Source organism: Oceanobacillus halotolerans (genome assembly GCF_010993955.1).
GTDB classification, from domain to species: Bacteria; Bacillota; Bacilli; order Bacillales; family Amphibacillaceae; genus Oceanibacillus_A; species Oceanibacillus_A halotolerans.
The window spans coordinates 346029-403699 of the sequence record NZ_WIXL01000002.1; the positions used below are offsets into that span (position 1 = coordinate 346029).

At 36.3% G+C, this 57671-nt stretch carries 58 protein-coding genes, 2 tRNA genes and 2 other annotated features (2 of these 62 cut by a window edge); of the genes, 5 read left to right on the forward strand and 55 right to left on the reverse strand.

Annotation, left to right across the window (positions count from 1 at the left end):
- From queA to GHC26_RS04830, 25 genes are all read right to left on the reverse strand, one after another.
- A protein-coding gene (queA, locus tag GHC26_RS04710) for a tRNA preQ1(34) S-adenosylmethionine ribosyltransferase-isomerase QueA (protein WP_163970111.1) crosses the window boundary here: on the reverse strand, positions 1–79 show its start. It extends 950 nt beyond the left edge of the window; 79 of the gene's 1029 nt are visible here — the first part of the coding sequence; its start codon is at positions 77–79; its stop codon lies beyond the left edge, outside the window.
- A gap of 21 nt (positions 80–100) precedes the next feature.
- A complete protein-coding gene (locus GHC26_RS04715; RefSeq protein WP_163970112.1) occupies positions 101–298 on the reverse strand; it encodes a DUF2905 domain-containing protein in 198 nt (65 codons plus the stop codon).
- Positions 295–1299, reverse strand: coding sequence for a Holliday junction branch migration DNA helicase RuvB (gene ruvB, locus GHC26_RS04720; protein ID WP_163970113.1), 1005 nt, complete (start codon positions 1297–1299; stop codon positions 295–297). Before ruvB ends, GHC26_RS04715 begins: the two co-directional genes overlap by 4 nt.
- Before the next feature lie 16 nt (positions 1300–1315).
- Complete coding sequence (ruvA, locus tag GHC26_RS04725) at positions 1316–1924, reverse strand: Holliday junction branch migration protein RuvA (RefSeq protein WP_163970114.1); 609 nt, start codon at positions 1922–1924, stop codon at positions 1316–1318.
- Between the two features lie 112 nt (positions 1925–2036).
- The gene (locus GHC26_RS04730; protein WP_163970115.1) at positions 2037–2768 is read right to left on the reverse strand and encodes a YebC/PmpR family DNA-binding transcriptional regulator; all 732 of its coding nucleotides are present in this window, start codon (positions 2766–2768) and stop codon (positions 2037–2039) included.
- 565 nt (positions 2769–3333) lie between these two features.
- Positions 3334–3903, reverse strand: coding sequence for a YhcN/YlaJ family sporulation lipoprotein (locus GHC26_RS04735; protein WP_163970116.1), 570 nt, complete (start codon positions 3901–3903; stop codon positions 3334–3336).
- A gap of 72 nt (positions 3904–3975) precedes the next feature.
- A complete protein-coding gene (gene nadE / locus GHC26_RS04740) occupies positions 3976–4716 on the reverse strand; it encodes an NAD(+) synthase (protein WP_163970117.1) in 741 nt (246 codons plus the stop codon).
- Positions 4717–4751: 35 nt separating this feature from the next.
- Entirely contained in the window at positions 4752–5708 is a 957-nt protein-coding gene (locus tag GHC26_RS04745; protein ID WP_163970118.1) for a phosphotransferase, read from the reverse strand.
- Positions 5701–6753 (reverse strand): SafA/ExsA family spore coat assembly protein, encoded by a 1053-nt coding sequence (gene safA / locus GHC26_RS04750; RefSeq protein WP_163970119.1) that lies wholly within the window; start codon positions 6751–6753, stop codon positions 5701–5703. The genes GHC26_RS04745 and safA overlap by 8 nt, the downstream gene beginning before the upstream one ends.
- Before the next feature lie 441 nt (positions 6754–7194).
- Positions 7195–7644, reverse strand: a complete 450-nt coding sequence (locus tag GHC26_RS04755) for an ACT domain-containing protein (RefSeq protein ID WP_163970120.1) — start codon at positions 7642–7644, stop codon at positions 7195–7197.
- 10 nt (positions 7645–7654) lie between these two features.
- The gene (gene obgE, locus GHC26_RS04760) at positions 7655–8935 is read right to left on the reverse strand and encodes a GTPase ObgE (RefSeq protein WP_163970121.1); all 1281 of its coding nucleotides are present in this window, start codon (positions 8933–8935) and stop codon (positions 7655–7657) included.
- A gap of 9 nt (positions 8936–8944) precedes the next feature.
- The gene (locus GHC26_RS04765) at positions 8945–9481 is read right to left on the reverse strand and encodes a Spo0B domain-containing protein (RefSeq protein WP_163970122.1); all 537 of its coding nucleotides are present in this window, start codon (positions 9479–9481) and stop codon (positions 8945–8947) included.
- A gap of 106 nt (positions 9482–9587) precedes the next feature.
- Positions 9588–9878, reverse strand: a complete 291-nt coding sequence (gene rpmA / locus GHC26_RS04770; RefSeq protein ID WP_163970123.1) for a 50S ribosomal protein L27 — start codon at positions 9876–9878, stop codon at positions 9588–9590.
- Positions 9878–10216, reverse strand: coding sequence for a ribosomal-processing cysteine protease Prp (locus tag GHC26_RS04775; protein WP_163970124.1), 339 nt, complete (start codon positions 10214–10216; stop codon positions 9878–9880). Before GHC26_RS04775 ends, rpmA begins: the two co-directional genes overlap by 1 nt.
- Positions 10217–10228: 12 nt before the next feature.
- Positions 10229–10537, reverse strand: a complete 309-nt coding sequence (rplU, locus tag GHC26_RS04780) for a 50S ribosomal protein L21 (RefSeq protein ID WP_163970125.1) — start codon at positions 10535–10537, stop codon at positions 10229–10231.
- 12 nt (positions 10538–10549) lie between these two features.
- Positions 10550–10621, reverse strand: a sequence feature (ribosomal protein L21 leader region).
- A gap of 173 nt (positions 10622–10794) precedes the next feature.
- Positions 10795–11658 carry a M50 family metallopeptidase gene (locus GHC26_RS04785; RefSeq protein WP_163970126.1) on the reverse strand — a complete coding sequence of 288 codons (864 nt, stop codon included), beginning with the start codon at positions 11656–11658 and terminating at the stop codon, positions 10795–10797.
- Positions 11645–12406, reverse strand: a complete 762-nt coding sequence (locus GHC26_RS04790; protein WP_163970127.1) for a M23 family metallopeptidase — start codon at positions 12404–12406, stop codon at positions 11645–11647. Before GHC26_RS04790 ends, GHC26_RS04785 begins: the two co-directional genes overlap by 14 nt.
- Positions 12407–12529: 123 nt before the next feature.
- Positions 12530–13327 (reverse strand): septum site-determining protein MinD, encoded by a 798-nt coding sequence (gene minD / locus GHC26_RS04795; RefSeq protein WP_163970128.1) that lies wholly within the window; start codon positions 13325–13327, stop codon positions 12530–12532.
- Positions 13320–14006, reverse strand: coding sequence for a septum site-determining protein MinC (gene minC, locus GHC26_RS04800; protein ID WP_163970129.1), 687 nt, complete (start codon positions 14004–14006; stop codon positions 13320–13322). The genes minD and minC overlap by 8 nt, the downstream gene beginning before the upstream one ends.
- Before the next feature lie 156 nt (positions 14007–14162).
- Positions 14163–14702, reverse strand: coding sequence for a rod shape-determining protein MreD (mreD, locus tag GHC26_RS04805; protein ID WP_163970130.1), 540 nt, complete (start codon positions 14700–14702; stop codon positions 14163–14165).
- Positions 14699–15583 (reverse strand): rod shape-determining protein MreC, encoded by an 885-nt coding sequence (gene mreC / locus GHC26_RS04810; protein ID WP_163970131.1) that lies wholly within the window; start codon positions 15581–15583, stop codon positions 14699–14701. Before mreC ends, mreD begins: the two co-directional genes overlap by 4 nt.
- A 14-nt stretch (positions 15584–15597) precedes the next feature.
- Complete coding sequence (locus tag GHC26_RS04815) at positions 15598–16638, reverse strand: rod shape-determining protein (protein WP_163970132.1); 1041 nt, start codon at positions 16636–16638, stop codon at positions 15598–15600.
- Between the two features lie 356 nt (positions 16639–16994).
- A complete protein-coding gene (gene radC, locus GHC26_RS04820) occupies positions 16995–17684 on the reverse strand; it encodes a RadC family protein (RefSeq protein WP_163970133.1) in 690 nt (229 codons plus the stop codon).
- A gap of 189 nt (positions 17685–17873) precedes the next feature.
- Positions 17874–18821, reverse strand: coding sequence for an SPOR domain-containing protein (locus tag GHC26_RS04825; RefSeq protein WP_163970134.1), 948 nt, complete (start codon positions 18819–18821; stop codon positions 17874–17876).
- Between the two features lie 315 nt (positions 18822–19136).
- The gene (locus GHC26_RS04830; RefSeq protein WP_163970135.1) at positions 19137–20417 is read right to left on the reverse strand and encodes a bifunctional folylpolyglutamate synthase/dihydrofolate synthase; all 1281 of its coding nucleotides are present in this window, start codon (positions 20415–20417) and stop codon (positions 19137–19139) included.
- Positions 20418–20512: 95 nt separating this feature from the next.
- On the opposite strand from GHC26_RS04830, the gene GHC26_RS04835 reads away from it, so the two are divergent.
- Both GHC26_RS04835 and GHC26_RS04840 read left to right on the forward strand, forming a co-directional pair.
- Entirely contained in the window at positions 20513–21415 is a 903-nt protein-coding gene (locus GHC26_RS04835; protein ID WP_163970136.1) for an ATP-grasp domain-containing protein, read from the forward strand.
- A gap of 13 nt (positions 21416–21428) precedes the next feature.
- Entirely contained in the window at positions 21429–22292 is an 864-nt protein-coding gene (locus tag GHC26_RS04840; protein ID WP_226376848.1) for an ATP-grasp domain-containing protein, read from the forward strand.
- A gap of 274 nt (positions 22293–22566) precedes the next feature.
- On the opposite strand, the gene GHC26_RS04845 is transcribed toward GHC26_RS04840, so the two are convergent.
- The gene (locus tag GHC26_RS04845) at positions 22567–25215 is read right to left on the reverse strand and encodes a valine--tRNA ligase (RefSeq protein ID WP_163970137.1); all 2649 of its coding nucleotides are present in this window, start codon (positions 25213–25215) and stop codon (positions 22567–22569) included.
- Positions 25216–25259: 44 nt separating this feature from the next.
- Positions 25260–25497 (reverse strand) — a binding site (T-box leader).
- Positions 25498–25626: 129 nt separating this feature from the next.
- Here GHC26_RS04845 and GHC26_RS04850 point away from each other — a divergent pair.
- On the forward strand, positions 25627–25815 hold the full coding sequence (locus tag GHC26_RS04850; RefSeq protein WP_163970138.1) for a hypothetical protein: 189 nt from the start codon (positions 25627–25629) through the stop codon (positions 25813–25815).
- Here the strand turns inward: GHC26_RS04850 and GHC26_RS04855 are convergent.
- The 8 genes from GHC26_RS04855 to hemA all read right to left on the reverse strand — a co-directional run bounded on the left by GHC26_RS04855 (position 25812) and on the right by hemA (position 35169).
- Complete coding sequence (locus tag GHC26_RS04855; protein ID WP_163970139.1) at positions 25812–26822, reverse strand: phosphotransferase; 1011 nt, start codon at positions 26820–26822, stop codon at positions 25812–25814. The genes GHC26_RS04850 and GHC26_RS04855 overlap by 4 nt on opposite strands.
- 59 nt (positions 26823–26881) lie before the next feature.
- Entirely contained in the window at positions 26882–27988 is a 1107-nt protein-coding gene (spoVID, locus tag GHC26_RS04860) for a stage VI sporulation protein D (protein ID WP_226376849.1), read from the reverse strand.
- 932 nt (positions 27989–28920) lie between these two features.
- A complete protein-coding gene (gene hemL / locus GHC26_RS04865; protein WP_163970141.1) occupies positions 28921–30210 on the reverse strand; it encodes a glutamate-1-semialdehyde 2,1-aminomutase in 1290 nt (429 codons plus the stop codon).
- 32 nt (positions 30211–30242) lie between these two features.
- On the reverse strand, positions 30243–31223 hold the full coding sequence (gene hemB / locus GHC26_RS04870; RefSeq protein WP_163970142.1) for a porphobilinogen synthase: 981 nt from the start codon (positions 31221–31223) through the stop codon (positions 30243–30245).
- Between the two features lie 5 nt (positions 31224–31228).
- Entirely contained in the window at positions 31229–32008 is a 780-nt protein-coding gene (locus tag GHC26_RS04875; protein WP_163970143.1) for a uroporphyrinogen-III synthase, read from the reverse strand.
- A complete protein-coding gene (gene hemC / locus GHC26_RS04880) occupies positions 32008–32937 on the reverse strand; it encodes a hydroxymethylbilane synthase (RefSeq protein WP_163970144.1) in 930 nt (309 codons plus the stop codon). Before hemC ends, GHC26_RS04875 begins: the two co-directional genes overlap by 1 nt.
- Before the next feature lie 21 nt (positions 32938–32958).
- Entirely contained in the window at positions 32959–33777 is an 819-nt protein-coding gene (locus GHC26_RS04885; protein WP_163970145.1) for a cytochrome C assembly family protein, read from the reverse strand.
- 18 nt (positions 33778–33795) lie between these two features.
- Positions 33796–35169 (reverse strand): glutamyl-tRNA reductase, encoded by a 1374-nt coding sequence (gene hemA, locus GHC26_RS04890; protein WP_163970146.1) that lies wholly within the window; start codon positions 35167–35169, stop codon positions 33796–33798.
- A gap of 212 nt (positions 35170–35381) precedes the next feature.
- On the opposite strand from hemA, the gene GHC26_RS04895 reads away from it, so the two are divergent.
- On the forward strand, positions 35382–35864 hold the full coding sequence (locus tag GHC26_RS04895) for a LiaI-LiaF-like domain-containing protein (protein ID WP_163970147.1): 483 nt from the start codon (positions 35382–35384) through the stop codon (positions 35862–35864).
- Between the two features lie 177 nt (positions 35865–36041).
- Here the strand turns inward: GHC26_RS04895 and GHC26_RS04900 are convergent, their stop codons facing one another.
- The 16 genes from GHC26_RS04900 to GHC26_RS04975 all read right to left on the reverse strand — a co-directional run bounded on the left by GHC26_RS04900 (position 36042) and on the right by GHC26_RS04975 (position 52083).
- Entirely contained in the window at positions 36042–36764 is a 723-nt protein-coding gene (locus GHC26_RS04900; protein WP_163970209.1) for an amino acid ABC transporter ATP-binding protein, read from the reverse strand.
- Positions 36765–36797: 33 nt separating this feature from the next.
- Complete coding sequence (locus GHC26_RS04905) at positions 36798–37448, reverse strand: amino acid ABC transporter permease (protein ID WP_163970210.1); 651 nt, start codon at positions 37446–37448, stop codon at positions 36798–36800.
- 154 nt (positions 37449–37602) lie between these two features.
- Positions 37603–38409 carry a transporter substrate-binding domain-containing protein gene (locus tag GHC26_RS04910; protein WP_163970148.1) on the reverse strand — a complete coding sequence of 269 codons (807 nt, stop codon included), beginning with the start codon at positions 38407–38409 and terminating at the stop codon, positions 37603–37605.
- A gap of 645 nt (positions 38410–39054) precedes the next feature.
- Positions 39055–39636 (reverse strand): ribosome biogenesis GTP-binding protein YihA/YsxC, encoded by a 582-nt coding sequence (gene yihA / locus GHC26_RS04915; protein ID WP_163970149.1) that lies wholly within the window; start codon positions 39634–39636, stop codon positions 39055–39057.
- Positions 39623–41956 carry an endopeptidase La gene (lon, locus tag GHC26_RS04920; protein WP_163970150.1) on the reverse strand — a complete coding sequence of 778 codons (2334 nt, stop codon included), beginning with the start codon at positions 41954–41956 and terminating at the stop codon, positions 39623–39625. Before lon ends, yihA begins: the two co-directional genes overlap by 14 nt.
- A gap of 441 nt (positions 41957–42397) precedes the next feature.
- Entirely contained in the window at positions 42398–43675 is a 1278-nt protein-coding gene (clpX, locus tag GHC26_RS04925; protein WP_163970151.1) for an ATP-dependent protease ATP-binding subunit ClpX, read from the reverse strand.
- A 369-nt stretch (positions 43676–44044) separates the two neighbouring features.
- Complete coding sequence (tig, locus tag GHC26_RS04930) at positions 44045–45337, reverse strand: trigger factor (RefSeq protein WP_163970152.1); 1293 nt, start codon at positions 45335–45337, stop codon at positions 44045–44047.
- 131 nt (positions 45338–45468) lie between these two features.
- A complete protein-coding gene (locus tag GHC26_RS04935) occupies positions 45469–46449 on the reverse strand; it encodes a tetratricopeptide repeat protein (protein WP_163970153.1) in 981 nt (326 codons plus the stop codon).
- 273 nt (positions 46450–46722) lie between these two features.
- A tRNA-Arg gene (locus tag GHC26_RS04940) sits at positions 46723–46796 on the reverse strand.
- Positions 46797–46815: 19 nt separating this feature from the next.
- Positions 46816–46889 (reverse strand) — tRNA-Gly (locus GHC26_RS04945).
- 584 nt (positions 46890–47473) lie between these two features.
- A complete protein-coding gene (locus GHC26_RS04950) occupies positions 47474–47986 on the reverse strand; it encodes a metallophosphoesterase (RefSeq protein ID WP_163970154.1) in 513 nt (170 codons plus the stop codon).
- A gap of 16 nt (positions 47987–48002) precedes the next feature.
- Positions 48003–48602 (reverse strand): XTP/dITP diphosphatase, encoded by a 600-nt coding sequence (locus GHC26_RS04955; RefSeq protein ID WP_163970155.1) that lies wholly within the window; start codon positions 48600–48602, stop codon positions 48003–48005.
- Between the two features lie 6 nt (positions 48603–48608).
- Positions 48609–49373 (reverse strand): ribonuclease PH, encoded by a 765-nt coding sequence (rph, locus tag GHC26_RS04960; RefSeq protein WP_163970156.1) that lies wholly within the window; start codon positions 49371–49373, stop codon positions 48609–48611.
- Between the two features lie 164 nt (positions 49374–49537).
- Complete coding sequence (locus tag GHC26_RS04965) at positions 49538–50626, reverse strand: GerMN domain-containing protein (RefSeq protein ID WP_226376850.1); 1089 nt, start codon at positions 50624–50626, stop codon at positions 49538–49540.
- Positions 50627–50785: 159 nt separating this feature from the next.
- Positions 50786–51607 carry a glutamate racemase gene (racE, locus tag GHC26_RS04970; protein ID WP_163970157.1) on the reverse strand — a complete coding sequence of 274 codons (822 nt, stop codon included), beginning with the start codon at positions 51605–51607 and terminating at the stop codon, positions 50786–50788.
- A gap of 23 nt (positions 51608–51630) precedes the next feature.
- Positions 51631–52083 carry a MarR family winged helix-turn-helix transcriptional regulator gene (locus GHC26_RS04975; protein WP_226376851.1) on the reverse strand — a complete coding sequence of 151 codons (453 nt, stop codon included), beginning with the start codon at positions 52081–52083 and terminating at the stop codon, positions 51631–51633.
- Positions 52084–52433: 350 nt separating this feature from the next.
- Between GHC26_RS04975 and GHC26_RS04980 the strand changes: the two genes are divergently transcribed.
- Complete coding sequence (locus GHC26_RS04980; RefSeq protein WP_163970158.1) at positions 52434–52658, forward strand: helix-turn-helix domain-containing protein; 225 nt, start codon at positions 52434–52436, stop codon at positions 52656–52658.
- 209 nt (positions 52659–52867) lie between these two features.
- Here GHC26_RS04980 and GHC26_RS04985 read toward each other — a convergent pair whose 3' ends face one another.
- From GHC26_RS04985 to GHC26_RS05005, 5 genes are all read right to left on the reverse strand, one after another.
- Complete coding sequence (locus GHC26_RS04985; protein ID WP_163970159.1) at positions 52868–53116, reverse strand: hypothetical protein; 249 nt, start codon at positions 53114–53116, stop codon at positions 52868–52870.
- 1218 nt (positions 53117–54334) lie between these two features.
- Positions 54335–54778: an acyl-CoA thioesterase gene (locus GHC26_RS04990; RefSeq protein WP_163970160.1), complete on the reverse strand. Its 444-nt coding sequence runs from the start codon at positions 54776–54778 to the stop codon at positions 54335–54337.
- Between the two features lie 121 nt (positions 54779–54899).
- Complete coding sequence (gene sdhB / locus GHC26_RS04995; protein WP_163970161.1) at positions 54900–55664, reverse strand: succinate dehydrogenase iron-sulfur subunit; 765 nt, start codon at positions 55662–55664, stop codon at positions 54900–54902.
- Between the two features lie 2 nt (positions 55665–55666).
- Positions 55667–57430 carry a succinate dehydrogenase flavoprotein subunit gene (sdhA, locus tag GHC26_RS05000; protein WP_163970162.1) on the reverse strand — a complete coding sequence of 588 codons (1764 nt, stop codon included), beginning with the start codon at positions 57428–57430 and terminating at the stop codon, positions 55667–55669.
- 27 nt (positions 57431–57457) lie between these two features.
- A protein-coding gene (locus GHC26_RS05005; protein ID WP_163970163.1) for a succinate dehydrogenase cytochrome b558 subunit crosses the window boundary here: on the reverse strand, positions 57458–57671 show its 3' portion. Its footprint extends 407 nt past the window's final position; 214 of the gene's 621 nt are visible here — the last part of the coding sequence; its start codon lies beyond the right edge, outside the window; its stop codon occupies positions 57458–57460.

Consider the following 57671-nt stretch of genomic DNA (forward strand, 5'->3'; position numbering starts at 1 on the left):
GAGATGCAGTACGTTCTTTTAATGGAGTTTGTGCAATCAGTTCTTCTGGTAAATCAAAATCAAAATCATCTATATTCATGCTGATCTCCCTCTATAAAACTTATCGAAACTTTCCTAGGATAAAAAAGATGAGCGATAAAATAATACTAACTACAATCGATGTCATAATAGGAAAATGAAAGGAAACATTTCCTTTTTTAAAACTAATATCACCAGGTAATTTTCCAATATACGTCCAAATTATCCCGATGACAAGAAAAACGATTCCTAATATAATAAAAAGTTTTCCTATATTCATTCCACATCGTCCTCTTTTATCCCAAAATGCTGATAGGCTTTAGGTGTTACGACACGCCCTCTAGGTGTGCGCTGAATAAAACCGATCTGCAGCAAATATGGTTCATACACATCCTCGATTGTTTGTGATTCTTCACCAATAGTTGCAGATATGGTATCCAGGCCAACTGGTCCACCATTAAACCCATCAATTATGCCTTTTAATAGTTTATGATCAATATGATCTAGACCTACTTCATCCACTTGTAACATTTGCAGTGCTTCATTTGTGGTTTCCAAACTAATTTCTGATTCACCTTTTACTTGTGATATATCACGAATACGTTTTAAAAGACGATTTGCTATCCGTGGTGTCCCGCGTGATCGGCGAGCTACTTCCACTGCAGCTTCTTTAGAAATGTTACTATCAAATATATCAGCAGTTCGTTCAATAATGGAGCATAATGCATCCGTATCGTAATATTCAAGACGACTTAATACCCCAAAGCGATCGCGAAGTGGTGCTGAAAGTAATCCAGCTCTTGTTGTTGCTCCAACTAAAGTAAACGGAGGCAAGTCAATTCGGACAGAACGTGCACTAGGTCCAGTACCAATAACGATATCAAGGAAAAAGTCCTCCATGGCAGGGTATAAAACTTCTTCGACTGAACGGGGCAACCGGTGTACTTCATCAATAAATAATACATCACCTGGTTCCAAGGAGGACAAAATAGCAGCTAAATCACCTGCTCGTTCAATTGCAGGTCCAGAGGTTGAACGAAACTGTACCCCCATTTCATTGGCAATAATAGCTGCTAATGTCGTCTTTCCAAGTCCAGGTGGGCCATATAGTAACACATGGTCTAAGGGTTCTTCTCGCATTTTTGCCGCTTGAATAAAAATACTTAAGTTTTCTTTAACTTTTTGTTGCCCAATATATTGGTTTAAGTTTGTGGGGCGAAGACTAAGTTCAACAGATGAATCTGTATCCTGTAATTCACCTGTTACCATCCGTTCTTCCATCATGATTCCCCCCTTGTTAATTTTTCATAAGCAGTGCTAAAGCTTTTCGTATTAATTCATCCGTAGTACTGTCCGTTTCTTGTTTCAGCTGCGGCATAATGGCTTTTAATTCTTGTTCTCGATACCCTAAAGCTAATAAAGCTTCTTTCGCTTCTGTAACCGTTTCTGTCACTACATTAGAGCTATTATTTGCAGTTTTTGTATCTGAAGCAGAAATGGAAAGAGCTGTTGTTAGCTTCCCTTTCAAATCTAATACGATTTGACGAGCTGTTTTCTTTCCAACACCGGGAAATGATGTTAAAAATTTGTCATCCTCCCGTTCAATTGCCTCAACGAAACTAGCTATATCAACACTACCTAAAATAGCTAAAGCACCTTTAGGACCAATACCAGAAACAGATATCAGTTTCGTAAACAAGTATTTTTCATCTTCATTTTTAAAGCCATACAGTATGTGTGCATCTTCTCGAACATAATGATAGGTATGTACTTTTACAACATCATTTAACGCTGACTGAAATACAAAAGGATTGGCGCAAATTATTTCATACCCAACCCCTTGAACATCGAGAATAATCGCATCATCATAAATTGCTGTTAATTTTCCCTTTATATATGCTATCATATCAGTTTCTCCTCTTTAATCTTCCTTTAGTTTAACATATCCATGTGGTACATGACAGAAATAGGCGGGCGAAAAAAACTTCTATTCCATTATGAAATAGAAGTTTTTAGGCTTAATTGGACTCTTGTAGGTTATGATAAATATCCTGTACATCTTCACTTTCTTCTAACGTATCAATAAGTGCATACATTTTCTCTTCATCTTCATCTGATAGTTGATTATAGTTTTGAGGGATCATTGTAACCTCAGACTCTTGTAGTGAATACCCACTTTCGCGCAGATGATCACATACCTCCTGAAAACTTTCAGGTGCTGTATATATTTCATAAGCACCTTCTTCTACGACAATATCATCTGCACCAGCCTCAATTGCTTCTAATGTAATTTCATCTTCATCAATGGAACCATCTTCATTTAAAACAACAATATATCCTTTTCGGTCAAACATAAAGGATACACTACCATTCTCTCCTAGGTTACCTCCATTTTTCTTAAATGCATGTCTAACCTCAGCAGCAGTTCGATTTTTATTATCTGTTAGGACTTGAACAATAACGGCAACACCTCCAGGTCCATAACCTTCATATGTTAATTCCTCGAAACTCGCACCATCTATTGTGCCAGTAGCTTTTTTAATAGCGCGATCAATATTATCATTTGGCATATTATCTGCTTTTGCCTTATCAATTGCCAACCGCAAAGCAGCATTTGTATCTGGGTCTCCCCCACCTTGTTTCGCTGCCATATAAATTTCCTTTGCGTGGCGCATAAATATTTTACCCTTTTTAGCATCTTGGGCATTTTTTCTTCTTTTGATATTATTCCATTTAGAATGACCAGCCATTGGGCATTCTCCTCTCTCTTAATGTCCTTTTTTACTATATCAAAAATACGAATGAGATGAAAGTGAGGCTCCACTTGAGATTTCTTCCTCCAAGCTTTCAGAACAAAAGCGCAGGCGCCTTGTTCACCCCCGATTAGAAAACTTGGCTTGTCGCCAAGTGGCGAAAGCCTTAGTTGCACTTATGCAGTAAGTAGTTTCTTATCTACCAAGCATAAGCCAAGCCTCGACGTGGCGCTTTTTGCGCGTAATGTGGATTGACTTATGACCTCGAGGGGGTAGGCGCTGGCCGATGAAAACGCCACGTCCTGTGGCTTCATCGGCACTAGGACGTCAATCGCTCGAAGCTGGACGTGGCTGTTCCTGTATATGAACAAAATAAAGCCAACATTTTATACATTCTTATCTTTTTAGAAAAACTTGCATTCGCTCGTCCTTAGCGAATGGGTTAGTTTTTCTCATACTTGGGACATTAAAATTTTAGCCACGTCGAATCCACTTCTTAGCTAAAATTTTTATACCTTCCTAACGTGCAATGAAAAGAACCTTTGTTTCGCACAAAGGTTCTTTAATCAAGGTCAATATTAAAAAGATCTTCTATCTCTTGTTCCACATCTTCTCCCATATTTGCTTGATTTAACCGGGAGTCCAGATTACGCATGCGCTCCCAATAGATATCATCGGTATATACGACAATCTTTTTGTCCTGAACAAATTCCTTTATATCTTCCTCAATATTATCAGGAACATGGTGGTCATGGTGTTTATTTAACATTACGGCAACCACTACTCGGTCATCTGTTGAGGCAACTTGAACTTGCCTAATATCGTTGCGCTGTCTTAGATGCTCTGCTATTTCCTCCGATTCTTCATTTGTAAAAGCATCCGTATAGCGATTATTGTTCTCAGATCGATTAATATCATCACGATTAGTTTGAGGATACCCTCCTCTTTCCCCAATAGATTGATCATCTATACCTAATCGTTCTCTTTTTTCACCTTCAGATTCATAATGGATTGGCTGAGGATCCGATTGATTACCGTCTCGTTGGGCGTTTTCGTCTATATGATCTGTATCATTACAAGCAATAACGAAAGGGACCATCAAGCTTATAGTGATAAAAGATCTCCATTTCATACAATAACCTCCCTTATAACTAGTTTGTTATAAGGGAGGTCTTTTAAAGCTGTTATTTATTCCCAATCCAGCCTATTTTTGTTCAAATTGTGGAGTAGGATTTCGTTTGTGTGCTGTACGTTTATGCATTCTTTCTATAATTTCTTGATCCTTTTCAGGGATACTTTCTCCTTTTAAATAAGCATCAATTTTTTCATATGTGGTTCCCATCTCTGTTTCATCTGTCTGCCCTTCCCATAAATCAGCACTCGGTTTTTTGTTAATAACAGAATCCGGGACATCTAAGGCTTTTGCTATTTCGCGGACTTCCTGCTTCGTAAAAGATGAAAGTGGTAGGATATCTACACCACCATCTCCATATTTTGTAAAATAACCAGTATACCACTCAGCTGCATTATCGGTTCCAACTACTAAATAATTATAATTCGTAGCGATTGTATACAACGTACTCATTCGTAATCTGGCACGTAGATTTGCATCTGCTAACTGATCATTTTTTTCATTGAACTCACCTTTTGCTACTACCGAATCCTTAATAGTGGCATACATTACATCATGCGTTTCTGTTAAGTCAACTGTAACAGAATCAATTCCACATTTTTCTACCACACTATTGGCATCTTCCATATTTTCAGACTTCGTATGAATTGGCATCAGCACACCCAACGAATGATCAGGTACCGCGCGTTTAATTAGATTGGCAACAACTGCTGAATCAATTCCACCGCTAACACCTACCAAGAGGCCATTTACACCTGTTTCTTTCACCTGTTTCTGAAGCCATTCCACTATTTCATTAATTGTTTGCTCCACAAGTACCGCTCCTATTCTTATTATGGTATCTTGTTTTATTTTAACATTAAATTGATTTCTTCCAAAAACCTTTTGCGCTTAATCCATTGTTTTTCAAGTGATTGTAGATAGTGTTGTATATTATTTGGATAGTTCCTACTCAGAAAATGTAACCATTCTCGAAACATATCACTAGGAATGAATAAAGTTAACAGCCATCTTCTAGTTTCCGATTCTGGTACCATTTTATAAGTAAGAAGTTTATCTACGTTCCAATTTACATGCGGTAAAAAACGTTGTCCTAACTGTATATAGTCATATATCTGTGGATTTAATGCCAGTAAGTCAAAGTCAATAAGGTATACCTTTTCCCTATATTTAAGAAAGTTATGCGAGGCTACATCACCATGTACCCAAATCCCATTGCGAATAGCATGATCTATATCTTGATCCCATGGAAATTTTGCAACGAGCCGTAAATATATCGCTGTTGTTTGTACAATATCATGATATAAATTCTCATAGCCCCATTTTTCAAAAATGTATCGAGTTTTCTTAAACCTCATTAAACGTTGAGACCAACGGACATAGAAAGGATCTCTTTTGATTGGATGATCGATATAAACAGAAGTAGCTTTTTGATGAAATAAACGGAGCCGATGTAACGCTTCTATGCGATCTGCTTCATTCCGATAACTAATCGATTCCCCATTTATATATGGAGCAATTGTCCAATAAGCATGTTTATCATGAATCATTTCCTTACCGTTTGGAAATGGCAAGAAAGAAATAATTCCACGGTCGTGAATTTGTTTAAAGAATTCCCATTGTTGTTTTACAATATCCCCTTTTTGATATTTTTTTAGGATAAGCTTTTTATTATCTCGGTCCTCAATAAGAAATACATTCTTCTTAATCGTTTGGACATGTTTTAGTTCCAAATTACCCTCTTTATATAAAAAAGAATAGAGACGATAAAAATAATTATCGTCTCTTTGTTTATTTCTATTCACCGCTAGAATCATCCCCATCCTGTTCTTCTTCCTCTTCCCTATATCCATCAGAAAAAGGTGGGTATCCTGGAGGTGTTGGATATAGATTTGCTTGTGGTGAATGATGTTGAGCAAAATCAGGATAAGGTTGAAATCCATGCGGACCCCCTTCAAATGTTCCTGGAGTTGGTACTTGCATATAGCCATTAGAATATGGTTGTGCATCAACATATGGTTGTTGTGGGAATCCTTTGTCTTGGCATCCACAATCTTCACCAGCAGTTGTAAAGGCATGCTTTGGTAATGGCATACCTGAAGACTCAGATGATTCCATCATATTCCCCTGTACGAAAGGGTGCATCATTTGTTGTGTATGACCTGGAAATCCTTGTGGCATGACTGGCATTTCAGCAGGAAAATGAGCCTGATGCATTGGAACACAGCAACTTGGATGAATCACATAATAGACTGGTGGCATCGGCATCGGTATTGGCATTTGATGGGCAGGCATCATTGCTTCTGGTTCATGTTGTGGTTGTTGTATTGATTGTTGCGGTTGCTGTTGCGGTTGCTGTTGCGGTTGCTGTTGCGGTTGCTGTTGCGGTTGCTGTTTCGGTTGCTGTTTCGGTTGCTGCTGCGGCATTTCTGTTTTTGGTTCTGTATAGCTTGGCATTTGTGGAATATTAATAGTGGTGTGTTCCTCTAAATCCTGTGTCATCTGAGGCATTTGCATAGGTTGTGGCGGCATTTGCGGAAGCGGTTGTGTAGGTAATTCTGGTTTTATATCTTTTGGCTTTTTATCATCATCTTCTTTTATTGCTGGAATCGGCTTTGGTGAAATGTCTTTGTAAGGCTTTTCTGTTTTTGGCTTTTGTGTTTCTTTTATATCAGCCGTATGTTGTTTTACCGCTTTCGTATTACTTGGAATTTTTATTTTCATACCTGGCATAATCATATCTGGACTAGATAGCTGTGGATTTAGTTGTATGACTTGATCTAAATCAACGCCATGTTTTTGAGCAATATCTGCCAACGTATCTCCTTTTTGTACAACGTGAATTTTCACGATTGACCATACTCCTTTCTGATCTGATTGCACCTGGGCTAATCACTCATTAACACCATATGCAAGAGCATGACAAAAGTTGATTTTTATTGGCAAAAAAAGTTACTTTCTAAAGGATTGTATTTTCCACACCCTGGTCATCAAACAATTGATCTAAAATGCAACGTAACTTTAGCATGACTTCCTTCCACCTTTATAAGATGAGTACTAATCCAGCTGGAACGGTAAGTTACGTCACATTTTATATTAACTACGAAAACCGCAAAGTATATGAAAAGATCCTTAGAAAAGCTTGCATTCGCCCGTCCTTAGTGAATGTGTTAGTTTTCTTATACTTGGGACATTAAAAGTTTAGCCACGTCAGGTCCACTTCTAAGCTAAAATTTTTCTAACGTGCAAAAAAAAAGAACCAAACAACCTTTTTGTCTGATTCCTTCAACTTTATTGAGCCCCTGAACTTAAAATATCCACACGCTTAACAAAGTCCAATTGTTTTAATGCATGAATTAACTGATCGATCGTGCCATTTATTTGTGAAGCATCTAATGACAAGGTAACGTTCGCTCTACCTTGAATAGGTATGGTTTGATGAATAGTTAATACATTACATCCTTTATCTGAAGCGATCTTTAATAAATTAGAAAGTGTACCTGCCCGGTCCTCTAAAAGAAAAAACAACGTAATAATTTTTTCTTTTACCATTGCTTGAAATGGGAATACAGCATCTTTATATTTATAATAAGCACTTCTAGACAAATCAACCTTACGAACAGCTTCTTGTATAGTATGAGCCGTTCCCCGTTCCAATAACTCTTTTACCTCCATTGTTTTCCGAATTGACTCCGGTAATACATCACTACGTACTAAATAGAACTTTTCCTCGTGTTCCATAATCTCCCTCTTATTCAATAAACTCAAATTCAAAATCTAATAATCGAATCGTATCTCCATCTTCTGCTCCACGCTTACGTAATGCTTCATCTACTCCCATACCACGAAGCTGTCTTGCAAAACGCTGCACAGCCTCATCCCGATTAAAATCGGTCATTTTAAATACCTTTTCTATTTTTGGTCCTGACAGCACATATGCACCATCTGGATCCCGAGATATTGTAAATGGTTCCTCTTCCTTTTGATATCGATATATAACCTTTTCTTCTGATTCTTCTACTTTTGGAACATGCTTTGGTATTGATTCTAACGTATCTGCAATAGCGAATAATATATCTCTTAATCCCTCTTTTGTTAGGGTCGAGATAGCATATATAGGAATACCTTCACCAAGCTGACTCCTAAACTGCTCTAGATTTTCTTCTGCTCCTGGCATGTCCATTTTATTTGCAGCAATAATTTGGGGACGCTCCATTAATGTTGCATCATATTCCTTTAACTCCTGATTAATTTTGTTATAGTCTTCAACAGGATCTCTTCCTTCTGTTGCCGCCATATCAATCACATGAACAATTACTCTTGTCCGTTCTACGTGACGCAGGAATTGATGACCTAAGCCTACACCGTTATGTGCTCCTTCAATTAATCCAGGCAAATCTGCCATCACAAAGCTACGTTGATCACTCGTCTCCACCACACCTAAATTAGGTGCTAATGTCGTAAAATGATAATCAGCTATTTTGGGCTTGGCTGCACTGACAACAGAAAGAAATGTAGACTTCCCAACACTAGGGAAACCGACAAGACCGACATCTGCTAATAGCTTTAATTCGACTGTTATATTACGTTCTTGACCTGGTTCCCCATTCTCAGCATAATCTGGTGCAGGATTACGTGGTGTAGCAAACCGAGAATTACCACGTCCTCCTCTTCCGCCTTTCACAATAACTGCTCGTTGTTTGTGCTCAGTTAAATCAGCAATAACATCTCCTGTTTCCTCATCCATAACAGTAGTGCCTGGTGGAACTGGTACGACTAAGGGCTCGGCATTTTTACCATGTTGATTTTTATTCATGCCATTTTCGCCACGTTTTGCCTTAAAATGCCGATTATAACGAAAATCCATTAATGTGTTTAACCCTTCATCCACTTCAAAAACGACATCGCCCCCATTTCCACCATCTCCACCTGCAGGCCCACCTTTTGGTACATACTTCTCACGGCGGTAAGCAACAAGTCCATTACCACCATCACCTGCTTTAACATACACATTTACCTGATCGACAAACATATTTACACCTCATTTATCCAATGGTATTGATACGATAAAAGATACTCCATTTGTTTCTTCACTAACTTTGATTGGAAACGAATTAATTGAACTTAACATTTGCTTTACATGAACAGTATTTTGCAAACATCCATTTATCAAAAACATAAATTGGACAGTTTGATTTTCACTATTTTTTGTTACATGTAGTGTGACCTCATATAATTCAGTTTGATCTAATTCATTTTTAATTAGATGTAGGATATCATCACACTGTTTTTGAATACGCGAATCCCAATTCGATAAATCGATATGATCAGCATCTATATGATATGTTAATCGTAAATTGGTATGTATTGTGTTGAATTGCATGATCCACAATATAATTTTTGGTGCGTTCAACTGCATTAAATTCCGTTCTTGTTGGAAATCCTCCATAAACTGATTTAATTTTGCCTCTACTTTATCCATCTTCCCCATCTTTACATAGCCTTGAATGACCTGTAAATGATTTAATATATCATGACGATAATGACGTATTAAATGAATAACTTCTTGTTCTTCCATTAATTTCCCCTCCACTATTAGAAAAGTATAGCAGAAAAAGGAAGGAATTAAAAAAACTCCAACCTATTATTAAAGAACAATAGGCTGGAGCTCTACATGATACAGATTAAGCTTCTTTCGCAACTGGATAAACACTTACTTTTTTACGTTCACGACCATAGCGTTCAAATTTTACAACACCATCAATTTTGGCAAAAAGTGTGTCATCTCCACCACGACCTACATTTTCACCTGGGTATATTTTTGTACCACGTTGGCGATAAAGGATAGATCCACCAGTTACAAATTGACCGTCTGCACGTTTTGAACCAAGACGTTTAGCCTCTGAATCACGACCATTTTTTGTACTACCTTGACCTTTTTTCTGAGAAAAGAATTGTAAATCTAGACGTAGCATTACATTCCACCTCCTTCATGAATCTTGATGAATTGACTATATTCTCGTTCAATAGTTTTAAGTGATAAGAGCATACCTTCAAATAATAACTGCACTTTCTCCATCTGTTCCTCAGATATGGTAGATGGTATCGTTACGTGAAGGTAGCCACCATCTTCACCTTGATCAATGGTAAGGTTCGCATTACTTAACTCCATTACCGCGTTCACCGCTCCAAAAGTAACAGCAGAAACACCTGCACACACTAAGTCATATCCATATGGACCACTCTCAGCATGTCCAGACAACTCAAATGAATGTATGTGTCGATTGGACCGTTTAACCGTTACGTGGATCATAAGCGAATACCTTTACGCATTAATTTTTTCTACTACCAATTTCGTATAAGGTTGACGATGACCTTGTTTGCGATGGTAGTTCTTTTTCGGTTTGTATTTAAATACAGTAATCTTCTTTTGACGACCATGTTTTTCTACTTTTGCAGTAACACTAGCACCATCTACGTATGGAGCACCTACTTTCACATCATCTCCGCCTACGAAAAGTACTTTATCAAATGTTACTGTTTCATCAGAATCCGCAGATACTTTTTCAACGTAAATCTCTTGGCCTTCTTCTACTTTTACTTGTTTTCCACCTGTTTCAATAATTGCGTACATACTTGCACCTCCTTAATAACTCAGACTCGCCATACAGGTAACCAATAAGGTTTTACAACCTGTTCTGTGCGGTTGTAGCACTGGTGCTACGATGATTAACGTATTGATGTTACCATGTACACAATCACTTTGTCAAGTACTGTTCGCTATTATCATTTTGTTAAGGATCTTTTCGCATTCATTGTTGTTTTTAACATCGCATCTTCTAAATCAGTGCTGACTTAACACTCACCTTATAAGGAATGAAGTATAGCATGTTAAACACTATAGGTAACAATCTCCCCAATTGACTTATTGTATTGCTTATCATAAAAATAACTTTTTAAGCATTCCGATTCATCCAACGCTTTTCGTTGTTTTCCTGGAAAGGTAATGTAAATATAATGTCGCTTCTCCCGTCTAAATTGCGTAAAAATATCCATTAATGACGTTTGGTGTGGTACAACGATTGGTTGGATATGTTTTATCGATACACTATTTTCATATCGTTTTAAGAGAAAACGAATAAAAACATAATACCGTTTTTTCCATTCCGATCGATTTTCCATTATTAAAAATAGCATAACTAAAAACGCACTAAGTGTAAATGGGAAAAAAACAAGTTGCACAACCAAAAAACAAATACATGTTACGATTGAAAAAAGTATAATTACATCATAGGCTTTCTTGAAGGGTAAATACTTTGAAAATAATAAAAATAGGAACTTACCTCCATCCAAAGGCCATATCGGTAAAAGATTAAAGATCAAAATTGTTGTATTATAAAAAAATATTAAGGTAATAACAGATCCCGGTAATAGTTCATAGATTGAAAGAAAATAGGCCAATCCATAAATAAGTAAGTGTTGGAAAGGGCCAGCAATGGTAACGAGCGCTTCTTCATAGATTGGCCGATTCCCATGCTCGTCCGTATCCATCACTCCCCCAAATATCCATAGCATTACTTTTCGAATACGCCACTTAAATACTCTTGCCATCAAATAGTGACCAGATTCATGAATGAATACAATTGATAAGATAATCAATAATTCTAAGAATGTACCTGTTATAAAAGCGATAATCATAAACACCAAAAGTATCGGATGTAGCTGGATTGGTGGTATATACTTAAGGACGCTCATCAACTTGAATCACCTGTACTGGATCAATATACTCATTATCTTTTTCAATTGAAAAATATACGGTATCGCTTTCTGCGGTTGGAGAAAACATTCCAATTTTATGACTATTCCCAACGAATTGATATAGATGCACATCAATGGAACTTAAATTTCCATAGGTGGACTTACTTCCGTCAGCATGTTGTACAATCACCGTTTTTTTAGTCTCTGGATCATTTCCAGCAAACACAACAACCCCTTCGTTAAGAACAGAGACATCCACAGATTCCCCAGGAGCAATCCTTATACCAGATCCATTGACTTGAAAAGATTCCGTTACACTTCCCGATACCGGTAATGCCAATGGTCTAGTACTCGCTTCTGTTTGACGATCTGGTGCAAATGCTAATGGTGATCCAAACGTTTCTTTATACCATAAATTCATTTTAGCGAATGGGAACTCTTCTGTTAGTGCATTGCTTGTCCATTCTTTTGGTTTGGAAAGAAAATCTGTATCCATCTGATACAACAACGCCGTAACCAAAAATAAGAGAACGGATAGAATACTTTTTAATACAAGACCTGACACAAATGAACTACTATCTTTTTTTTGCATGGACCCACTTGAAATGATTGGAGCATAACCATGTTTTTCCTCTTCTTCAGGAAAAGTTGGGGTTATATACTTTGTGTAGCCTTCTTTTGATTGTACTCCACGTTTTTTTCGTTTTGAAATAGATTTACGTACTTTTTCGACTCCTTTACTCATACATATCACAATCCTTCTCCATACTTTTGTACAAGTATATGAACCAGAATGGAAAAGTAGACATAAAAAATAGTGTACAGAAATCTAGTTCCCATACACTAAACCGTATACTTATGTAATTAATTAAGTACGCATACCAAAAAATTTCTTTACTTTTGAAAACATCCCTTTTTCATCCTCTAATGATTGTAATGGTACTGTTTCACCTAAAATTCTTCTAGCAATATTACGGTATGCAATAGATGCTTTAGAATTTGGTGTTAACGCTACGGGCTCCCCATGATTCGATGACTTAATCACTTCATCATCATCAATAACAATACCAATTAGATCGATGGAGAGAATTTGAACAATATCATCAATGTCAAGCATATCACCGCTTTTTATCATATGATTACGTATACGATTAATGATAAGACGAGGTGCTTCCATTTCCTCTTTTTCCAATAATCCAATGATACGATCCGCATCACGAACACTAGATTTTTCAGGAGTTGTAACAACGACTGCCTTATCAGCTCCAGCAATTGCATTTTGAAATCCTTGTTCAATACCTGCCGGACAATCAATAACAATATAATCATAGTCTTGTTTTAATTGTTTTATAATGGTTTCCATTCCTTCACTTGTTACTGCTGTTTTATCACTAGTTTGAGCAGCAGGCAACAAAGAAAGTGATTCAAAACGTTTATCTTTTATTAATGCTTGGTGTAATTTACAGCGTTCCTCTATCACATCTACAATGTCATAAATTATTCGGTTTTCTAATCCCATCACAACATCCAGATTTCGAAGACCAATGTCTGTATCAATTAAGCACACTTTCTTTTCCATAAGAGCTAGTGCTGTCCCTATATTCGCAGTTGTCGTTGTTTTTCCTACACCGCCTTTTCCCGAAGTGATTACGATTGCCTCACCCATTAGACATTCTCCTTTCAAACCCGCTTAAACTTTTTCGCTTTTGTGAAAGAACCTGTACTTGATCGATAACAATTTTATCTGTTTCTTTATCAATAATACCGCATTCCATATAGACGCCCTCTGCTTCATAATCTGGTGCCCGACTAATACAATCAGCAATTCGTAGTTGGGTAGGGTTCATATAAGATGCAGCAATAACCGCATCTTTATCACCATTAGCACCCGCATGTGCAATTCCTAGCAAATTACCCATAATATAAATATTACCAGTAGTAACTACTTTTCCTCCCGGATTCACATCACCAATTAGTAATAAATCACCAGTAATCTCTAAAACTTGTCCAGACCTTATGATTCTATTAATCGTTTTAACCTCACTATCTTCCTTCCAAGCAAGTGCTTCTTCTCGCTGAATCACTTCTGAATCAATAGATTGAACAAATAAGTTGTTTTTTTGACTAATTATATCATGTAATTGTTCCTTTTGTTCTTTATTTAAATAACGATGGCCAAGCTTTACTGTGACAGATACTAGTTTTCCATCATTGGTAGGCTGTGTATCACCTAATTTTTCATCAAGTTCCTTAAAAATAGCTTCAAGCGAACAGGTATCATCTATTAATAAAGTTAGCCCATCTCGTGTTCCTTTAATTGTTATTGCTTGCTTCTTTTCATGCACGATATGTTCACCTCATTAGAAAACTAAAGCTTTTAAAAAGCCTTTATAGGGAAAGCCTTTCCCCATGTATAGTAGAACTTCTTGACCTTCCACTATAAATTAACACCAAAAATCAATATATTATTTCATCTTTATTGAAGCCTATAACTATTTAATTTACACCGATTCGCCCATATGAAGTAATTCTCTTTGCCATGCCAATAGACGTTTTGCAAAGATCGGATACAATATTACCATAAATATAAAATTAGCTAATAAAGTAGGTAATAAACGATAGATCGTATATTCTTTTATGGGGATATCTGATATTCCTACGACAAAGAATATAATATTAATAATACCTTCCGCAACGGCGATACTTAAGGTGCCTAGTAATATGGTCACATAAAAATTTGCGTGAAATATTTTCTTTAAACCATGTGTCATATAAATGGTAATAGAATAGGTAAACATGTATACGCCTAGAACACTAGTATATACTACATCAATTAACAAACCAAAAATTAAACCATATAGTACACAAAAATAAGTGTTTGCTCGATCATAAAAGATTGCCACAAATACTAGAAATATAAGGACCCAATGTGGAATGATAACAGAATTTCCTGTAACCAAGTTTGCAGGGAGCAGTTCAAAAGCAACTCCTTCTAAAATTAATAATAAGAAGAGAATAGCAGGTATGATAAGTCGCTTCATTCTGCATCCTCCTCTTCAGCTGTAACGTCCTCTTGACCATTCAATAGTCGATCCACAACAATAACATTATTAATTTCATACATATTAGCTGCTGGTTCTACTAAAGCTGTATTCGTTAGCCCGTATTGATCTGGAATAACATCAGTTACAGTACCAATCATTAATCCAGCTGGAAACACTCCACCCATTCCTGAGGATACAACAAGTTCTCCTTCTTCAATCTCCGTGTCAGACTCATCAATGATCTTAAATAATAGGGAGTCTGTTTCCTTATCATATTCTTCTATCAACCCAAAAATATCATCGTTACCTTCCTCACGAGAGATGGTAGCCGAAATACGATTAAATTGGTCAAACCCAGATAGTAACTGTACATGAGAAGAAAACTCTGATGTTGCTTGAACCTTTCCTATCATCCCTTCTGCTGTAATGACGGCCATGTTTGTTTCTACCCCATCTTGTTCACCTTTATTAATCGTAATTTGTTCTACCCAACGTTCAGGTGACCTTGATGTTACAGTAGCATGAATTGGATTGAAGTCTCGAAGTGAGTCTGATTTATCCAAGGTATTTCTTAATTCTTCATTTTCTTCCTTTATCTCTTGTACCTCATAAATAAGGCTTTTATATTCTGCTAATTTTTCTTTTAGTAGTTGATTTTCATTATAAGTATTTTTTATATCATCTATATTTGAAAAAATAGATGCAACATAGCTTACCGGTGTATGAATAACACTTTGTACCCATCCAACAGTGTCATTAATAAATTTTTCAGGCATCGTTAGACTATCTCTATCCCGTAATGAATAACCAATCATAGCAACAAGTATAATAATTCCACATAAGATTATAAATAATCGTTTTTTACGAAATACTGGCATGTAACCACCACTTTTTAATCAACTGTTGGACGAGAGGATACATTCGGATGGGAACGGAAATGTTGAATGTATTCTAAGGATTTACCTGTTCCAATTGCAACACTATCCAATGGATCGTCTGTAACAAAAACAGGCATTTTTGTCTCATCACTAATAACTTTATCTATATTTCGAAGAAGAGAACCTCCACCTGACAATACAATACCACGATCCATGATATCAGCAGCTAGCTCTGGAGGTGTTTTTTCTAGCGTATTTTTTACGGCTTCCACAATAGCATCAACTGTTTCTTTTAAAGAGGTTGCTATCTCACTAGAGGTTATCGTGATGGTTTTTGGTAATCCTGTAAGTAGGTCTCTTCCCCGAATGTCCATTTCTACGTCTTCAGATACCTCACCAGCTGTTCCGATATCCATTTTAATCGATTCTGCTGATCGTTCGCCAATCATCAAATTATATGTTTTTCGTATATACTGAGTGATCGCCTCATCCATATTATCACCTGCTGTACGGATTGATTGACTTGTAACTACTCCACCTAGGGAAATAACGGCAACTTCAGTCGTTCCCCCACCAATATCAACAATCATACTACCCGTTGGTTCCCAAACAGGTAATCCTGATCCAATTGCAGCTGCAAAAGGTTCAGCAATCGGAAATGCATCTTTTGCGCCAGCTTGTTTCGTTGCGTCCACTACTGCACGCTCTTCAACCATTGTAATACCAGATGGTACACAGATCATGACATTTGGTTTTCTTGCAAAGAAAGAGCGATTACGCATAGCTTTTTTTATATAGTATTTCATCATGACGGCTGTAGTATCATAATCAGCTATAACGCCATCTTTCATTGGCCGTATAACCGAAATATTTCCTGGAGTTCTACCAATCATATTACGTGCAGAATTTCCAACAGCTTCAATTTGTCCTGTTTCTATATTTTTGGCAACTACTGATGGTTCACGGAGAACAACACCCTTACCTTTTACAAACACGAGTGTATTAGCCGTCCCTAAGTCAATCCCTAGGTCTTGCGAAAAGCTAAATTTTCCCAAAAAAATCTCCCTTTCCAATAGCAAATCTGTCGTTGTATGTAGCTTTACTATATCGATTTATTTTGTATGATGCAATATAGCACCATTTTTTTGATATTTTATCTTATTTTAAACGTTAAAGGGTAGGATAATACAAATCAGAAGAAGCGCCATTTTTCACTTCATTAGAAAAACTCGCATTCACTCATCCTTAGCGAATGTGTTAGTTTTCCTTATACTTGGAACATTAAAATTTTAGCCACGTCGAGCCCGCTTCTTAGCTAAAATTTTATACTTTCCTAACGTGAAATGAAAACTGGCGCTAACCTATTTGTTTTCTATATAATTATACGAAAAAAATACTAAAATAGATAGTGCTATAAGTACCCTTTTTCCTTTAAAGAAATAAATTTTCGATCACCTATCACTAAATGATCAAGAAGTTCTATTCCTATCATTTTACCAGATTCAACTAAACGCCGTGTGACGTGAATATCTTCTTGTGAGGGAGATGGGTCGCCTGAGGGATGATTATGAGCACAAATGATGGAAGCGGCGGAACGTTTCACTGCTTCACGGTAGACTTCACGAGGGTGAACAATGGAAGCGTTTAAACTTCCAATGAAAATGGTCTGCCTATGAATGATTTGATTCTTGGTATTCAAAAAAAGTACAACAAAGTGTTCCTGTTTCAAGCTACGCATTTCTTCCATCACAAAATCAGCACCATCTTCAGGGGAGCGAATGACATAACGTTCATTTGGTCTAAAGGTGTTTAAACGTTTTCCAAGCTCTAGTGCAGCTAGTACTAAAACACCTTTTGCATTCCCAATCCCACGTATTGCTGTTAATTCCTCAATAGTTGCATCTTTTAATAACTTTAACCCTTCAAAATGGATTAGTAATCGGTTGGATAATTCCATAACCGACTCATTTTTCGATCCACTTCCTAATAGAATTGCTATTAGTTCTTGATTCGACAAATGATCTGCACCTAATTTCACTAGACGCTCCCTTGGCCTATCTTCTTTTGGAACATCTTTTATCATAATGGATGATAATGTCATTACCATTCCTCCTTCGCTAAGATAGTATAATCTTAGCGACTAAAAACAAAATCCACAAACACCTAAAATTCCATTTTATCTAACTCTATTTCTGTAAAATTACAGTTTATTTAGCGAAAGAGGAAATTCTAACGATTAAAACCTGGCAGAAATATATTCTTCATAAAGATTTAAAGGTTATAATTGTTTTTATAGGACTTGCTCCTCTAGTTCATACCATATTTGTAATAATAGATAATGTGCTCGATTTTCATCAGCAGCTTCCATTTCCTTATTAAGCTCTTTTAATGTATTGTGTAATGGAGATAACGTTTCTGATTCTGTTGGAAAAGCTTCTAGAACTTTATTCCAACCTTCCGTCTGTAACGATCCATTTTGACTAACAGATTTTAATGACGCTTTCCACTGATCACTAACATTATGTATCCACTGAGCTTCCTTTTCATTCAATGTTAGTTCCACTTCATCTGTCTGCCATTCTTTTACATATACTTCCTCATCGATAGTTGCTGCTAGTTCATTAGCATGTTCTTTTGTGCTAGCAACTCCTGTGAAAAGGAAATAACTTTCTCCATCATTCCACACAACAGATGAATACCCAGAATTCTCAAGGTCTTTAGCGGCCTCTTCGGCATTAGGTTCATCAGAAAAAACCCCTGCTTGTACAACAAAACCTGTTAATGCTGGAAGTGAAGCAGATGAATTGGCCGTGACCTGAGGCTCATCTTCTTCAGTCGTTTGGTGCGAGTCATCATCGCCCTCATCATCTATAACCGCAGGAACGGATGAATTAGTATCACCAGTACCAGTGTAGTCATCCATTCCTCCAAAAAAATTCAACATAATAAAGCCTAGTATGGATCCTACTCCTATTGCAGATAAGATTGCAAATAAGATTGGCTTCAAATTTTTGAATCCCTTTTTCTTCTTTTGGAGGCCTCTATGAATATCGTCAGGATCATGCTGACGCGCATATGCAGGTATGTCCATTTTATCATCTGATCCTTCTACAGCAGCAGCCATTTCATCATGTAATTCTTCAGGGTTAGTAGCACCACTAGTTTCTGCCGATTCAGATGACTGTTTAGTAGATTTCTTTTTGTTTAATTTAACGGTAATTGATCTTTTATTTTCCACGTTCTCCCCTCACTTTTAGCTGTTTATTTCACTCTAGCACACAAAATATAAAAAGTAAGGCGAGATTTGTAGCACTTCGAAAAAACCTTTCAACATATCTTTTCCTATTTCCTAATAATTCGTCATATTTCATAACACGTGATAAAAATTGATTGTTAAAGATTATTGCTTTTCCTGTATGATTTTTCATGAATAGTTGATATATTATGCGCAGCAGGCTTTTGCTATAATTACCGCTACGGAAATCAATTGCGCTATATACGACGCATCATATACATGTTACGACGTTAAAAAACAACAAAAATACAAAAATCCTTATAAAAGTGACATATATTTTCGAACTTCCGTTATAAAATGAAAAGATCCTGTGACAAAGTAGATAGCATCCTTGTCCCCTTTAAGAAAGTGCTGTAATTTAGCCCGCCAATCTATAGTAAAATCTTGTTCTCCTTGAAGCTGCATATTTTCTAGTTGTTGAAGTGTAGCAGCACGCTTATGATTAAAGGTCGTTATCGTAACCGTTGAAAAGTGTCCATCTACCATTTGTAGCATCGTTTGAATATCTTTATCTTGAAATGCAGCAAATAATAAATGTTTTTCATGAGCTGGATAGATTTCTTCTACAGTTTCGACAAATAACTCCATACCAGCTGGATTATGTGCGCTATCGGCAATTATGACTGGATCTGTATAAATCTGTTCATACCTTCCTGGAATTGTTACCTTACTCAGACGCTTCAGCGTGTATTCCCAGTTGATGTGATAACCTTCTGATTGAAGTAGGAATAAGCCTTTGATAGCTACAGCACTATTTTCAACTTGATGTTTACCCTGAGCTAGTATTCTTACCGTTTGGTTATGTTTTTCGTCATGCCAACTATATCGTTGTATACTTAATTCTTGTTGTCTGTTTGAATAAGAAAAGTCGTGTGACAGTGCATATAATGGAGCTTCTTTAATGAATGCTTCCTTTTGAATAACTTGAAAAGCTGTACTGTAGACACTTCCTATAATAACGGGCGTTTGATGCTTAATAATACCCGCTTTTTGATAGGCAATTTCCTGTATGGTACCACCTAAGAAGTGCGTATGGTCTAGTTCTACATTTGTAATGATCGAAAAAAGAGGAGTAAGGCAATTGGTTGTGTCTTCTCTTCCTCCCATTCCTGCCTCTATTAGTGCAATTTCGACATGTTGAGAAAAATATAGAAACGCTAGGGCTGTTATAATTTCAAATTCACTGGGCTCCTCTAAATGCTGATCCAACTCATTTATTGCAGGTAACATGGTATTTAATAATGAAATAAATGTGTCCTCATCTATTAGTGTATTATTGTCAAGAATGTGTCCCCGTCTACCAGCTAAACTCGGGGAAGTGAATATACCTACTCGATAACCGTTTGCTGCTAAAGCTTGACTTAAAAAATTCGCTGTAGACCCTTTTCCATTAGTTCCTGCAATGTGAATAGCCTTTATTGTTTCTTGAGGATCACCGAGTAAGTGAAGTAGATGGATTATACGTGTTAAACCTGGTTTTATCCCTAACGAAGCACGATTTTCAAAAAATGTTTCAACTTCTTCTATTGATGTGAACATCATATACCCTACCTTTGTCATCTGATATAATAGTTGTCGAATTATTGTTTTTTATCACGTAATATATTTTTTATATAAAGAAAGGAAGATTGCGATTGAGTCTCCATGCATGGATTATTTACAATGGCCACCTGCCTAGTAATAAATTTATCGACTTTGCAGAATGGCTACATAGTGCCGCTATTAAACGTAATATTACAGCAGAAATGATTCCAAATCACGAGTTATTAGCATTTTTATCGGGTAGCTCACTTGAATTACGACAAACAAATCCAGCACCATTACCAGATTTTGTTCTATTTACCGATAAAGATATATACTTAGCTAAACAACTTGAATTATTAGGTATTCCTGTATTTAATAATGCAGAAGCAATTAGTGTTAGCGATAATAAAATTACTTCTTATCAAATATTAGCACAACATCAGCTGCCTATTCCAAAAACAATTATTGCTCCGAAAATATTTAATAACCATACAACAATCGATGACGCTTTTATAACCAATGTTATCAACTCATTAGGTTTCCCAATGATTATAAAAGAAGCTTATGGATCATTTGGAGAACAAGTCTATTTAATTGAAGACAAATCAGCAATGCTATCTAAAGTAAATGCACTTCTAGGAAAAGAATTTGTCTTTCAAGAATTCATTCATACTAGTTATGGAAAAGACTGTCGTTTACATGTTGTTGGAAATCAAGTGGTTGCTAGTATGATGCGAACTGCTTCAGATGACTTTAGAGCAAATGTAACTGCTGGTGGAACAATGAAACGCTATAATCCTTCACCTATTGAACAAAATATAGCTATTTCAGCAACCAAGGCAATCGGAGCTCATTTTGCTGGTGTAGACTTATTATTTGGTAAGAATAACAACCCAATTATTTGTGAAATCAACTCCAATGCGCATATTCGAAATATGTATGATTGTACATCAGTTAATGTAGCAGATTATATTATCGATTATATTGTTAAAACAGTAAAGCCTAAACATTAAAGGATGAGATAACTTGACGAAAACTGGTTGGCTTATTTATCGAAAAGAGGATGCAAAACAAAACGAGGGGTTTATTCAGTGGTTTATGGATGAAGCAAGTGCAATTGATATTTCTATAGAACTAGTATATCGTGAACAGGTTCAAATTGGTATTATGAATCAAAAACTAAGTATTTTAAAAGATGGAGAAAGTACTTCTTTTCCTAACTTCGCGATTGTTCGTACAATAGACCCCTTACTAAGTTCACACTTAGAAAATATAGGTATTACGGTATATAATTCCTCATATGTAGCATCAATTTGTAATCATAAAGCAATGACACATCAAGAGGTAATGAAACTTCATATTCCGATGGTCAATACCATTTTCACAACAAAAGATACCATATCACCAGCAGCTCCCCCTATCGAATATCCCTTTGTGATCAAGGATGTACATAGTAGAGGGGGGAAACATGTTTTCTATGTGAACAACGAAAGAGTGCTTAAAGAAAGTTTAATGAAAATAACGAGCCAGGATATTCTTATTCAGGATTGTAAGGTTCAACTCGGAAAAGATGTTCGTGTGTTTGTCATTGGAAAAGAGATCATCGCGGCAGTATTACGGGAAAGTCAGACGGATTTCCGTGCCAATTTTAAATTAGGTGGTCAAGCATCCATCTATCATCTATCTTCTTCAGAAAAACAGATGATCCAAAAAATTGTTAAGCATTTCGATTTTGGCATGGTTGGCATCGATTTCTTAATAAATCATGATGGAACACTACTTTTTAATGAAATAGAGGATGTTGTTGGATCTCGCACATTAAGTGCTGTAAGCGATATTAATATTGTTAAGCAGTACCTTCACTATATAAAGGATGATTTAATAAAGTGAAACTCATTCAGTAGGGGTTTTGCGACGCACAGGACGTGCTAGTGCCGACGTTGGCGATTGACGTGGCGTTTTTAGTCGGCCTTCATCCCCTACTAAATGTTAGTTGAACGAATCAGGACTTTACTGGCAGTTATCCCCCACTTACACTTCCTTGAAACGCGAAGTCTTGAAGTGGGGGTCTTACTGCCAGTTAAGACGTGATAAAATAAACCAAAGTGGAATTTCAACTTAAGAAATTCCACTTTGGTTTTTAAATTATTTTTGGAAAAAGAACTTACCCTTTTAACTCTTCTAAGCGAGCTTTCACTTTTGCTTGTTTATCCAAGTAATCTTTCTCTTTTTGTTTTTCTTCCTCCACTACTGCTTCAGGAGCTTTGTTCACAAATCCTTCATTCGCTAACTTTTTCTGAACACGCTCCACTTCTTTCGTCCACTTCTCTAATTCTTTTTCTAAGCGAACAATTTCCTTATCAAAGTCAATTAATCCTTCAAGTGGCAAGAAGATTTCAGCACCTGTTACCACAGCGGTCATCGCTTTATCTGGAGCATCGACACTTGTTGCGATAGTTAATTCACTTGGATTACAGAACCTTTCCAAATATTCACGGTGCTGCTCCAATTCACTTACAACTTTATCATTCTCAGCTTGGATGAGGAGTTGTATTTGTTTAGACATTGGTGTGTTGACTTCAGCACGAATATTTCGCACTGATTTAATAATGGCAACGAGTCGTTTCATTTCTTTGGAAGCCTGTTCATCATGAAATTCATCACGAACCTCAGGCCATTTTGCCACCGTAATAGACTCACCTTCATGTGGGAGCTGCTGCCATATTTCCTCGGTAATAAATGGCATGTATGGATGCAGCATGCGCATTGTTTGATCTAACACATAAGCTAACACAGAACGAGTTGTTTTCTTTTTCGCTTCATCATCCCCATATAAAGGAAGTTTAGCCATTTCAATATACCAGTCACACAATTCATCCCAAATAAAATTATAGAGATACCGTCCTGCTTCTCCAAATTCATATTTAGTTGTGTTCTTCGTAACCTGTTCAATCGTTTCATTTAAACGGGTCAAAATCCATTTATCAGCAAGTGTCAAATCACCAGTAAGATCAATGTCTTCATAGCTGAAGTCTTCCATATTCATTAAGGAGAAGCGGGAAGCATTCCATACTTTATTGGCAAAATTCCATGTTGCTTCTACTTTTTCCCAATGGAAGCGCAAATCCTGACCTGGTGTAGATCCTGTTAATAAGAAGTAACGTAAGGAGTCAGCACCATACTTATCAATAACATCCATTGGATCAACGCCATTACCGAGCGATTTACTCATTTTACGTCCTTGTGCATCTCGAATCAAGCCATGTACTAAAACATCTTTGAATGGACGTTTTCCAGTGAATTCTTTTGATTGAAAAATCATTCGAGCTACCCAGAAGAAAATAATATCATAGCCAGTAACTAAGACATCTGTCGGGAAGTAACGCTTAAAATCCTCAGCGTTTTTATCGGGCCAACCCATGGTAGAAAATGGCCAAAGCGCACTAGAGAACCACGTATCCAATACATCTTCATCCTGCTCCCAATTTTCGATATCTTCTGGGGCTTCTTTTCCTACATATACCTCTTTTGTTTCTTTGTGATACCATGCTGGGATACGATGGCCCCACCACAATTGACGGGAAATACACCAATCACGTATATTTTCCATCCAATGTAAATACGTACGTTCAAATCGGTCTGGCACAAAGTTGACTTTATCTTCACTATTTTGCAGACCAATTGCCTCATCAGCTAATGGTTGCATTTTCACAAACCATTGTGTTGATAAGTAAGGTTCAACAACAGCCCCACTGCGTTCGGAATGTCCTACTTGATGGGTATGGTCCTCAATCTTAAACAACACACCTTGTTCTTCTAGATCTTTTACAATTTGCTTACGGCATTCAAAGCGATCCAGACCTTTATAATCACCCGCGTTTTCATTCATCGATCCGTCTTCATTCATGATAAGAATTCGTTCTAAGTTATGACGGTTTCCGATATCAAAGTCATTCGGATCATGGGCAGGTGTTATTTTAACCGCACCAGACCCCATTTCCATATCGACATAATCATCTGCTACGATTTCAATCTCACGACCAACAATTGGAAGTACTACTGTTTTCCCAATTAAGTGCTGATAACGTTCATCATCTGGGTGTACTGCTACCGCTGTATCCCCCAACATTGTTTCTGGACGGGTAGTTGCTATTTCGATTGTTTCCTCACTACCTTTAATTGGATATCGCATATGATAAAACTTTCCTTGCACCTCTTCATAGATAACTTCTATATCTGAAAGAGCTGTTTTCGTATCAGGGTCCCAATTAATGATATATTCACCACGATAAATGAACCCTTTTTCATAAAGGGTGACAAATACTTCGCGCACTGCATCAGATAACCCCTCATCTAAGGTGAAACGTTCACGGGAATAATCAACTCCTAAGCCTAATTTTTCCCATTGCGCGCGAATGAAATCAGCATACTCACCCTTCCATTCCCAAGCTTTTTCTAAGAACTTCTCTCTGCCTAAATCATATCGGCTTTGTCCCTCTTCTTTCAGCTTTGCTTCTACTTTTGCCTGTGTTGCAATCCCAGCATGGTCCATTCCAGGAAGCCATAATACATCATATCCCTGCATCCGCTTCATTCTGGAGATCGTATCCTGCATCGTGGTATCCCATGCATGTCCCAGATGCAACTTCCCTGTAACATTTGGAGGCGGGATAACAATAGAAAATGGCTCCTTATCCGGATTATTGGTTGCTTCAAAGAACTTCCCTTCCACCCAAAACTTATATCGATCTTTTTCTACTGCTTGTGGATCATATTTTGATGACATGGACACTTCCTTTTCTTTCTCGCTCATGTGTTTTCCTCCTTCAAGTATAATAAAAAACCCTTTTCATCCTTAAAAAGGACGAAAAGGGTATAATTCCGTGGTACCACCTTTATTTGCAAGTTATATTAATAAGACTAGTTAACTTGCACACTCACATTGATAACGGTTTTCAACCGGCTTCTCCTACTATTTTTCAAAGAAGCTGTATCAAGGGCGACCTTCCAAAATAATACAAACCAGGAAGTTTCCAGCCAAGCCTTCCCTCTCTATGGGTGATTATTTTGTACTCTTCCCTCTCTTCACATTTCCTGTATGGTACTTATATTTTAATATGACGATATGATAAATACAACTTATAAATCAATATTGCACAAAACAAGTTTGTCTATACATATCTTATTATAAAGCAGCCAAAATGTGAAGCGAGAGGGTGATTTAATGGCTCGTTTTTACCGTTATAGATTACCACCATGGGCATTAAGGTGTATTATTATCCTAGAAAGAGTAACATTACCGATTTTAATCTTTCAATTAATACGAACCCTATTTTTCCCTTCTACTTTAGATGTGTTTTTATTAGGGTTATTAGTTGGTCTGTTTATCGCATTTTATTTGGAATGGATTTAGCTTTCGAGGGATTCATCTAAGAAAGAGGGCTCAATCATGTCATTGAACTTTTGAGAAAACTTTATTGCTAAAAGCAGTTGTCGATAAGTATGCACAAGCTCCTTCATATGATCTATTGTAGTCGAAAAATCACCACTATCATATTGTTTTATAAGGTTGATATAATCGGTAGGATCTAGTAGGTAAATTGCTAATAACCGTAACTCTATCTTAGATAAATTATTTTCTTTTGTATAAATATCAAATAAATCAATAAGTGCTTCGCCTGGTTGATCATGGTATTTACATTCTTCCTTTATGAATCTGGATAAATCTATACAAGCATTTCCAAAGAAAGCATTTTCCCAATTGATAATTGACGTATGTTGGTGATGAAGTACGTGGGAAAATTGAAGTTGACCATGGCATAAGCTAAAACTCCACCTAGTTTGTTCTTCTAGCAATTCCATAAATCCTGTAAGATGATTGATAAGTTCATAAAATACAAATTCTAAATCACGATAATGTGTACAAACTTGTAAGCCAAATGGTGACATGTATGGTTCACTTTCAAATTTTTCCACATACCCAATTAACATAGAATGCATCTCCAAACAATAACTATGATACTGTTTAAACTGCTGTGCTGAGTGTTTTGGATCCATAGAAAGCGATTGTTTGGTTATGGCATGTATGTTTCCTATACTTCTATATATATTTTCAATTGCTTGTTGTTTCGTTACCTGTTGTGAATCAACCCATGGAGTCAAGTACCAAATCGATTGATCACCATAAGTATATAGTTCCCTATCTTTTGTTAAATAAAGTGGTAACACATCAATTAAATGGCTGGAATATGCTTGATCATAGACCCTTTTCCAATTATCAATTTCACTATTTGATAAGGAACTTTTCTTTAATGCATAAACTGCATTACCATCAGAGACTTGATAAAGACGGTCTGTAACTGTTTTTACTTCTTTTGTATATACACCATATTGATTTAAAATGGTTTCGATCATTTTCACATCTACCACCTACTAAAATTAGATACCCCTTGATATGAAAAGATCAAGGGGTATATAGATTATTTAACTGGAATATATAGCAATTGCCCTTCTGAAATTTCATCATCTGTTAACCGATTTTGCTTAACAAGTCGAACCTTAGATACATTATATTTCTCTGCAATTGATTCTAGTGAATCGTCTCCTTGTACAATACATAACTTCATCTTTGTGTATGTGTCTTCTTCCTCATCTCTGAACATATCTGCTAAATAGCCTACATCTCTAATTTCATCTGATTCACTTTCATCGTTACTATCGATATTGGGGGATTCATCAAAGTCTATACTAGGTGAATGTGATTCGTTCCATATCACTTCTGTACTTTCCCCTTCCGTATCCTCTAATGAGGGTGATTCAACTGAGGAAGATTCATCATCCTTTTGGAAAAATTCCTTAAGGCTTTGTGTCTCCTTATACTTCCAACGGTCTTTTTCCTTTTCCTGATTTGAATGATCATCTTTATCTTCTACAAAATCTGAAGATAATGGTGGTGTATCTTTTGTATCGATTGATTCATTAACAGAAGAGGATTCATTTAGTTCTTCTTGTGTTTGATTAATTTCAAATTCAAAAAATTCATCTTCCTCTTCACTACGTTGAGACGCAGCATATGCTTCTGACTCAGCACTTTCCTCTACTGATTCTTCAATTGAGCTACTTTCGATATCCTCCTCTTCTTGTTCTTCATCGCGAATTCCATTAATCTCAATAACAGAATTAAGGTTTAGCTGACTATGATTTGGTAGCTCATAGTCAAATGACTCAACACTTACCGTTATATCATTAATGTCCGATACACGATAAGTGGGAACAGAAATCTCTACAGGGAACCGATGAACAAATTCCACTTGCCCGTCTTCCCTATCCATCACTCTTTCCACATAACGTTTCGAATGAAAGTCATCAAAATCCTCCACCTCATCTTTTAGCTCATTTAGAGTGTCTACTTTTTGATACTCACCCTGAAGTTCTATAACACCTCTAATAGATATATACTCATGAAAAGGCTGGATTGATATTTCTGGGTCAAGAGAGATCCCTAACATTTCCGAAACTTCCTGTCCCTTTTCAAAATACAATGATTCATTTAACTCGAACCGAAATACTCCTTGTTCATTTGTCAAAAGCCTTCCTCCCTTCAACATACATATCATACATATGCTTATATATGTCTTATTTCACTATATTCAACAGGTTGCATTTATATGCTTATCAATATTAGAAAACTTCTCTATTACCAAGTGTTTTCAAAGTTTCTAATCGCGCAGTAAAGTAAGTTCTAACCTAATGTGAAATCATTTTAATTAACTGATTATTACAAAGGACTGTTTTCTAAAAGATTGTTGCTGTTACGAATCTTCATGAACAATTTATATAAATTGCAATGGACATAGCTCAGTTGATTTTCCGGTTCGGCCAAGTAAAATTCACTTTCGACGGGAATTAATCTGCTATCAATAACGGGAGGAGAGTCCCAAACTAGGGATTTGCGGGAAATAGCGGAATGACGATTCATCAATAAGCATAGGCGGTTCCTCATTCTTCCGCTATTGATAAGAAAAGCGATACTTTTAAGGTCAAGATGAATCCTCGTTCCGCTAATACCATTAAATCACCTCGATTATGAGGGGAAAACCACAATTAACGGAACGAGGATTACAAACCATGCTCCAAACACGGGTTTTTCGGAAAAATAACGGAACGACGATTCACCAATAAACATAGGCGGTTTCTCACATCGCACGCAGGAAAAGTGTAGTTCTTTTCCAAGTAGCTAAAAAAGTAAGCCAACGAAGAATTTAGATGTGTCATTTTTACTGGACTTTTTGAACATCCTCTAATAGTGAAAACAGCCTTTCATCTATAGGATTACTCTAATAGGTGGAAAACTAACGTTTATCATCATGATAAATAGAGGTCAAAAAGACAAGAAGTCGTCGTATAATCTATCAAGTCCGATGGTGAGGACCTAGCAAATTTTGCTAAAAACCCAAAAAGACGAATTAAAAAAGCTATCCCAAATTCGTATTGGGATAGCTTCTATCTATTAAAAAAATTATTTTTCTATTTTCGAAAAGGCAGTTCTGACCGCTTCAACTGTTTTCTCTATATCTTCATCAGTGTGAGCAGTGGACAAAAATAACCCTTCGAATTGCGATGGAGGTAAGAATACACCTTCTTCAATCATTGCACGATAATATTGTGCAAAATAATCCGTATTAGATGCTTGTGCTGTTTCGTAATTAATAACAGGACCTTTCGTAAAGAATACACCTACCATAGAACCTGCACGATTAATAGTAATATCAATTTCAAATTCGTTAGATGCTTGTTCAAAACCTGCTACAAGCTTGTCCACTTTTTTATTGATCTCTACGTAATCAGATTCACCTAGCGCACGCAACGTTTCTAAACCAGCTGTCATGGCAAGTGGATTTCCAGATAATGTTCCTGCTTGATAAATATTACCAGTTGGTGCAACACTTTCCATAATTTCACGTTTTCCTCCATAAGCTCCTACAGGTAATCCACCACCAATCACCTTGCCAAGACATGTTAAATCAGGGGTTACATTAAAATGTCCTTGTGCACAGTTATAACCTACCCGAAAACCTGTCATAACTTCATCAAAGATTAGAAGGGTTCCGTTATCTTCAGTAATCACTCGTAATTGTGATAAGAAATCATCCTTAGGTGGTACAACACCCATGTTACCTGATACTGGTTCTACAATAACAGCCGCAATATCATCACCAAATTGTTCAAATGCATAACGAACACTTTCTACATCGTTATATGGAACAGTAATTGTATTTTGTGCAATCGACTCTGGAACACCAGGGCTATCTGGAAGTCCTAAGGTTGCAACACCGGATCCTGCTTTAATTAATAAAGAATCTCCGTGACCATGATAGTTCCCTTCAAATTTTAGAATTTTATTGCGCCCAGTATATCCTCTTGCTAAACGAAGTGCACTCATTGTTGCTTCTGTACCAGAATTAACCATACGAACCATTTCTATCGATGGGACACGATCGATGACCAAATCTGCTAACTCATTTTCTAGTATAGTAGGAGCTCCAAAGCTTGTCCCTTTTACAGCTGCCTCTTTTAATTTAGAGACAACACGATCATCAGCATGCCCTAAAATTAAAGGTCCCCAGCTAAGCACATAGTCAATATATTCATTTCCATCAATGTCTACTATTTTTGACCCTTTTCCAGATTCCATAAATAAAGGGGACATTCCAACCGATTTAAATGCACGTACTGGAGAATTTACACCCCCTGGCATTAAATCTACCGCTTCTTTATAGGCATCTACTGATTTATCAAATGATCTCACGGTAACACCACCTCACAATAGTATAGAAAATATTATTCATTTAACCATTCTGCAACATCTTTTGCAAAATAGGAAATAATTAAATCAGCACCTGCACGTTTCATTGCAGTTAATTTTTCCAAGACCAACTCTTTTTCATCAATCCATCCATTTAATGCAGCAGCTTTCACCATGGAGTATTCTCCACTTACATTGTACGCGACTACTGGTTTATGAAAATTGTTTCGAACATCTCGAACAATATCTAAATACGACATAGCTGGTTTGACAATAAGGAAATCAGCGCCTTCCTCCACGTCAGATCCAGCTTCACGTAATGCCTCTTCCCGATTGGCAGGGTCCATTTGATACGTTTTACGATCTCCAAATTGTGGAGTACTGTCTGCAGCATCACGAAACGGACCATAAAATGCAGAAGCGTATTTAACTGCATAGGCCATAATCGGAATGTTCGTGTAGCCTGCCTCATCTAAAGCTTCTCGTATTGTTTCAACATATCCATCCATCATATTGGAAGGCGCAATAATATCAGCACCTGCTTCCGCTTGTGATACAGCAGTCTTTGCTAATAATGGTAATGATGCATCATTATCAACGTCGTGATTATGGATTACCCCACAGTGTCCATGTGACGTATATTCACATAAGCAAGTATCAGCCACAACCAACAAACCTGGAACCTCTTTTTTAATTAGTCGCGTTGCTTCTTGGACAATTCCATCCTTTATAAATGCACCTGTTCCTTCTTCATCTTTTTCTTTCGGTACACCAAATAAGATAACTGCTTTGATGCCTAATGAACGAATTTCTTTCATTTCTTCTACGACGTAATCCAATGAAATGTGATAAACGCCAGGCATGGATGGTACTTCCCTTTTTATGTTCTCTCCCTCTACTACAAAAATGGGATAAATAAAATCATCTATCGACAACTTATTTTCTCTCACTAAAGAACGCATTTCCATTGATGACCGTAACCGGCGATGTCGCTTAAACGCTTTTGGTCCACTCATAAAATCTATTCTCCCTTTCCTATGTAATGTTCCATTTGCTGGATCATTCCATCTATTGTAAATGTGGATGGCACTATAATATGTGTAAACCCTAACTGCTCCGCTTTATCTGCTGTAGTTGTACCAATACAAACACAAGGCGTATGAATTAATTGATTTAATTTATCATCCTCTTCCTTCAATTCCATAAATGCTTGTACAGTTGAAGGACTTGTGAATGTAAGAAAATCAATTTCATCATTATAACAAGACGTATTAAGTTGCTCCTTTACCTCATAGTTCGTCGTTGTGGCATAAAGTTCAACCGTTTCAAACGGGATACCTTTTGCTTTAAATTCCTCGGGGATTGTATCTCTTGATAAATTTCCACGGATTAATAAAATGGATGAACTTACATCATATTGTTCTAAAAACTCCTCTACCATAGTTGCTCCATTAAAAGTAGATGGCATAAAAGTAGTATGGAACCCGTATGTTTTTAATATTCTTGCTGTCTTCTCCCCGACAGCAGCTATTGGTATATGACTCAAATCTTGTAGTCTTATACCTCTTACTTTTACGAGTTGTACGAAAGCATGCACACCATTCGCACTTGTGAAAAAGAGCCAACTATAGGATTCTATCTTTTGTAAAAACTGTTGATCTATATCCAACTTGCAGGAGATTTGTAATAGCGGAACTACAATGGGTTTGCCACCACGAGCTTTTATTTTTTCTGCAAATTCCCGCGCTTGTTTTTTCTCCCGTGTGACAAGAATTGTTTTACCTTGCAAGGATGCTGTCACTACTGATTAAGCTCCTCTTTCACACCATCCACGATTTCTTTAGCTCCTTGTTTAATTAATTTTTCCGCTGCTTGTTCTCCTACTTTTACTGGATCTGTTCCATGTACAATTTCTTTTAAGATTGTTTTCCCATCAGGTGTACCGACAAGTGCTGTTAATACAATTTCCTCATTTTCTAAATAGGCATATCCTCCTATCGGCACTTGACAGCCACCTTCTAAAAGATGTAAAAATGTACGTTCAGCTGTTACAGTTTTTGTGGTGTATTCATCATTTATTTGATTTAATAATGTACGTAATTCTTCATCATCTTCTCGACATTCTATTGCCAAGGCACCTTGGCCAACAGCAGGAACACAAACATCTGGTTCTAAGTATTCTGTAATTAATTCTTCACTTAATCCTACTCGTTTAAGTCCAGATACTGCTAAAATAATCGCATCATAATCTTCTTCTCTTAGTTTTCGTATACGGGTTTCAATATTCCCACGTATCCATTTAATATTGACATCAGGTCTTTCCGCTAAAATCTGTGCAGATCGTCTCAAGCTGCTTGTTCCTACAATCGCACCTTCTGGTAAATCTTTTAACGGTATATTATCGTTTGCAATATAGGCATCACGATGGTCTTCTCTTTCAGGGATAGATGCAATTGCTAACCCTTCAGGCATACTAGAAGGCATATCTTTCATACTATGTACCGCTAAGTCTATTTCTTTATCATACATAGCTTGTTCGATTTCTTTTACAAATAACCCTTTTCCCCCAACCTTTGATAACGTAACATCAAGGATTTTATCCCCTTTTGTCACAATTTTCTTCGTTTCAAACTCATTCTCTATTCCTGCTTTTTTCAAGCGATCGATAACCCATTCTGTTTGTGTGACCGCTAAGTTACTTTTTCTTGTACCTACAATAATTTTACGCATGTGTTATCCTCCTTAACACGTTTAAAAATGAAAATTAGAAAGCAAACTAAATAAAAAGAAGTTGATTAACAAAACTAAAAAGGCTGCTGTATTGTATATAGCAATCGATCTTCCTCGATATCCTCTTACAATTCGTAATAACAAATATAGAATGTAAACCCCTAATACAAGAATTGAACCGATCGTCTTTATATCCAACCAATAAAACTCGACATCCATACTATAGGCCCAGACGATACCATAAATAATTCCAATTAATAATAAGGGTACCCCTAAAGTAATTGCAGTAAAAGAATAGATATCTAGCCGTTTCAAATCTCCAAAACGCCACATCCATTTCAATCCTTGTTTCTTTTTCAAGAAATAATATTGTGTTAAATACATTAAAGAGAAAATAAAGGCTAACGTAAAAAAGCCATAGGATACGATTGCTAGTGTTATGTGTGTAATTAATATTTCATGAACAAATTGAATACTACTAGGCTCCATCTGTGCTTGGATACGCATCGATATCGCTAGTAAAAGAATAAAAAAAGTAAAAACATTTGTAAAGAACACAATGAAATGGATTGTAAATAAGCGATTCATTAAAAGTGAAAATGTCACTAAAATCCAAGCATAAAAAAATAAACCCTCTTGAAGTGTTGTTATTGGAAAGCTTTTATCACTTATGAGTTGGATACATAAAAAACTAGTTTGCAACAACCAAACCATACTAAGTAACCAGAAGGCTATCCGATTCGCCTTCCGGTTATGTTGAATAAAATCAATAAAGTACCCAACTAAACTTAATCCATAAATCACTAAAATAATTTCATACATCCATTTGGTAATATCCATGAACGGAAATCCTTTCTATTATCGAGTAGCAATACGATTTAGAAATGGAAAGGATACCTTTTCTTGTTCTGTTGCTGGTACTAACTTATCATTTTTTTGTGCTTGCTTATCAATCTCTTTTTTAACTTCCTCTTCAATCCCAAATATATCAACAAATAGTTGTAATGATTCTTCTGCCTGCTCACTACCTGCTAACTCTTTTGCCTGTGTCACAGGCTCTTTTAATAACTGATTGATAATACTCTTCGTATGTTTGTTTAACACTTTTTTCTCACGAGCAGTTAAATCTGGCATTTTTCGTTCAATACTTTTCATTGTTTCCGATTGAATTGCTAATGCTTTTTGCCGGAGTGCAGAAATAACTGGTACAACACCTAATGTTTGAAGCCATTCATTGAAGTCGACCATTTCCTTTTCAATCAGTATTTCAATTTTTTCAGCAGCTGCTTTTCTAGCCTCTAAATTTTCATCAACGATATGTTGCAAATCATCTATATCATATAAGAAAATATCATCTAACTTACTAATGGCTGGATCAATATCTCTTGGAACAGCTATATCCACCAAAAAGAGCGGATTTCCTTTACGTTGCTTTCGGATGGGTTCTAATAATTCTTTCGTTAACATTACAGAATTAGAACCAGTAGAGCTTATAAGAATATCAGCTTGCTCCATTAATTCCTCTAATTGCTCAAGTGATGCTGCTTTAGCATGAAATTGTTCTGCTAACCCTTGGGCTTTTTCTAATGTTCGATTAACAACCGTAATATTCGTTGCACCTGAACCGTGTAAGTTTTTGGCTGCTAATTTCCCCATTTTCCCAGCACCTAGTATAAGAACTTGTTTCTTTTCAATCGAACCAAATATTTTTTTGGCTAACTCAACAGCAGCATAACTCACGGAAACGGCATGTTCTCCAATTGCTGTTTCTTTATGTGTTCGTTTCGCAAATGTAATAGCCTGTTTAAACAACTCATTAAATATCGTTCCAGTTGTATTCACGTTTTGCGCTGTTAGGAATGATTGTTTTACCTGACCTAAAATTTGGGTCTCCCCTAATACCATCGAGTCAAGTCCTGTTGTTACGCGGAATAGATGCTCAATAGCACCATCTCCATCTACAATCTTTAAATATGGCGTAAATGTTTCTTTATCCACCTTAAACCAATCTGCAATAAATTGCTTAATATAATAGCGGCCTGTATGGACTTGATCCACAACAGCAAAAATTTCTGTACGATTACATGTAGAAATAATCACATTTTCAAGGATACTTTTTTGTTCTTTTAATTGAAGCATTGCTTCTTCTAATGTATCTTCTGAAAATTGAAGTCGTTCCCTAATTTCTACAGGGGCTGTTTTGTAATTAAACCCAACTTTTAAAATATGCACATTATCTACCCCCATCAAACTAGCCCTTTTTACATAGTCCTTATTTTATTATAACATGAGAAAATCCATACATAATGACAATAATGTGAACAGATTTTGAAACCATATGATATGATGGAACGTACATACATAGTAATCTCGATTGTACTCTACCATACCCTTTCAGAAATCGCAAGAAAACAATATATGGACTGAAAGTAGTGATGTCGTCTATGAAAAAGGAGAAATCATTTGTAGGTTACATTTTAATCGGTGTCGGAGCTTATTTCTTTATACGAGAATTAAGACTTCCAATTTTTACTGATTTTTATTCTTGGCCAACGTTACTCATCATCATTGGATTAGCTTTAATACTTCATAGTTATACTTCCAAAGATTATCAGCATTTATTCAGTGGAACCATAATACTGGGACTTGGTATTCATTTTCATGGACTAAACCATTATTCATTTTGGATTGATCATTGGGGAATGTATTTACTCATTATCGGAATTGCATATATTGTTCGGTACACTCAAACAAAGAAAGGCTTGATGTATGGGCTATTATTTATCGGACTTTCCATTGTAATGATATTTTCAATCCAGGTGCCTGCTCAATTACGTTGGATTAATGACATAATACAGTATATCGAACGGTTTTGGCCTATCATTCTCATAGTAGTAGGAATTTATATTATCAAAAAGAAACGGTAACCCTAGCTCTTCTTGTTAGGATTACCGTTTTTCTTATATTATGACTCCTTTCGAATTCTTTGTTGTTATTACCGTCGCATCTTCTATATTATGTACAATAACTAGAATATGCACATTGCTTCGCTTCGACATTATAATTAATACTTGAAAATGTAATAATCTTTTTTTAAAACTAGCCTATAATATAGAACTTAGGAATGCTTTTGTCCGTTCCTCTTTCGGTTGATCAAATAATTCATTAGGTATACCGTATTCTACAATCTTACCATCATGCATATACACCACTTTATCGCCGACTTCTCTGGCGAATCCCATCTCATGTGTAACGACAATCATAGTCATACCTTCTTCTGCTAGTTCTTTCATTGTTGCAAGTACTTCTCCAACTAATTCAGGATCTAGTGCTGATGTTGGCTCATCAAATAGCATGATATCTGGTTTCATCGCCAACGCTCTTGCAATTGCGACTCGTTGCTTTTGACCACCTGATAGTGTTGAAGGATATACATCATACTTATCCCCCAATCCAACTTTATCTAAAAGCTCCTTTCCTTCTTGTATCGCTTGATCTTTTGGGACACCCTTTACTTGTGTAGGAGCTTCGATAACATTTCCTAAAACAGTTTTATGAGGAAATAAATTAAAATGCTGAAAAACCATACCAACCCGTTCCCGAACAGTATTTAAATTATGTGTTTCTTCTTCAATCTGCTCACCTTCTAAGAAGATTTTACCGCTATTTTTTATCTCTAAAAAATTCAAGCATCGAAGTAAAGTACTTTTTCCAGAACCACTTGCTCCAATTAAAACGACAACATCACTTTCTTTCACCGTAAGATCCACGTCTTTTAAAACATGCAAATCGCCAAATGATTTATTTAGCTTCGTTACTTTAATCATATCTTCCCCTTGTTGCATGAAAATCCCCTCTCATTAATCACTTTCTGCTAATTTCTTTTCCAATTTATTCACCAGTACTGTCAATACTAAAACAATAAACAAGTAGTAAATCGCTACTGTTATAAAGTAAGGGAGGTAATCAAAACTATTTGACCCCATTGTACTAGCTACACCAAATAACTCTTGCATTCCGATGAATGATACAAGGGAGGAATCCTTTATCCCAATAATGAATTGATTACCAAGCGGGGGAATTGCCCTACGGAAGGCTTGTGGTAAAATAATTCTACGCATTGTTAATCCATTTGACATTCCAAGTGACCTGCCTGCTTCTCGTTGTCCTTTATCAATTGATTGAATGGCACCTCGAATTATTTCAGCTATATAAGCACCGCTATGAAATGCCAGACCGGCAACACCCGCCCAAAACATTGGTATCAACATGATGTCTGTTAATCCATAAAATAGAATGAAAATCTGAACAATTAATGGTGTACCACGCACAATCCAAATATAAGCATCCGCGATCCATACTAACACCTTTATATTAGAAATTTTAAGAAGGGCAAAAAACAGACCAATAATACAAGCAATTATCAATGAAGCTACTGATAACTGAAAGGTAATCCATAAGCCGTTTAAAAAGACATCAAAGCTATTAATAAATACATCAAAAAAATGCATAATTGCTGACAAAATGAGTCATCTCCTTTTACCAAAAAACGTAAGAACCAATCAAGCCTAAAAAATGAAGCATTAAAAAAGTATCATTGGTTCTTACGCCACCGTTCCTTCCATTCTTTTATGACGATAATGGTGTGTAAAAGATAGAGTGCCATTATTCGATTTCTTCTGGCTCCTGAGTTATATCAACACCTACCCATTCTTCGGCTAACGCTTGAAGTTCCCCACTTTCTTTCATTTCTTGTAATGCTTCGTTAATATCTTCTAACAGTTTTTCTTTTTCTTTATTTACAGCTACTGCTTGTTCACTAACACCTAATTGACCACGGTTTTCTACTTCTAATCCGTTATCAATGGCTGTTTGACCTGTTATGTCATCTGTAATAACAGCATCATGATGACCTTGTGCCAATGATTGAATTGCAACAACATCACTATCAACCTGTGGAATATTATCTGTATATTCCTCTGCCATTTCTACATAGGTAGATCCTCGTGATACAGAAATTTCTTTTCCGTTTAGGTCCTCTTTACTTTCTATATCACTATCTGGTCTTGTATAAATAACTGGACCAGAGTAATAGTAAGGATCTGAAAAGTTAACTTTCTCCAGTCGTTCTTCTGTAATCGTATGACTTGCTACCGCAATATCATAACGTCCCTCATTGACACCTGTGACAATTCCAGAGAATTTGGCTTTTTGTTGTACTGGTTCAAGACCTAATTTCTCTGCAATCGCTTCTGCAACAGCGACATCATAACCAACCATTTTATCTCCTTCCATATAACTAAATGGCTTAAATTCACCTGAGGCTGCAAAGGTTAACTTTCCATCCTCTATCAAATCATACTCCCCATTACTACTGCTTTCACCCCCGCTCCCATCTGTCGTATCATCTGATCCACATGCGACAAGTATCGATATCAAGACGACAAATAACGCAATTTTCAGTTTTTTCACGAACTAATCATCCCTTCTTGATTTCAAAGACCATTACTAAAGAATCCCTTTACTAGTATTTACGCACGGAGACGTTAATTTATAACTACTAATTTATCTTGTTTACAAAACTCCTGCCAACTACACTTATTTTCCTTCTTTTTGCATAGTACAAAAGTTAGAAGTGCCCTTACAGGCTAAGTACGCCACATCAATCGTAACACCTGTACTAGGACGTTCTATCCGTCGTAATGAAATATTTTAATCGCTAACAAGTTTTGTTTTGTCCTTCATACATTGTCATGGCTGATTGTATCGTGTTTTGAAAGAGAACCAACCGCTAGACAGGCTGTCACGGCCGATTGCATCGTATACGTCTCACTGCCTAACCCATCACATCCTGTGCGTATAAGTGCAACTAAGGCGTTCGCCATTAAAGACTCGGCGAATGTCAGGTTCTCTAATATTTTATGAGATGGTTCCTATATAAAAAAACGCTTGGATAGGATGTTATTTCTATCCAAGCATTTTAATATGAGATTTCAAGTGCAAAAACAGGTGTCAAATACGACATATATCTTATGCTATTTATTATGTTATTTATCGTTTTCTCCATGGTAAGTGGACTATTTACTATGTGACTAGCAAACACTACTATCTAATATGTTACATAAATTTTCTTAAAGCACTCCATGCATCCTCTTTACCTTCCCCAGTTTCAGCGGAAAAAGGTATAATAATATCTTCTGATTCAACTTGCAATATTTTCGATGTGCGTGTTAAATGCTTGGAACGTTTTCCTTTTGGAATCTTATCTAACTTAGTTGCAATCACAATAACAGGTAGCTGAAAATGCTTTAAGAATTCATACATTTGTATATCGTCCCTTGTAGGCTCATGCCGTATGTCCGTTATTAAGACGACCGCTTTCAACGTTTCCCTTGTTTCGAAGTACTCTTCCATCATGATTCCCCATTTTTCTCGTTCCTTTTTGGAAACCTTCGCATAACCATATCCAGGTACGTCTACAAAATAGAAAGCCTCATTTATTAGATAAAAATTTAATGTTTGTGTTTTTCCAGGCTTTGATGATGTTCTAGCTAGATTTTTTCGATTAATTAACTTATTAATAAATGATGATTTACCAACATTTGATCTACCTGCTAATGCTATTTCAGGTAGGCGATCGTTCGGATATTGTTTTTGGCTAACCGCACTAATTACAATTTCTGCCTTAGTTACTTTCATGTTTTTCCTCCGAAAGTGCATGTTCTAAAACTTGATCAAGGTGATTAACTTTAACAAATGATAATTCTTTACGAACACTTTTTGGTATATCATCAATATCTTTTTCATTTTCTTCTGGTATAATAATTGTCGTTAGTCCAGCACGGTGTGCACTAAGTGATTTTTCTTTTAATCCACCTATTGGTAGCACGCGACCTCGTAGCGTAATTTCCCCTGTCATTCCTACTTCTTTCTTTACAGCTCGTCCAGTTAAAGCGGATACCAATGCAGTTGCCATTGTAATTCCCGCAGATGGACCATCTTTTGGCGTAGCACCTTCTGGGACATGGATATGAATATCATATTTTTCATGAAAATCAGGATCTATCTCGAGTTGTTTTGCTCGAGAACGAATATAACTAAATGCGGCTTGAGCAGATTCTTGCATCACATCACCTAGTTTTCCAGTTAATGTTAATTTCCCTTTTCCTGGATAATGGGACACCTCAATCGACAATGTGTCTCCCCCAGCTGCAGTATAGGCTAATCCAGTTGCAGTCCCAACTTGATCTTCTTGTTCTCGTCTACCATATCGGAATAGAGGTTTCCCTAACAACTCTGCTAAGTTTTTTTCAGTGATGATAACACGTTTCTTTTCTTCCGATATAATGATCTTTGCTGCTTTTCGACAGAGTGTAGCAATTTGGCGTTCTAATCCCCGCACTCCTGCTTCTCTTGTATACCTGCGAATTAAAGTAAGTAATGCATCATCTCGAATCTGCATGTTCGCTTTTTTAAGACCATTTTCCTTTAGTTGCTTTTGTAATAAATGCTCTTTGGCAATATGCAGCTTTTCAACTTCTGTATAGCCAGCAATTGAAATTAATTCCATCCGGTCTAATAAAGGTGCTGGAATATTATTAACATAATTTGCTGTTGCAATAAAGAGTACATTCGACAAATCATAGGTTTCTTCTATAAAATGATCGCTGAAGTTACTGTTTTGTTCAGGGTCTAGTACTTCTAACATAGCACTAGATGGGTCTCCCCTAAAGTCACTTGCCATCTTATCAATCTCATCTAACAAAAATACTGGATTTATCGTTTTTGCCTTTTTCATCCCTTGAATAATTCGACCTGGCATTGCGCCAATATAGGTCCTCCGGTGCCCACGAATTTCTGCTTCATCTCGAACCCCACCTAAGGAAATTCGAACAAAGTTACGATTAATGGAACTAGCAATGGATTTTGCTAACGATGTTTTCCCAACTCCAGGAGGGCCTACAAGACATAGAATTGGTCCTTTAATCGATTTGGTAAGTTTTTGTACAGCCAAATACTCTAAAATCCGCTCTTTAACCTTGTCTAATCCATAATGATCACGATCCAATATTTTATGTGCATGACTTATATCAATTGTATCCTGTGTTTCTGTTGTCCATGGCAAAGCAATTAACCATTCTACGTAATTTCGAATGACAGAACTTTCACCAGAACTTTGAGGAACCTTCTCATATCGATCCAACTCTTTCATTGCAACTTCTACAATACGCTCTGGCATATCAGATTTTTCAATTTTTTCTCTTAGCTGTTCAACTTCTCCAAGTTTTCCATCCTTTTCACCTAGTTCTTTTTGAATGGCTTTTAATTGCTCCCGTAAATAATACTCTTTTTGTGTTTTTTCCATGGAATTCTTTACACGTTGACCAATTTTCTTTTCTAAATCTAACACCTTCTTTTCGTTTGAAAGAAGATCAATTAGTTTCTGTAGACGTTCTTTACTATTGTCAACTTCAAGTAGCTCTTGTTTGTCTTTTATTTTTAATGATAGATGGGACGTTATAATATCGGCTAGTCTTCCAGGTTCATCTATATCAGAAACTGTATTAAATGTTTCTTTCGTTACTTTTCGTGATACCTTTACGTATTGTTCAAAAAGAGACAGTAATGAACGCATTAAAGCTTCTTCTTCTTGGTCATCGCCATGTGTCTCTTCAATTGGTTCTACTTCAACAAAAAACTCTTCGCCGCTATCCTCTAAATAACGAACAATTTCGCCTCTATTTAACCCTTCAACCAGAACACGCATGGTTCCATTTGGCAACTTCAACATCTGATTTACCTTAGCAACCGTTCCTATGCGATAAATATCTTCTGTAGTCGGTTCATTCATACTTACCTTTTTCTGTGCTGCTAGGAAAATGACTTGATCATCCATCATGGCACGCTCTAATGCAGCAATTGATTTTTCTCTACCTACATCAAGGTGAAGTACCATTGTTGGAAATACAAGTAGTCCTCTTAATGGTAGGAGGGGAAGTTGTGTATTCTCTTTCATCATATGTATGTACCTCCAAAACAAATATATGTCTTTTCATTATCGATTGTCTTCTTTATAAAGTGTAAAGAAATCATTACCATTTGTAAAATTATTCGTAATTAGTGTTTCCTGTTCTCCTAATCCTAAACGATTGTTATTAGAAAACCTTGTATGACCAATTCTTTTTGAAGAATGCCTTAATTCAATTTCCGACGCATAGGACAAGGAAAGCAACGACAGCGATTCATCGCACGAAGCAAAAGTGCTTTTCTTTTGCGAGGACGTGCTAGTACTGGCGTTGTGATTGACGCGACAGGTTTAGCCAGTGTGCAGAAGGAAAGTTTTCCTACTACTAAGAAAAAGACTGACAAAACCAATAAATACAGACTCCTTTTACCACATAATAGGAGCTCATTATTAGTTAAGTCAGTCTTTATAGTTATTTATTTGTTCTGATATACATTAGGCACTTTCTTTTGGTAATTTTTCATTACCTTGTTTAACTGTTCCATCTCTAAATACTAACTTCGGACTACCATTATCATCGACCACTGTTTCTTTTGTAATAATACATCTTTCAATATCTTCACGAGAAGGTAGCTCAAACATTACATCTAACATAATATTTTCAATAATCGACCGTAATCCACGTGCTCCTGTTTTTCGTTCAATTGCTTTATTTGCTATTTCGGATAATGCCTTTTCCTCAAAAACTAACTCAACATTATCAATTTCAAATAACTTTTTGTATTGTTTTACTAACGCATTTTTTGGTTTTGTCAAAATTTCAATAAGTGCCTTTTCATCTAAAGGCTCTAGGCTACCTATTACAGGGATTCGCCCAATAAATTCTGGGATTAATCCATAACTTAATAAATCCTCTGGTAATACTTTTGCAAGTAGTTGCCCTTTTTCTAACTCCTCTTGGCTGTTATCAGAACCAAAGCCAATGACTTTCTTCCCAAGACGACGTTTAATAATTTGGTCAATTCCATCAAATGCGCCACCAACTATAAATAAAATATTGGTTGTATCAATTTGAATAAATTCTTGATGTGGATGTTTGCGGCCACCTTGAGGTGGTACGCTTGCAACCGTACCTTCTAAGATTTTTAGTAAAGCCTGTTGCACCCCTTCACCAGATACGTCTCTTGTAATGGATGGATTCTCTGATTTTCTGGCAACCTTATCAATTTCATCAATGTAAATAATTCCTTTTTCTGCTTTTTCCACATCATAATCAGCAGCTTGAATTAATTTTAAAAGGATATTTTCTACATCTTCTCCGACATAACCAGCCTCTGTTAGCGATGTAGCGTCAGCCATTGCAAATGGAACATTAATAATGCGTGCTAGTGTTTGGGCAAGTAATGTTTTACCACTTCCAGTTGGTCCTAACATAGCAATATTACTTTTTGCTAATTCAACATCATCATGATTTTTTGGCGTATTAATACGCTTATAGTGATTGTATACTGCTACAGATAAATTCTTTTTTGCTTTATCTTGACCGATCACATAATCATCAAGTGTTTCGCAAATTTCCTTTGGTTTTGGTATTTCCTTGATTTCTGTTTCTTCTTCTGTACCTAGTTCTTCTTCAACAATTTCTGTGCAAAGTTCAATACATTCATCACATATATAAACGCCTGGACCGGCTACTAACTTACGAACTTGATCTTGACTCTTTCCACAAAATGAACATTTAAGCTGTCCTTTTTCTTCATTAAATTTGAACATGCATTTCACCCCTAAACGTATAAATCTAGTCCTATGCTATAAATAAAGCGAATTCTTTGGTGGATTCAACTTTCATAGCAATCATATCAGAACAAAATTAGAAAACAAAATATTTTACTCTTTTATTTATTTATTCATTATGGAGCAATATAAAAAAAAGTCAAACCATAACTATTCTCATGTATTTCTTATAACACCAATCATACTAGTATATAGCATATGACATTATAGGGTACTTGTATGTGCTTTTCTTTTAATAAAATAATACTACTGTACTCCCTTCCTCTTTTTTTAAAGCGTGTAAAAACAAGGCACGAAAATCCGCACCTTGTTTTTAACTAGCCTGTTAATTTAATTGAATTTTTATACTTATGCATTCACTACTTTACTTTCATCCACTAAGAAGTCAATTGCTTTTTTAAACTTCATATCCTCTTTAATTGCATCCGTGTTGCCACCTAGCATTTGTTTCAACTGTTCTACATCTGTGCCATACATAGAAGCCATATTTTCTAGTTCTGCATTTACATCTTCATCCGTAACTTCGAGATTTTCCTTCTCAAAAATTGCTTCTAGGGTAAGATTTGTTTTTACTCGTTTTTCTGCATCCTCTTTCATCTGGTCTTTTAACGCTGCTTCATCTTGACCAGAGAACTGGAAGTACATATCTAATGTCATGCCTTGCATTTGTAAACGTTGTTCAAACTCTTGCATCATACGATCTAACTCAGTTTGAACCATAGCATCTGGAATGGTTGCTTCAGCATTATCAGAAGCTTTTGTTACTAAAGTTTCTCGTTTTTCATTTTCTGCTTCTTGTTTCTTCTGTTCTTCTAACTGTTCTTTTTTCTTTTTCTTCAATTCATCTAGTGATTCTACTTCTTCATCGACATCTTTCGCAAATTCGTCATCAAGTTCAGGCAGTTCTTTTTCTTTGATTTCATGAATTTTCACTTTAAATGTAGCTTCTTTTCCAGCTAACTCTTCAGCATGATAATCTTCAGGGAATGTTAATTGAATTTCTGTTTCTTCTCCAGCAGATTTACCAATTAACTGTTCTTCAAATCCTGGAATAAATTGACCAGAACCAATTTCTAAAGAATGATCTTCCGCTTTTCCACCATCAAATGCTTCACCATCGATAAACCCTTCAAAGTCCATTACAACGGTATCGCCTTCTTCGACTGTACCATCTTCTTTCACAATTAATTCTGCATGGTGTTCTCGTTGATGTTCTAATTCATGGTCTACATCTTCATCAGTTACTTCAACAGATTGTTCTTCTACTTCAAGGCCCTTATATTCCCCAAGTGTCACTTCTGGTTTCACTTCTACTTTTGCAGTAAATACAAGGTCTTGTCCTTGTTCAATTGTTTCAATATCTACTTCTGGTTGTGCAATTGGCTCGATACCAGTCTCTTCGACTGCTTTCATATATGCATCTGGTAGAACAATATCTACTGCATCTTGATACAATGCTTCGACACCGAAGCGTTTTTCAAAAATATTACGTGGAATTTTCCCTTTACGGAATCCAGGGATTTGAACGTCTTTTTTCACTTTTTGGAAAGCTTTATCTAAAGCACGATCAAACTCCTCTGCTGAAACTTCAATTGTCAATACACCCTCATTGCCTTCTTGTTTTTCCCATTTTGCTGACATATTAATTCCCTCCAAAATCTATTATTCAAAAATTAAACTTCATTATTATTGTTCTAAGTATAAATGATAGTCAAAATGACAACCATCTCATTATAACATACTTACGACGCCTTTCAAGCATTTACAACATATTATGACTCATCAATAATAGATAAGTAAAGTGCTTCACATACTTTTATTTCCTCGATATATTGATGAATTTTATCATTAAGTATTTCTGTATTGGAATCGATATTTAAATATTGGTTACCAACGACTTTAAGTGCTTCACTAATTGTAATAACTTCTGTTTCATCAGGAAGAATAGGATAACGTACATAACAATATCGATATGTAAGTTGTTTTACCATTTGATACAGCGTCGGATTTTCTTGCTCCAATTCTCTAATCATAAATTGAAATTGTTTATAGACCTCATGATTTTCTATGGGCGTTACTTTATTGGGAACAACTGATATATGTAGACTTAGTTTATGTATCGTAACCTTTTCTGAAATATTGCTCTCTTGAAGCCACTGGAAAATAGCAGTTTTTATAACGGGATGCACTTTCTTATTATGTAACATCGAAACAACAGCCTTTGTTGGTATACCTTTCATTTTACGCATATCTTCTATAATACGCCATTGTTTAGGATGGTCCTCTTTTTGAACTACTTCATTTAAGGCATGAATATAATCATTTGTCTTTTCTACTTTCAAATCATACCACATATGTTTACTCATATCTTGCAACTGTTGAAATTGTTGTCTTATTTCCTCTGGGATTGATTTTGATTGGAGTGCACTCCCCGCTTCTTGCATTAGTAGCTCATACTGGTTTGTTTGAAAAAGAATCGTTAAATAAATATGTACGTAATGATAATAATACTCGTCTTTATAGGACATTAAGGTTTCACAAAGATCCTCTGCTTCATTATATCGGTTTAATTCCATTAAACAAATTAATTTTCCTACATATATTTCATGATTATGTACTTGATAATGGAGGAGCTTATTTAACTTTGTTAAGGCTTCCTCATATCGTTTTTCCTTTAAAGCGAGCAAGCTCTCATCTTCTAACACGCTTTTCCATTTCGGAAAAAGAATTACATTATTGCCTCCATCTTGCATTTTTTCACCCCTTTCACTTTTAATTGTTACCCCATTTATTCCTAATTCTTATAGTAACTATACCTTCCCGAAATCACAAAAATTAAACCTTAGAAAAACTCGCATTCGCTCGTCCTTTAGCGAATGTGTTAGTTTTTTCTTATACTTGGGACATTAAAATACTTGGGACATTAAAATTTTAGCAACGTCGAGTCTACTTTTTAGATAAATTTTATACTTTCCTAACGTGTAAAATAAAGAGAAACCTATATAATCTATAGGTTTCTCTTATAACGTCCCAGGCAGGATTCGAACCTGCGACCCACAGCTTAGAAGGCTGTTGCTCTATCCTGCTGAGCTACTGGGACATAAAGTATAGGTGAAATATGGAGCGGGTGATGGGAATCGAACCCACGACATCAGCTTGGAAGGCTGAGGTTTTACCACTAAACTACACCCGCATTTAAATGATAGTATTTAATTTAATTGAATATCTCGAGCTTGTTATCCTCTCGCACCTTAGTTGATTCAAGATGTGTTGTGCATCGAGGCAACTCGTTGATTACTCGGTGGATGTTTTGCTCGTGGCTACATCTGTATTTGATTAGTCTATTTTTATTGAAAGACAAAAACTATTATATGCATATTATTGCTCTTTGTCAACACTTTCCACTTTAAAGTTGTTTTCTTAAGGCTGTTTTCTAAAAGATTGATGCTTTCTAGTATGAAACGTCTTGCATATAAGATGTATTATGTGACGTAGAAAACAGACAAAGTACACGAAAAGAGCCTTTCTTAAAGATGGTCGCTTATTCAAGTATGAATCTTAATAAATAGGTAACTTAAAATGCGATGTAACATCCACTTTAATATATGCTAGCACTTTTTTGAAGCTTGGACGCAAATGTTTTGCACATTTCCTCTACTGATTTGTTCTTCTGAAGGCAATGCTTGTTTACGCTATAATAACAACAACTTCTTAAAACAAGCTCCAAAAATAAAGCCATTCATTGGATTTATCAGATAAACCCAATGAAAAGCAAGTTTAACGAAGTGTTGTCGTATAGGTTAATGCATCAACAATGTCACCTGATAGGGTATAGAATGTTACCTTAACATTTTCTAATGACTCCCATTCTAGGATAATATACGTTTTTTCTTGTCTAGTACGGGGTAATCGAATACTTCCAGGGTTTAGTAATAATTGATTACCTAGCTTTTCCGCACCTGCTACATGGGTATGGCCAAAACATACAATTTTTGCGCCTTCTTCTTCTGCTCGATAAGAAAGAGACATAAGTGATGATTTCACATTATGTAGATGGCCATGTACAACAAAAAAGGTAATGCCATCAATCGTAACTTTTTGTTCAGTTGGAAATCGTGCATCTATATCACAATTTCCACCTACTTTCACAAACCCTTCCAGTTCATCTCTATCCATATCTAATTCGGAATCTCCACAATGAATCATGTGTTTTAAGCCATGTCTTTCCTTTATTGTTTTTACTTCTTCTGTTAAACCATGACTATCACTCATAATTAAAACGCGTGTCATAGAAACCCCTCCATTATCACCTTGCAATTTCTTTGAGCCAAACCTCTAATTGCTTAAAGGCATCATGGCGATGACTAATATTATTCTTTTCCACTGGGTCTAATTCAGCCATTGTTTGATTATAGTTTTTTGGTATAAAAATAGGATCATAACCAAATCCGTTTTCACCACGTGGCTCTATAGCAATTTCCCCTTCACAAAAACCTTTTTTAAAAATAGTCACCTTTCCTGGAATTGCAACTGCTAACACACAAATAAACCGAGCACTTCGATCCTTTTTCGGTACCCCCTTTAATTCTTCTAAGACCTTCTCCATGTTTGCTTGATCACTTTTTTGCTCACCTGCATATCTCGCTGAATAAATACCAGGCCTTCCATCTAAAGCATCAATCTCTAGACCCGAATCATCCCCTATAACAGGGAGGTTTAATTGTTTTGCAATTTGCTCTGCTTTTAAAGCGGCATTTTCTTCAAACGTATTCCCTGTTTCTTCTATATCCTCAACTGGTTCGGCTAAATCCAATAACGATCTTGCCTTGATATGATAGGTGTCAAAAAACTCTTTAAACTCTTTTGCTTTACCATTATTTTTTGTTGCAATTATCATTTCCTTCATTGACTATCACTCACCACTTTTATCGGATTCCATTTTTCCTATTTGTTTAGCTAAATCCCCTAGTATCCTTTTTTGTTTTTCAAAAAGTTGCTCCAAACCACCTTTGGCTAAATCAAGCATTTCCATTAGTTCGGTATGGGAAAATGTTGCCTCTTCACCTGTACCCTGAACTTCAACAAACTCCTTAGCACCAGTCATCACAATATTCATGTCTACTCTTGCTTGAGAGTCTTCTTTATAGTTTAGATCTAATATCACCGTTCCATCTGGTAAAACACCTACTGACGTTGCAGCTAGTAAATCAGTAACTGGCATTTTTGATATTTTTTTCTCTTCTTTTAACTTACCAAAAGCTAGTACCATTGCTATAAATGCACCTGTTATTGAGGCGGTTCTTGTACCACCATCAGCTTGAATAACGTCACAATCAATCCAAAGGGTTCGTTCCCCTATCACATCTAGATCAACTACAGAACGAAGTGACCTCCCAATTAATCGTTGAATTTCCATTGTTCTTCCACTAACTTTTCCTTTGGAAGACTCACGAATGTTTCGCTGTTGAGTGGCACGTGGTAACATCGCATATTCAGCAGTAATCCAACCTTTCCCTTGCCCACGCATAAATGGAGGAACTCGATCTTCAATACTAGCATTACAAATCACTTTTGTATCGCCGACCTGGATATACACAGATCCTTCTGGGTGTTTTACATAGTTTGTTTCAATGTTTATTGGTCGTAAACTATTTACTTTTCGTTGATCATTTCGCATAAAACTCCTCCTCATTCAACGTACATCGTAACATATTTTAAACAAAAGATTCACGTTAATACATCTCATTATTCTGTAACTCCCCTAAAAAATCAAAAAAGAGGCCGTACTCCCACAGCCTCATCCAAATTCGATATTCTCTTTTTACTTACCGCGGGAATTTTTTAGAACTTTTCAGCTGGTTCAAAATCGTTTAATGTTACCTGTTCTCCATACGCTTCCCCGTTCTCATTAAATATCTCCTCTACATCCTCCACTTTAACTTGGACTGCTTCAACTGCCTGTTGTTCCGTTAATGTTCTTACCAAGGTTTCCATTACTTCATCAGCGATTTGTCCTTTTTCTCTATTATGCAAAATCTCTTGACTAAAAACTAACTCAAGTACTCCCTGATCTAGATTTGGAGAATTTAATAATGTAGCTCCTGGACTAAATACATGGGTTGTATTGAAATTATATCCAGGGCCTTCCATCAACTTATTAACAATGGAGCTATAGATATCATTATCTTCTACTTCAATATGTTGTGTCACTGGAACAAAATATTGATTTTCATTAAATTCAGCAGGATAATACATCGTTACAGCTTGTGCATCCACATCTAATGCATCAGTACCCATTACATTAATTCCATTAGCTCTAGAATAGCCATCATTAATAGGTGTCCCATTCACTGGCATCTCTTGTAGTTTATGGCCATTAATTTGTAGTTCCACTTCATCTACACTTTCAAACTGTGTTAGGGTATATGTCATGGATTGAAGAATTTTCGCCTCGTCTTCTGCTTGATAATTTTCAAATTCATTACTTACATCGACGACCATGGTCCCATCTTCCTGTAAATTAAGGCCTAAAATCTCTGTTCCCTCAGGTAGAACAGCCTCAAAACCATTTGGCAATAGAGACGTTACTGGTCCACCCTTAACTAAATATTCTAATGATTGTTTCGCAACTTCTTTTGATTCAATTTGTGGTAATTCCAATGTTTGTGGAGCTACCATACCATTTGCGTCCAGCAAAAACAGCTCTCTAGTCACAGTCTGTGTATCCTCATTCTCACTACTTTCATCTGCCCCTTCTTCTGCTTCCAATTCTTCTTCACTTGTTGTTACCTCTTCTAAACTATCGACACCTTCTGCATCCTGAGGTGGATCCATTTCTTCCATTGATTGCTCCCCTTGAAAACAACCAGTTAATAATAAAGTTAAACTAATGGTTAACATTATGATTAGTCCACTCCACTTTTTCTGCACGTTAATCCCTCCTACGATGGTTTGTACTATTATATATACGAGCCCATCGTAAAAATAGACCAACAGATATTAGAAATCCTACAGGAATATTAAAAATAGGACCCTCGACTAAGGCCTATCAAAAAATATTTTTTCTAATAATGTTTTAAGAAACAGATGTTATGAATGTGTAATCGTAGCTGTCTGTATTGTCACATGATTTAAATTTCCAATAGTGGTAGCAAAGATTCGATTTACAAGGGTTGTGAATATCGTGGCTTCACCGGTTGTATAAAACTGATGCTTAGGCTGAGAATTACTGTTCGCTAACAATTGATGAACATCCAAAATTGTACTTGTTTCTCTAGCTGTTTCTTCACTGGATGATAGAAGGGTAACATGAGATCCCATTACATGCTGGATTGTTTCTTTCAACAATGGATAATGTGTACAGCCTAAAATCAGCGAATCCATTTTTTTATTTTTTTTCAAAGGCTGTAATGAGTGCTCTACTTCACGTTGTGCCTTTTCTCCATCCACTATACCTTCTTCCACCATTGGTACAAAGGACGGGCATGCAAGTGTCTCAATATCTAAATTTGGGTTTATACTTTTTAGTGCTTGTGGATATGCATCACTTTTTATGGTTCCTTCTGTACCAATCACACCAATATGATTATTATCTGTTACCTTTATTGCTGCACGTGCTCCAGGTTGGATGACCCCTATAATTGGAATGTCTAATGTTTCTTGTAATTCACTTAATGTAAATGCAGTTGCTGTATTACATGCGATAACAAGCATCTTAATTTTCTTTTCTAACAAAAAATCTACCATTTCCCATGTAAAACGTTTGACTTCACTTTTTGATCTTGGCCCATATGGACAACGCAATGTATCTCCTACATATATTAGCTGCTCATTTGGTAATTGGCGCATGAGTTCCTGTACTACTGTCAATCCACCTACACCTGAGTCAATGACACCTATTGGTTGATTCAACATTATCGCCTCTTCATTGTTGTTTATCTCTCATTTACCTCTTTCATTTGTTCATGTAATAAATCTAATAGTTCCTTTAAATTCTCTGTTTGTTCATCCGAGAATTGTTCAAGTACCTCTCCTAAGTATTCTTGTCTTTTCTTAATTACTTCCTGAATAATGGTTTCCCCTTTTTCTAAAACATGGATTCGTACTACTCTACGATCGTTAGTGTCACGAACTCTTTCAACGAGATCGTTTCGTTCCATCCTATCAACTAAATCAGTTGTTGTACTAAATGCTAAACTTATTCTATTCGACAATTCCCCAATCGTTAAGTCCCCTTCTTCTAGCAACCATTGTAATGCAAGAAATTGTGGAAGTGTAATAGGATAGTTGGTTAATATTTTTCTTCCCATTTGTTTAACAATTCCTGATATATGACGTATTCTCTTTTCAACAGCTTCTACAGCCTTATCGGATTGACCTTGATTCAATAGTGTTACCTCCTAAAGTACCCATACCTTTTATATTTTTTATTGTAGCATAATTCTTAGTCCAATATTGGATTAACCTGTTTTATTCGACAAATAGTAAATAACACTCCTTCGTTAACTTATTCTAAAACATTTTTCTCTGTTCTTACGTTTGGGTACATAACAACATAAAATCCCCTTGGAAATAGCAAGAATTGTCACAAAAAATCCATTACTTTTATAAACTAATGACTAAATCGTAATTCGTTCTAGAAGTGCGCTCACCGTTAATGTTTTTGTTTCATAAGCTAATAATGACTAAATTATTACCCTTCGCCTGCAGCTCTATGACAGCAAGGAGGGGTTAACATTTGAAGGACAACAAGTACAAACCAACGCAACTATTGACTAAACGCGAAAAAGAAGTATTCAAACACCTAGTACAAGACAAAACAACAAAAGAAATTGCCCAGGAATTGTTTATATCTGAAAAAACTGTCCGTAACCATATTTCAAATGCTATGCAAAAGTTAGGAGTTAAGGGGCGATCACAAGCAGTCGTAGAGCTTATCCGTATGGGAGAAATTGAGCTCTAACAAATGATCTGGCATCCGTCATATATTACTGACGGATGTCAGCATTATTTTTTAAAAAAAATCGCATTCGCTCGTCCTTAGCGAATGTGTTCGTTTTTCTTATACTTAGGACATTAAAATATTAGCAACGTCGAGTCTACTTCTTAGCTAAAATTTCCTTATAAAAAAACCGACTTTTATGCAATGAAAGTCGGTTTTTTTTATAACTGTTACCAAAAGAATAGGGGAGCTAAAGACAATCCAACAATTGTTCCTAGCGCAATTCCAACTCCACCACCAAATCCTCCAAATCCGTAGCCAAATCCACCTAAATTTCGATGATTTGTCGGTCTTAGGAACACATGTGTATGCGTGACATCCGTAACGATGCCTTCATACACTCCCCCACCACGTGTTTTAATATTAACAGGACGTCCCATACACCGAACACATTCATTATAATAATGGTGAACAGACATCAATCTTCCGCTCCTTTCTATATTAAATACGAACGATTTTTTATCTTTTTAACTAAAGAGATCAAGTAGCTTTATTTTATAATATGTATCAAACTAATAGATAGATTGGACCCCGCTCACAATTAAAATAAAAACTTTCACAATGCGTAATAACTTACTTTATTTTACTAAAAGGCCGTTTCCTAAAGATTATTGCTATTCACACCCTATTTTGAGTAATGAAGTGTTAGTAAGTTGAAAATTAGAATGTTATTTTCATTGCTCAAAGGTTTTATTCTTCATACAGTACCACGGTTTCTTACATTGAAAATTGAGAGAGAAATCAACCGATAGACAGGCTGTAACGGGGGATTTCATCGAATATTTAAAGAGGATCAACCAATAGACAGGTTGTCACAGTTGATTACATCGTATTTTGAGGTAGTTTTGTGTTTTGTCCATCATTCCATCTTAAGACCTTTATTGGCAGCTAGAAAGGTGTACTTTCCTACTGTTCACTGGCTTAAAACCGTCACGTCAATCACAACGCTAGTACTAGTACGTCCCCGAAAAGAAAAACACTTTTGCTTCGAGCGATGTATCGCTGTCGTTGCTTTCCTTGTCCTGTGCGTCGTATGTGCAATTAAGGTATTCGCTATTAAAGGCTTGGTGAATGTCAAATTTTCTAATATTTCATGAGATGATTTCTATATGAACAAAAGCTAGAAGCGCCTTGATTACCCCCGATTAGAAAACTTGGCTTGTCTCCAAGTGGTGACAAGCCTTAGTTGCACTTATGCAGTAAGAAAGTTTTCTTATCTGCCAAGCATAAGCCAAGCCTCGACGTGGTGCTTTTTGCGCGTAATGTGGATTGACTTATGACCTCGAGGGGATAGGCGCTGGCCGATGAAAACTCGGGCGTCCTTATTTCTATCGGCACTAGGACGTCAATCGCTCTCACTGGCTAAAATCGTCACGTCCTGTGACAACGCCAGCACTAGGACGTCAATCGCTCGGAGCTGGATGTGGCCTTTCCTATAAAAGGCAGTAATGAGGCCAACTTTTTATACTTTCTTTTAAAAAAGGCTTGGATAAGATATTATTTTTATCCAAGCCTTTTTATATATTAATTCAAGTGCTAAAAATAGGTGTCAATATACACCGCAAAATCTCATGCTATTCGTTTTGTGATTTATCGTTTCCTCCACGGGAAGGGAACTACTTACAAAAGAAGAGTTCTTATTCCGATGCATGGATTAATTTTTCTTTAATTGACTCACTTAACTTAACTGGTTTGCCTGACTTTTGGTCGACATATACCATTCGTCCCCGTCCAGTTAATGTAACTGCATCATCTTGGTTAACCCCTAAGTAATGCACATCAAAAGAAGTATTTCCAATGTCGTTTACCTTCACATACAACCTTAATTGATCACTAAAAAACATCTGTTTATGATAATCACATTGTAAATCTGCCACAATTGGAATCCCATCTTCAGATCCATTAAAAAGCCCAACAGATTTTAAAAATTCAATTCGTGCTTCCTCAAAGTAAATAAAAGGGGAAACATTATTTACATGACCAAACATATCTGTTTCAGAGAATCGGATTTTAATTGGTGTAAAAAAGGAAAAGCTAGACTTCCAATCTTCTATACTTTTAATATAGGATACTGATTTCAACAAAATTTCTCCTTCCAAAATGGTTTCTCACGACATAATTCCGAAATTTCTTTATATAAAAAATAGAATAAAAGGACCCCTACCATAAACTGGCAAGGGTAATAGTAATAATAGCTATTTATTAATGCGCGTTGTCACTGCCAAAGAAGTTCTTGAAAGATTGAATATTAGTTGCACGATTCATTGCTGCGATTGATGTGGTTAATGGAATCCCTTTCGGACAAACTTGAACACAGTTTTGTGCATTTCCACAACCGGTAACGCCCCCATCTTCCATTAAGCCTTCCAAGCGTTCGCTTGCATTCATTTCACCTGTTGGATGGGCATTAAACAAGCGAGCCTGTGAGATTGCAGCAGGTCCAATAAAGTCTGACTTATCATTTACATTTGGACATGCTTCAAGGCAAACACCACAAGTCATACATTTAGATAACTCATATGCCCATTGGCGTTTTTTCTCTGGCATACGCGGTCCAGGACCTAAATCATGTGTTCCGTCTATTGGAATCCATGCTTTTACTTGTTTTAACGCATCAAACATACGTTCACGATCAATAATTAAGTCACGAACAACGGGGAATGTTGACATTGGTTCTAAACGGATAGGCTGCTCTAATTCATCTACAAGTGCTGCACATGATTGTCTCGCTGTTCCGTTTATCACCATAGAACATGCACCACAAACTTCCTCTAGACAGTTCATATCCCAATACACTGGTGTTGTTTTTTCCCCATTTGCATTAACTGGATTTTCACGAATTGCCATCAGTCCAGATATTACGTTCATGTTTTTACGATATGGTACATTAAACGTTTCTTCATAAGGAGCAGAATCTGGGCTATCTTGTCGAGTGATAATAAATTTAACTGTTTTTTGTTCAGCCATTTTTACTTACTCCCTTCGCTTTTTTTCGTATAATCACGTTTACGAGGCTTGATCAAGGAAACGTCGACATCTTCATAGGTGAATTCTGGATCTTCTTTTTCTTGATTGAAAGAAGCGATTGTTGTTTTTAACCATTCCTCATCATTACGTTCAGGGAATTCTGGCTTATAATGTGCTCCACGACTTTCGTTACGGTTATATGCACCAATCGTAATAACACGTGCTAGATGAAGCATATTTTTTAATTGTCGTGTGAACATAACCCCTTGATTACTCCAACGTGATGTATCATTAATATTGATATTTTCCCAACGTTCAAGTAATTCTTGGATTTTCTCATCTGTTTTTAATAGTTTATCATTTTCCCGAACAACCGTTACGTTATCTGTCATCCACTCTCCAAGTTCTTTATGAATTTGATATGCGTTTTCGCTACCTTCCATTTTCATTAATGCTTCAAATTTCTCTTGTTCTTCTTTTTCTTTTGCTTCAAACAGGTCACTAGACATATCTTCAACATGTTTATCTAGTCCATTAATATATTTAATCGCATTAGGACCGGCTACAGACCCACCATAAATAGCAGATAGTAGTGAATTTGCTCCTAGGCGGTTTCCACCATGTTGCGAATAATCACACTCCCCAGCAGCAAATATACCTGGGATACTTGTCATTTGGTCATAATCTACCCATAGTCCACCCATTGAATAGTGAACAGCAGGGAAAATTTTCATTGGTACTTTACGTGGATCTTCCCCTACAAACTTCTCATAGATTTCAATAATTCCGCCTAATTTAACATCCAATTCTTTTGGATCTTTATGAGATAAGTCTAGGTATACCATGTTTTCGCCATTAATACCTAATTTTTGGTTTACACAAACATCAAATATTTCTCGAGTTGCAATATCTCGTGGAACAAGATTACCATAGGCAGGATATTTTTCCTCTAAGAAATACCAAGGTTCACCATCTTTATACGTCCATACTCGTCCACCTTCACCACGTGCAGATTCACTCATAAGACGTAGTTTGTCGTCACCTGGGATAGCAGTTGGGTGAATTTGAATAAATTCTCCGTTGGCATATTTTGCACCTTGTTGGTACAAAACACTTGCTGCAGAACCAGTATTAATGACGGAGTTTGTCGATTTTCCGAAAATGATTCCTGGTCCACCAGAAGCTATAATGGTTGCATCAGAAGGGAATGATTTAATTTCATGTGTCCGAATATCCTGTGCTACAATCCCTCTGCCGACACCTTCATCATCAATAATTGCTCCAATGAATTCCCAGCTTTCATATTTCGTAACAAGTCCCTCTACTTCAAAACGACGAACTTGTTCATCTAAAGCATATAAAAGCTGTTGTCCTGTTGTTGCACCTGCATATGCCGTGCGATGGTGTTGTGTTCCTCCAAAACGACGGAAATCTAATAATCCTTCTGGAGTACGATTAAACATAACACCCATGCGGTCCAACATATGTATAATACTTGGTGCCGCATCACACATTGCTTTTACTGGTGGTTGGTTTGCTAAAAAGTCTCCACCATACACTGTATCGTCAAAGTGAATATCTGGTGAGTCACCTTCGCCTTTCGTATTCACCGCACCATTAATACCACCTTGGGCACACACAGAGTGAGAACGTTTCACTGGTACAATTGAAAATAAATCAACATGTGCTCCTTCTTCTGCTGCTTTAATTGTTGCCATTAGCCCAGCCAGACCACCACCAACAACAGCGATTTTACGATTGGTCATAGTAATACTCACTCCTTCTTTTCCTATTTAAACACCATAAGCGAATGTTATTAGCGAACGAATTCCAATATAACTAACAGCTAAAAATACAATTAAGGTAGCATATGTAACAATTTTTTGCGATCGAGGTGACTGTGCAAAGCCCCAAGATACCATAAAACTCCATAGTCCATTAGCAAAATGGAAAACAGTTGAAATTACCCCTACAACATAAAACCAAAACATAAACGGATTTGTTAAG

Bases quoted from the DNA above. Each gene is read 5' to 3' on its own strand.
- ruvB (WP_163970113.1), bottom strand. From the start codon at position 1,299: ATGGAAGAACGGATGGTAACAGGTGAATTACAGGATACAGATTCATCT.
- rph (WP_163970156.1), bottom strand. From the start codon at position 49,373: ATGCGAAATGATCAACGAAAAGTAAATAGTTTACGACCAATAAACATT.
- sdhA (WP_163970162.1), bottom strand. From the start codon at position 57,430: ATGACCAATCGTAAAATCGCTGTTGTTGGTGGTGGTCTGGCTGGGCTA.
- ruvA (WP_163970114.1), bottom strand. From the start codon at position 1,924: ATGATAGCATATATAAAGGGAAAATTAACAGCAATTTATGATGATGCG.
- radC (WP_163970133.1), bottom strand. From the start codon at position 17,684: ATGACATTATCATCCATTATGATAAAAGATGTTCCAAAAGAAGATAGG.
- GHC26_RS04730 (WP_163970115.1), bottom strand. From the start codon at position 2,768: ATGGCTGGTCATTCTAAATGGAATAATATCAAAAGAAGAAAAAATGCC.
- GHC26_RS04895 (WP_163970147.1), top strand. From the start codon at position 35,382: ATGAAAAAGGAGAAATCATTTGTAGGTTACATTTTAATCGGTGTCGGA.
- GHC26_RS04735 (WP_163970116.1), bottom strand. From the start codon at position 3,903: ATGAAATGGAGATCTTTTATCACTATAAGCTTGATGGTCCCTTTCGTT.
- hemC (WP_163970144.1), bottom strand. From the start codon at position 32,937: ATGCGTAAAATTATTGTAGGTACAAGAAAAAGTAACTTAGCGGTCACA.
- tig (WP_163970152.1), bottom strand. From the start codon at position 45,337: ATGTCAGCAAAATGGGAAAAACAAGAAGGCAATGAGGGTGTATTGACA.
- GHC26_RS04845 (WP_163970137.1), bottom strand. From the start codon at position 25,215: ATGAGCGAGAAAGAAAAGGAAGTGTCCATGTCATCAAAATATGATCCA.
- mreD (WP_163970130.1), bottom strand. From the start codon at position 14,702: ATGAAGCGACTTATCATACCTGCTATTCTCTTCTTATTATTAATTTTA.
- GHC26_RS04985 (WP_163970159.1), bottom strand. From the start codon at position 53,116: ATGTCTGTTCACCATTATTATAATGAATGTGTTCGGTGTATGGGACGT.
- yihA (WP_163970149.1), bottom strand. From the start codon at position 39,636: ATGAAAGTAACTAAGGCAGAAATTGTAATTAGTGCGGTTAGCCAAAAA.
- obgE (WP_163970121.1), bottom strand. From the start codon at position 8,935: ATGTTTGTCGATCAGGTAAATGTGTATGTTAAAGCAGGTGATGGTGGT.
- rplU (WP_163970125.1), bottom strand. From the start codon at position 10,537: ATGTACGCAATTATTGAAACAGGTGGAAAACAAGTAAAAGTAGAAGAA.
- GHC26_RS04955 (WP_163970155.1), bottom strand. From the start codon at position 48,602: ATGAAGGAAATGATAATTGCAACAAAAAATAATGGTAAAGCAAAAGAG.
- rpmA (WP_163970123.1), bottom strand. From the start codon at position 9,878: ATGCTACGTCTAGATTTACAATTCTTTTCTCAGAAAAAAGGTCAAGGT.
- GHC26_RS04790 (WP_163970127.1), bottom strand. From the start codon at position 12,406: ATGAGTAAAGGAGTCGAAAAAGTACGTAAATCTATTTCAAAACGAAAA.
- GHC26_RS04785 (WP_163970126.1), bottom strand. From the start codon at position 11,658: ATGAGCGTCCTTAAGTATATACCACCAATCCAGCTACATCCGATACTT.
- hemB (WP_163970142.1), bottom strand. From the start codon at position 31,223: ATGAGTGGACCAAAAGCGTTTAAGCGACATCGCCGGTTACGGTCATCA.
- GHC26_RS04715 (WP_163970112.1), bottom strand. From the start codon at position 298: ATGAATATAGGAAAACTTTTTATTATATTAGGAATCGTTTTTCTTGTC.
- GHC26_RS04900 (WP_163970209.1), bottom strand. From the start codon at position 36,764: ATGATTAAAGTAACGAAGCTAAATAAATCATTTGGCGATTTGCATGTT.
- GHC26_RS04775 (WP_163970124.1), bottom strand. From the start codon at position 10,216: ATGATCCACGTAACGGTTAAACGGTCCAATCGACACATACATTCATTT.
- GHC26_RS04765 (WP_163970122.1), bottom strand. From the start codon at position 9,481: ATGGAAGAACAAGAAGTTATTCATTTAATACGTCATTATCGTCATGAT.
- GHC26_RS04885 (WP_163970145.1), bottom strand. From the start codon at position 33,777: ATGGATATTACCAAATGGATGTATGAAATTATTTTAGTGATTTATGGA.
- GHC26_RS04850 (WP_163970138.1), top strand. From the start codon at position 25,627: ATGGCTCGTTTTTACCGTTATAGATTACCACCATGGGCATTAAGGTGT.
- GHC26_RS04905 (WP_163970210.1), bottom strand. From the start codon at position 37,448: ATGCATTTTTTTGATGTATTTATTAATAGCTTTGATGTCTTTTTAAAC.
- clpX (WP_163970151.1), bottom strand. From the start codon at position 43,675: ATGTTCAAATTTAATGAAGAAAAAGGACAGCTTAAATGTTCATTTTGT.
- minD (WP_163970128.1), bottom strand. From the start codon at position 13,327: ATGGGTGAGGCAATCGTAATCACTTCGGGAAAAGGCGGTGTAGGAAAA.
- GHC26_RS04755 (WP_163970120.1), bottom strand. From the start codon at position 7,644: ATGGAACACGAGGAAAAGTTCTATTTAGTACGTAGTGATGTATTACCG.
- GHC26_RS04935 (WP_163970153.1), bottom strand. From the start codon at position 46,449: ATGCAAGATGGAGGCAATAATGTAATTCTTTTTCCGAAATGGAAAAGC.
- GHC26_RS04950 (WP_163970154.1), bottom strand. From the start codon at position 47,986: ATGACACGCGTTTTAATTATGAGTGATAGTCATGGTTTAACAGAAGAA.
- mreC (WP_163970131.1), bottom strand. From the start codon at position 15,583: ATGCCAGTATTTCGTAAAAAACGATTATTTATAATCTTATGTGGAATT.
- GHC26_RS04830 (WP_163970135.1), bottom strand. From the start codon at position 20,417: ATGTTCACATCAATAGAAGAAGTTGAAACATTTTTTGAAAATCGTGCT.
- lon (WP_163970150.1), bottom strand. From the start codon at position 41,956: ATGATGAAAGAGAATACACAACTTCCCCTCCTACCATTAAGAGGACTA.
- sdhB (WP_163970161.1), bottom strand. From the start codon at position 55,664: ATGGCTGAACAAAAAACAGTTAAATTTATTATCACTCGACAAGATAGC.